Annotated in this window: 55 protein-coding genes (1 of these 55 only partly in view); 33 read left to right on the forward strand and 22 right to left on the reverse strand. The window is 67.3% G+C overall.

Annotated elements, in window-relative coordinates:
- The 4 genes from fliH to VL15_RS07780 form a co-directional block, all read left to right on the forward strand.
- The coding region (gene fliH / locus VL15_RS07765; RefSeq protein WP_048244612.1) for a flagellar assembly protein FliH at window positions 1-551 on the forward strand (551 nt) is incomplete at its 5' end.
- On the forward strand, window positions 545-2,095 hold the full coding sequence (fliI, locus tag VL15_RS07770) for a flagellar protein export ATPase FliI (RefSeq protein ID WP_048244614.1): 1,551 nt from the start codon (window positions 545-547) through the stop codon (window positions 2,093-2,095). The genes fliH and fliI, both read left to right, overlap by 7 nt.
- A gap of 5 nt (window positions 2,096-2,100) precedes the next feature.
- A complete protein-coding gene (gene fliJ / locus VL15_RS07775; RefSeq protein ID WP_048244615.1) occupies window positions 2,101-2,559 on the forward strand; it encodes a flagellar export protein FliJ in 459 nt (152 codons plus the stop codon).
- A 30-nt stretch (window positions 2,560-2,589) separates the two neighbouring features.
- Window positions 2,590-3,987, forward strand: coding sequence for a flagellar hook-length control protein FliK (locus VL15_RS07780; RefSeq protein WP_048244617.1), 1,398 nt, complete (start codon window positions 2,590-2,592; stop codon window positions 3,985-3,987).
- Between the two features lie 27 nt (window positions 3,988-4,014).
- On the opposite strand, the gene VL15_RS07785 is transcribed toward VL15_RS07780, so the two are convergent.
- On the reverse strand, window positions 4,015-5,655 hold the full coding sequence (locus VL15_RS07785; protein WP_048244619.1) for a GMC family oxidoreductase: 1,641 nt from the start codon (window positions 5,653-5,655) through the stop codon (window positions 4,015-4,017).
- Window positions 5,656-6,486: 831 nt separating this feature from the next.
- On the opposite strand from VL15_RS07785, the gene VL15_RS41780 reads away from it, so the two are divergent.
- Window positions 6,487-6,630 carry a hypothetical protein gene (locus VL15_RS41780; protein ID WP_155420148.1) on the forward strand — a complete coding sequence of 48 codons (144 nt, stop codon included), beginning with the start codon at window positions 6,487-6,489 and terminating at the stop codon, window positions 6,628-6,630.
- A 39-nt stretch (window positions 6,631-6,669) separates the two neighbouring features.
- Window positions 6,670-8,112, forward strand: a complete 1,443-nt coding sequence (locus VL15_RS07795) for a coniferyl aldehyde dehydrogenase (protein WP_048244623.1) — start codon at window positions 6,670-6,672, stop codon at window positions 8,110-8,112.
- 72 nt (window positions 8,113-8,184) lie between these two features.
- On the opposite strand, the gene VL15_RS07800 is transcribed toward VL15_RS07795, so the two are convergent.
- Together VL15_RS07800 and VL15_RS07805 are read right to left on the reverse strand one after the other, a co-directional pair.
- Entirely contained in the window at window positions 8,185-9,207 is a 1,023-nt protein-coding gene (locus VL15_RS07800) for a serine/threonine protein kinase (protein ID WP_080970753.1), read from the reverse strand.
- Between the two features lie 58 nt (window positions 9,208-9,265).
- Window positions 9,266-9,478 (reverse strand): hypothetical protein, encoded by a 213-nt coding sequence (locus VL15_RS07805; protein ID WP_011353523.1) that lies wholly within the window; start codon window positions 9,476-9,478, stop codon window positions 9,266-9,268.
- 650 nt (window positions 9,479-10,128) lie between these two features.
- Between VL15_RS07805 and VL15_RS07810 the strand changes: the two genes are divergently transcribed.
- Together VL15_RS07810 and VL15_RS07815 are read left to right on the forward strand one after the other, a co-directional pair.
- On the forward strand, window positions 10,129-11,010 hold the full coding sequence (locus VL15_RS07810; RefSeq protein WP_048244627.1) for a DMT family transporter: 882 nt from the start codon (window positions 10,129-10,131) through the stop codon (window positions 11,008-11,010).
- A 300-nt stretch (window positions 11,011-11,310) separates the two neighbouring features.
- Window positions 11,311-11,496, forward strand: coding sequence for a hypothetical protein (locus VL15_RS07815; RefSeq protein WP_014895742.1), 186 nt, complete (start codon window positions 11,311-11,313; stop codon window positions 11,494-11,496).
- Window positions 11,497-11,604: 108 nt separating this feature from the next.
- On the opposite strand, the gene mgrA is transcribed toward VL15_RS07815, so the two are convergent.
- Window positions 11,605-12,648 (reverse strand): L-glyceraldehyde 3-phosphate reductase, encoded by a 1,044-nt coding sequence (gene mgrA / locus VL15_RS07820; RefSeq protein ID WP_048244628.1) that lies wholly within the window; start codon window positions 12,646-12,648, stop codon window positions 11,605-11,607.
- Between the two features lie 184 nt (window positions 12,649-12,832).
- Between mgrA and VL15_RS07825 the strand changes: the two genes are divergently transcribed.
- Window positions 12,833-13,039 (forward strand): DUF3185 family protein, encoded by a 207-nt coding sequence (locus VL15_RS07825; RefSeq protein WP_048244630.1) that lies wholly within the window; start codon window positions 12,833-12,835, stop codon window positions 13,037-13,039.
- 154 nt (window positions 13,040-13,193) lie between these two features.
- Here VL15_RS07825 and VL15_RS07830 read toward each other — a convergent pair whose 3' ends face one another.
- On the reverse strand, window positions 13,194-13,967 hold the full coding sequence (locus VL15_RS07830; RefSeq protein WP_048244632.1) for a phytanoyl-CoA dioxygenase family protein: 774 nt from the start codon (window positions 13,965-13,967) through the stop codon (window positions 13,194-13,196).
- A 353-nt stretch (window positions 13,968-14,320) separates the two neighbouring features.
- Here VL15_RS07830 and VL15_RS07835 point away from each other — a divergent pair, with 353 nt between their 5' ends.
- Window positions 14,321-14,668, forward strand: coding sequence for a hypothetical protein (locus VL15_RS07835; RefSeq protein WP_048244634.1), 348 nt, complete (start codon window positions 14,321-14,323; stop codon window positions 14,666-14,668).
- Window positions 14,669-14,778: 110 nt separating this feature from the next.
- Here VL15_RS07835 and metK read toward each other — a convergent pair whose 3' ends face one another.
- On the reverse strand, window positions 14,779-15,966 hold the full coding sequence (gene metK, locus VL15_RS07840) for a methionine adenosyltransferase (protein ID WP_048244636.1): 1,188 nt from the start codon (window positions 15,964-15,966) through the stop codon (window positions 14,779-14,781).
- Between the two features lie 265 nt (window positions 15,967-16,231).
- Between metK and VL15_RS07845 the strand changes: the two genes are divergently transcribed.
- Window positions 16,232-17,116: a lipid A biosynthesis lauroyl acyltransferase gene (locus tag VL15_RS07845; protein WP_048244638.1), complete on the forward strand. Its 885-nt coding sequence runs from the start codon at window positions 16,232-16,234 to the stop codon at window positions 17,114-17,116.
- A gap of 31 nt (window positions 17,117-17,147) precedes the next feature.
- Here the strand turns inward: VL15_RS07845 and VL15_RS07850 are convergent, their stop codons facing one another.
- Window positions 17,148-17,450, reverse strand: coding sequence for a HigA family addiction module antitoxin (locus VL15_RS07850; protein WP_048244773.1), 303 nt, complete (start codon window positions 17,448-17,450; stop codon window positions 17,148-17,150).
- Between the two features lie 13 nt (window positions 17,451-17,463).
- Window positions 17,464-17,742, reverse strand: coding sequence for a type II toxin-antitoxin system RelE/ParE family toxin (locus VL15_RS07855; protein ID WP_048244640.1), 279 nt, complete (start codon window positions 17,740-17,742; stop codon window positions 17,464-17,466).
- 416 nt (window positions 17,743-18,158) lie between these two features.
- Between VL15_RS07855 and dapF the strand changes: the two genes are divergently transcribed.
- The 8 genes from dapF (at window position 18,159) to hslU (ending at window position 26,373) form a co-directional block, all read left to right on the forward strand.
- A complete protein-coding gene (dapF, locus tag VL15_RS07860; protein ID WP_048244641.1) occupies window positions 18,159-19,043 on the forward strand; it encodes a diaminopimelate epimerase in 885 nt (294 codons plus the stop codon).
- Window positions 19,044-19,080: 37 nt separating this feature from the next.
- The gene (locus tag VL15_RS07865; protein ID WP_048244643.1) at window positions 19,081-19,806 is read left to right on the forward strand and encodes a DUF484 family protein; all 726 of its coding nucleotides are present in this window, start codon (window positions 19,081-19,083) and stop codon (window positions 19,804-19,806) included.
- A 13-nt stretch (window positions 19,807-19,819) separates the two neighbouring features.
- Complete coding sequence (gene xerC / locus VL15_RS07870) at window positions 19,820-20,740, forward strand: tyrosine recombinase XerC (RefSeq protein ID WP_048244645.1); 921 nt, start codon at window positions 19,820-19,822, stop codon at window positions 20,738-20,740.
- Between the two features lie 76 nt (window positions 20,741-20,816).
- The gene (locus VL15_RS07875; RefSeq protein ID WP_048244647.1) at window positions 20,817-22,031 is read left to right on the forward strand and encodes a class I SAM-dependent rRNA methyltransferase; all 1,215 of its coding nucleotides are present in this window, start codon (window positions 20,817-20,819) and stop codon (window positions 22,029-22,031) included.
- Window positions 22,032-22,224: 193 nt separating this feature from the next.
- Window positions 22,225-23,304, forward strand: coding sequence for a CobW family GTP-binding protein (locus VL15_RS07880; protein ID WP_048244775.1), 1,080 nt, complete (start codon window positions 22,225-22,227; stop codon window positions 23,302-23,304).
- Between the two features lie 494 nt (window positions 23,305-23,798).
- A complete protein-coding gene (gene dksA / locus VL15_RS07885) occupies window positions 23,799-24,215 on the forward strand; it encodes an RNA polymerase-binding protein DksA (RefSeq protein WP_006477498.1) in 417 nt (138 codons plus the stop codon).
- A gap of 267 nt (window positions 24,216-24,482) precedes the next feature.
- On the forward strand, window positions 24,483-25,019 hold the full coding sequence (hslV, locus tag VL15_RS07890; protein ID WP_006477497.1) for an ATP-dependent protease subunit HslV: 537 nt from the start codon (window positions 24,483-24,485) through the stop codon (window positions 25,017-25,019).
- Window positions 25,020-25,029: 10 nt separating this feature from the next.
- The gene (hslU, locus tag VL15_RS07895) at window positions 25,030-26,373 is read left to right on the forward strand and encodes an ATP-dependent protease ATPase subunit HslU (protein WP_048244649.1); all 1,344 of its coding nucleotides are present in this window, start codon (window positions 25,030-25,032) and stop codon (window positions 26,371-26,373) included.
- 101 nt (window positions 26,374-26,474) lie between these two features.
- On the opposite strand, the gene VL15_RS07900 is transcribed toward hslU, so the two are convergent.
- From VL15_RS07900 to VL15_RS39745, 3 genes are all read right to left on the reverse strand, one after another.
- A complete protein-coding gene (locus VL15_RS07900) occupies window positions 26,475-27,017 on the reverse strand; it encodes a response regulator transcription factor (RefSeq protein ID WP_021156278.1) in 543 nt (180 codons plus the stop codon).
- A 13-nt stretch (window positions 27,018-27,030) separates the two neighbouring features.
- A complete protein-coding gene (locus VL15_RS07905; RefSeq protein ID WP_048244650.1) occupies window positions 27,031-28,407 on the reverse strand; it encodes an ATP-binding protein in 1,377 nt (458 codons plus the stop codon).
- 93 nt (window positions 28,408-28,500) lie between these two features.
- Window positions 28,501-28,734, reverse strand: a complete 234-nt coding sequence (locus VL15_RS39745) for a cysteine-rich CWC family protein (RefSeq protein ID WP_080970755.1) — start codon at window positions 28,732-28,734, stop codon at window positions 28,501-28,503.
- A 284-nt stretch (window positions 28,735-29,018) separates the two neighbouring features.
- Between VL15_RS39745 and argB the strand changes: the two genes are divergently transcribed.
- The 8 genes from argB to VL15_RS07950 all read left to right on the forward strand — a co-directional run bounded on the left by argB (window position 29,019) and on the right by VL15_RS07950 (window position 39,054).
- Entirely contained in the window at window positions 29,019-29,918 is a 900-nt protein-coding gene (gene argB / locus VL15_RS07915; RefSeq protein ID WP_006754950.1) for an acetylglutamate kinase, read from the forward strand.
- Window positions 29,915-30,706 (forward strand): pyrimidine 5'-nucleotidase, encoded by a 792-nt coding sequence (locus VL15_RS07920; protein ID WP_048244652.1) that lies wholly within the window; start codon window positions 29,915-29,917, stop codon window positions 30,704-30,706. Before argB ends, VL15_RS07920 begins: the two co-directional genes overlap by 4 nt.
- Window positions 30,673-31,341 carry a nucleoid occlusion factor SlmA gene (gene slmA, locus VL15_RS07925; protein ID WP_048244654.1) on the forward strand — a complete coding sequence of 223 codons (669 nt, stop codon included), beginning with the start codon at window positions 30,673-30,675 and terminating at the stop codon, window positions 31,339-31,341. Before VL15_RS07920 ends, slmA begins: the two co-directional genes overlap by 34 nt.
- A gap of 184 nt (window positions 31,342-31,525) precedes the next feature.
- Window positions 31,526-34,489: an autotransporter outer membrane beta-barrel domain-containing protein gene (locus tag VL15_RS07930; protein ID WP_048244656.1), complete on the forward strand. Its 2,964-nt coding sequence runs from the start codon at window positions 31,526-31,528 to the stop codon at window positions 34,487-34,489.
- Window positions 34,490-34,746: 257 nt separating this feature from the next.
- The gene (gene metX / locus VL15_RS07935; protein ID WP_048244658.1) at window positions 34,747-35,892 is read left to right on the forward strand and encodes a homoserine O-succinyltransferase MetX; all 1,146 of its coding nucleotides are present in this window, start codon (window positions 34,747-34,749) and stop codon (window positions 35,890-35,892) included.
- Window positions 35,889-36,497 (forward strand): methionine biosynthesis protein MetW, encoded by a 609-nt coding sequence (gene metW / locus VL15_RS07940; protein WP_021156285.1) that lies wholly within the window; start codon window positions 35,889-35,891, stop codon window positions 36,495-36,497. Before metX ends, metW begins: the two co-directional genes overlap by 4 nt.
- Window positions 36,498-36,593: 96 nt before the next feature.
- On the forward strand, window positions 36,594-38,015 hold the full coding sequence (locus VL15_RS07945; RefSeq protein ID WP_048244660.1) for an AmpG family muropeptide MFS transporter: 1,422 nt from the start codon (window positions 36,594-36,596) through the stop codon (window positions 38,013-38,015).
- Window positions 38,005-39,054, forward strand: a complete 1,050-nt coding sequence (locus tag VL15_RS07950; RefSeq protein ID WP_048244662.1) for a M48 family metallopeptidase — start codon at window positions 38,005-38,007, stop codon at window positions 39,052-39,054. The genes VL15_RS07945 and VL15_RS07950 overlap by 11 nt, the downstream gene beginning before the upstream one ends.
- 3 nt (window positions 39,055-39,057) lie before the next feature.
- Here VL15_RS07950 and VL15_RS07955 read toward each other — a convergent pair whose 3' ends face one another.
- Entirely contained in the window at window positions 39,058-40,002 is a 945-nt protein-coding gene (locus VL15_RS07955; RefSeq protein WP_048244664.1) for an AraC family transcriptional regulator, read from the reverse strand.
- A 229-nt stretch (window positions 40,003-40,231) separates the two neighbouring features.
- Between VL15_RS07955 and VL15_RS07960 the strand changes: the two genes are divergently transcribed.
- Window positions 40,232-41,284 carry an NAD(P)-dependent alcohol dehydrogenase gene (locus VL15_RS07960; protein WP_048244666.1) on the forward strand — a complete coding sequence of 351 codons (1,053 nt, stop codon included), beginning with the start codon at window positions 40,232-40,234 and terminating at the stop codon, window positions 41,282-41,284.
- Window positions 41,285-41,372: 88 nt separating this feature from the next.
- Here VL15_RS07960 and VL15_RS07965 read toward each other — a convergent pair whose 3' ends face one another.
- The 9 genes from VL15_RS07965 to gatC form a co-directional block, all read right to left on the reverse strand.
- The gene (locus VL15_RS07965) at window positions 41,373-42,095 is read right to left on the reverse strand and encodes a hypothetical protein (RefSeq protein WP_048244668.1); all 723 of its coding nucleotides are present in this window, start codon (window positions 42,093-42,095) and stop codon (window positions 41,373-41,375) included.
- Window positions 42,092-42,706, reverse strand: coding sequence for a hypothetical protein (locus VL15_RS07970; RefSeq protein WP_048244778.1), 615 nt, complete (start codon window positions 42,704-42,706; stop codon window positions 42,092-42,094). The genes VL15_RS07965 and VL15_RS07970 overlap by 4 nt, the downstream gene beginning before the upstream one ends.
- Window positions 42,703-43,272 (reverse strand): PAAR domain-containing protein, encoded by a 570-nt coding sequence (locus tag VL15_RS41785; RefSeq protein ID WP_230684369.1) that lies wholly within the window; start codon window positions 43,270-43,272, stop codon window positions 42,703-42,705. Before VL15_RS41785 ends, VL15_RS07970 begins: the two co-directional genes overlap by 4 nt.
- Window positions 43,241-43,621 (reverse strand): PAAR domain-containing protein, encoded by a 381-nt coding sequence (locus VL15_RS07980; RefSeq protein WP_048244670.1) that lies wholly within the window; start codon window positions 43,619-43,621, stop codon window positions 43,241-43,243. The genes VL15_RS41785 and VL15_RS07980 overlap by 32 nt, the downstream gene beginning before the upstream one ends.
- 326 nt (window positions 43,622-43,947) lie before the next feature.
- Complete coding sequence (locus tag VL15_RS07985) at window positions 43,948-44,721, reverse strand: exodeoxyribonuclease III (RefSeq protein WP_048244672.1); 774 nt, start codon at window positions 44,719-44,721, stop codon at window positions 43,948-43,950.
- A gap of 39 nt (window positions 44,722-44,760) precedes the next feature.
- Complete coding sequence (locus tag VL15_RS07990) at window positions 44,761-45,600, reverse strand: polyphosphate kinase 2 family protein (protein WP_048244674.1); 840 nt, start codon at window positions 45,598-45,600, stop codon at window positions 44,761-44,763.
- A 118-nt stretch (window positions 45,601-45,718) separates the two neighbouring features.
- Window positions 45,719-47,194: an Asp-tRNA(Asn)/Glu-tRNA(Gln) amidotransferase subunit GatB gene (gatB, locus tag VL15_RS07995; protein WP_048244676.1), complete on the reverse strand. Its 1,476-nt coding sequence runs from the start codon at window positions 47,192-47,194 to the stop codon at window positions 45,719-45,721.
- 2 nt (window positions 47,195-47,196) lie between these two features.
- Window positions 47,197-48,687: an Asp-tRNA(Asn)/Glu-tRNA(Gln) amidotransferase subunit GatA gene (gene gatA, locus VL15_RS08000; protein ID WP_048244678.1), complete on the reverse strand. Its 1,491-nt coding sequence runs from the start codon at window positions 48,685-48,687 to the stop codon at window positions 47,197-47,199.
- A gap of 69 nt (window positions 48,688-48,756) precedes the next feature.
- Window positions 48,757-49,056: an Asp-tRNA(Asn)/Glu-tRNA(Gln) amidotransferase subunit GatC gene (gatC, locus tag VL15_RS08005; RefSeq protein WP_006485929.1), complete on the reverse strand. Its 300-nt coding sequence runs from the start codon at window positions 49,054-49,056 to the stop codon at window positions 48,757-48,759.
- Window positions 49,057-49,426: 370 nt separating this feature from the next.
- Between gatC and VL15_RS08010 the strand changes: the two genes are divergently transcribed.
- From VL15_RS08010 to rodA, 5 genes are all read left to right on the forward strand, one after another.
- Window positions 49,427-50,470, forward strand: coding sequence for a rod shape-determining protein (locus VL15_RS08010; RefSeq protein WP_004189550.1), 1,044 nt, complete (start codon window positions 49,427-49,429; stop codon window positions 50,468-50,470).
- Window positions 50,471-50,596: 126 nt separating this feature from the next.
- On the forward strand, window positions 50,597-51,667 hold the full coding sequence (gene mreC / locus VL15_RS08015) for a rod shape-determining protein MreC (protein WP_048244680.1): 1,071 nt from the start codon (window positions 50,597-50,599) through the stop codon (window positions 51,665-51,667).
- A complete protein-coding gene (mreD, locus tag VL15_RS08020) occupies window positions 51,664-52,176 on the forward strand; it encodes a rod shape-determining protein MreD (RefSeq protein WP_009687274.1) in 513 nt (170 codons plus the stop codon). Before mreC ends, mreD begins: the two co-directional genes overlap by 4 nt.
- A 101-nt stretch (window positions 52,177-52,277) precedes the next feature.
- Window positions 52,278-54,563, forward strand: a complete 2,286-nt coding sequence (mrdA, locus tag VL15_RS08025) for a penicillin-binding protein 2 (RefSeq protein WP_048244682.1) — start codon at window positions 52,278-52,280, stop codon at window positions 54,561-54,563.
- 11 nt (window positions 54,564-54,574) lie between these two features.
- On the forward strand, window positions 54,575-55,723 hold the full coding sequence (gene rodA / locus VL15_RS08030) for a rod shape-determining protein RodA (RefSeq protein WP_048244684.1): 1,149 nt from the start codon (window positions 54,575-54,577) through the stop codon (window positions 55,721-55,723).
- A 93-nt stretch (window positions 55,724-55,816) separates the two neighbouring features.
- On the opposite strand, the gene VL15_RS08035 is transcribed toward rodA, so the two are convergent.
- Window positions 55,817-56,544 carry the 3' portion of a tetratricopeptide repeat protein gene (locus tag VL15_RS08035; RefSeq protein ID WP_048244686.1) on the reverse strand. 34 nt of this gene lie beyond the right edge of the window, so the window shows 728 of its 762 coding nt (coding positions 35-762); the start codon falls outside the window, past its right edge; the stop codon is at window positions 55,817-55,819.

Genomic DNA, 56,544 nt, shown 5'->3' on the forward strand with positions numbered 1-56,544 from the left:
AACTGCAGCGCGTGCGCGACGCCGCGCACGCCGAAGGCCATGCGGCCGGCCACGTCGAAGGCCAGGCGCTCGGCTACCAGGCCGGTCTCGAGCAGGGCCGTGCGCAGGGTTTCGAGGCCGGCCAGACCGATGTGCGCGAACAGGCCGCGCAGCTCGCCGCGCTGGCCGCGTCGTTCCGCGAGGCCGTGTCGACCGCCGAGCACGATCTCGCGGCCGACATCGCGCAACTCGCGCTCGACATCGCACAGCAGGTCGTGCGCCAGCACGTGAAGCACGACCCGGCCGCGCTCGTCGCGGCCGTGCGCGACGTGCTCGCGACCGAACCCGCGCTGTCCGGCGCGCCGCATCTCGCGGTGAATCCGGCCGACCTGCCCGTCGTCGAAGCCTACCTGCAGGACGATCTCGATACGCTCGGCTGGAACGTGCGCACCGACGCGTCGATCGAGCGCGGCGGCTGCCGCGCGCACGCCGCGACCGGCGAAGTCGACGCGACGCTGCCCACGCGCTGGCAGCGCGTCGCCGCGGCGATCGGCAAGGTGAGCACGTGGTGACGCGGCCGCCCGAATCGCTCGCGCACGACGGGATGACGCCGCTCGAGCGCGAACTCGCGCTCGCGTCGTTCGGCCCCGCTGCGCACGACGCCGCGTACGACACCGCACACGACGCAAAACAGCACGCAGCCGCCGCGGCCGACGCCGCGCCGCGCGCGCCGCACAATCCGCATCTCGCGCACTGGCGCACGCACCTGAACGGGCTCGCTGCACGCAGCCACCGCGCGCTGCCGCTGCGGCCGTGCGGGCGCCTCACGCGCGCAGCGGGCCTCGTGCTCGAGGCGATCGGGCTGCGCCTGTCGGTCGGCGCCGAATGCACGATCGAACTGCCGCCCGGCAGCACGCTGCCGCATGCGCAAGCGGAAGTCGTCGGCTTCGCCGGCGATCGCCTGTTCCTGATGCCGACCACCGACGTCGCCGGCGTGCTGCCCGGCGCGCGCGTGTGGCCGCTCGAAAGCGCGCTCGTCGCCGATCCGCTCGCGGGCGCGAAGCGGCTGCCGGTCGGCTGGGAGATGCTCGGGCGCGTCGTCGACGCGTCGGGCCGCCCGCTCGACGGCCTCGGCCCGCTCGCGTCGAAGGTCGACGCGCCGCTGTCGGCGCCGTCGATCAACCCGCTCGAGCGCGAACCGATCCACCACGTGCTCGACGTCGGCGTGCGCGCGATCAACGCGCTGCTCACCGTCGGCCGCGGGCAGCGGATGGGCCTGTTCGCGGGCTCCGGCGTCGGCAAGTCGGTGCTGCTCGGCACGATGGCCCGCTACACGAGCGCGGAAGTGATCGTGATCGGGCTGATCGGCGAACGCGGCCGCGAAGTGAAGGAATTCATCGAGCAGATCCTCGGCGAGGACGGGCTCGCGCGCTCGGTCGTCGTCGCGGCGCCGGCCGACGTGTCGCCGCTGCTGCGGATGCAGGGCGCGGCCTACGCGACGTCGCTCGCCGAGTATTTCCGCGACCAGGGCAAGCACGTGCTGCTGCTGATGGATTCGCTGACGCGCTATGCGATGGCGCAGCGCGAGATCGCGCTGGCGATCGGCGAGCCGCCCGCGACGAAAGGCTATCCGCCGTCGGTGTTCGCGAAGCTGCCCGCGCTCGTCGAGCGCACCGGCAACGGGCCGGAAGGCGGCGGCTCGATCACCGCGTTCTATACCGTGCTGACCGAAGGCGACGACCAGCAGGATCCGATCGCCGATTCGGCGCGCGCGATCCTCGACGGCCACATCGTGCTGTCGCGCGCGCTCGCCGAGGCCGGCCACTATCCCGCGATCGACATCGAGGCATCGATCAGCCGCGCGATGACCGCGCTGATCGACGAAACGCATCTCGACCACGTGCGGCAGTTCAAGCAGATGCTGTCGCGCTACCAGCGCAATCGCGACCTGATCGCGGTCGGCGCCTACGCCCCCGGCCGCGACGCGCAGCTCGACCGCGCGATCGCGCTCTACCCGCGCATCGAGGCATTCCTGCAGCAGGGCTTTCGCGAATGCGCGCCGTTCGCATCGAGCCTTACCGCGCTCGATGCGCTGTTCGACGCTTACGGAGGCTGATCCAGATGGCTCACGGCTTTCCCCTGCAGTTGCTGCTCGACCGCGCGCAGGAAGACCTCGACACCGCCGCGAAGCAGCTCGGCACCGCGCAACGCGACCGCAGCTCGGCCGCCGAGCAGCTCGACGCGCTGCTGCGCTATCGCGACGAATATCACGCGCGCTTCGCGCAATCCGCGCAGCACGGGATGCCGGCCGGCAACTGGCGCAATTTCCAGGCGTTCATCGACACGCTCGACACCGCGATCGCGCAACAGCGCAACGTGCTGGCCGCTGCCGAAGTCCGCATCGACGAGGCACGCCCGAACTGGCAACAGAAGAAACGCACCGTCGGCTCGTATGAAATCCTGCAGGCGCGCGGCGTCGCGCAGGAAGCGCAACGCGACGCGCGGCGCGAACAGCGCGACTCCGACGAACATGCCGCGAAAATCCTGCGCATGCGGGCCGACGCGGCCCGCTCGTCGTAACCGACCACCGCATTCGAACGAGAGAACGCCATGCCTCCCCTGCCCCTGCTCGGCGCGCTGATCGACACCGCCGGCGCCGCACTCAAGGCCGCCCGCGGCTCGAATTCGTCCGGCACCGCCACCGGCAACGACGCCGCGTCCGCGTCGACTGCCACGGCCGCCGTACCGTTCGCGCAGACGCTGAAGCAAAGCGTCGTCACGCGTCACGACGCGACGATTTCCGGCACACGCGATGCATCGACGAAACAGGCTTCGTCGACGCCGGCCGCCGGCGCGAAGCCGTCCGCCACCGACGACGATTCGTCGGACGACGACACGAACGTCGCTGCCAACCCGAACCCCAGCCCCGACGCGGCCGCGCTCGCCGCCGCCGCGGCCGTGCAGGCGCAACTGCAGGCGCGCCCGGACAACGCGACGCCGGCCGATGCCGCTACCGCCGCTGCCGCCGCCGTTGCCGCTGGCACGGCGCAAAAGACGACCGTGGCCGGCCAGCCCGACGCCACGGCGACGCTTGCGGATCACGCAGCCAAGGATGCTGCCGCCCAGCCGGACGCGCCAGCGTCGGGCCACGATGCGCTGCAGGCGGCGCTCGCCAAGCTGACGGGCGGCTCGGGTGCGATCGCGATGCCCGCGACCGGCACGACGGCGTCGGCCGCGACTTCGGCACCGGCGTCGACCGCATCGACCGGCGCCGCCGCCGCACCACTCACGCCGAAGGTGCCGACCTTCGACCGCACGCTCGCCGACGCGAAAGGCGCACCCGCCACCCAGCAGACGCCGACGCAGGCCACCGCGCAGTCGCTGCAGGCCGCCGCGAACGCGCAGTCCGGCGCACAGCACGCGCTCGCGGCAGCCAGCGACGCGACGGATCCGGCCGCCAGCGCGACGCTCGCGGCCGGCGCAACGGCTGCGGCCGCGGCGCAGGCCAACCTGCAGCTGTCGCCGGCCGCGAGCGCGATCGCCGCCGCCAACGCGCACATGCTCGCTCCGCACGTCGGCACGCCCGACTGGACGGACGCGTTGAGCCAGAAGGTCGTGTTCCTGTCGAACGCGCACCAGCAGAGCGCCGAGCTAACGCTCAATCCGCCCGATCTCGGTCCGCTGCAGGTCGTGCTGCGCGTCGCGGACAACCACGCACACGCGCTGTTCGTGTCGCAGCACGCGCAGGTGCGCGACGCGGTCGAAGCCGCGCTGCCCAAGTTGCGCGAAGCGATGGAAGCGGGCGGGCTCGGGCTCGGCAGCGCGACCGTCAGCGACGGTGGCTTCGCATCGCAGCAGCAGAACCCGCAACAGACCTTCGCCCACGGCCAGTCGCCGCGACGCGGGAACGCCGGATCGTCAGCCGTCGATGCACCGGCCGACGCTGCGCAATCCGCACCGGCCGCCACGAGCGTGAGCCGCGCCGGCCTCGTCGATACGTTCGCCTGAGCATGATTGCCGCCCGGTGCGCGCCGCTCAGCGGCCGTGCACCGCCGCGGCTGCCGCGCCGCTCGGCACACCGCCCTTGCGCGCCGCGACGATGAAGTCCGCCGCGCGTTCGCCGATCATCACCGACGGCGCATTCGTGTTCCCGCCGACCAGCGTCGGCATCACCGACGCATCCACCACGCGCAATCCTTCGACGCCACGCACGCGCAATTGCGGATCGACGACCGCGCGCGCATCGGCGCCCATCCGGCACGTGCCGACCGGGTGATAGATCGTGTCGGCATGCGCGACGATCGTCGCGCGCAACTCGGCTTCGCTCTGGTCCGCCCGCGTGTACAGCTCGCGCCCGCCCTGCGACGCGAGCGGCGTCTGCGACAGGATCCGGCGCATCGCCTGCGTGCCGCGCACGAGCAGGTCGAGATCGCGCGCATCGCTGAAGAAGCGCGGATCGATCAGCGGCGCGTCGCGCGCATCGCCGCTCGCGAGCGCCACCGTGCCGCGGCTGAACGGCCGCAGCGCGCAGACGTGCAGCGAATAGCCGAAGCCCCAGTGCATCTTGCGATTGTGGTCGTCGACGAGCGCCGTGCAAAAATGCAGTTGCAGGTCGGGACGCTCGAGCGACGGATCGCTCTTGATGAAGCCGCCGGCCTCCGCGACGTTGCTCGTCATCATCCCTGTGCGGCTCGAGAAATAGCGCGCGAGCGCGGGCGTCATCTTCGCGATCCCGCGCAGGCACACGCCGACCAGCTCCGACGAATTCACGCGCGTGTTGATGATGAAGTCGATATGGTCGATCAGGTTCGTGCCGACGTCCGGCGCATCCTGCACGACCGCGATCCCGTGCCGGCGCAATTGCTCCGCCGGGCCGATCCCCGAACACATCAGCAGTTGCGGCGAATTGAACGCACCGGCCGACAGGATCACTTCCGCGCGCGCGCCGAGCGTCTCGACGCGTCCGTTGCGCGACAGCTCGACGCCGACCGCGCGCTTGCCGTCGAACGCGACGCGCAGCACCGTCGCGTCGGTGATCACGTGCAGGTTCGACCGGTTGCGGCCGTAGATATAGGCACGCGCGACGCTGCAGCGCGAGCCGTCGCGGTGGGTGACCTGATAGAAGCCGACGCCTTCCTGCGTCGCGCCGTTGAAATCGTCGTTCAGCGGATAGCCGGCTGCGTGCGCGGCCTGGATGAATCGTTCGGAGAACGGATTGCGAAAGCGCAGATCCGACACCGACAGCGGGCCGTCCGCGCCGTGCCACGCGTCGGCGCCGCGCGCGTTGCCTTCCGCGCGGCGGAAATACGGCAGCACGTCCTGCCAGCCCCAGCCCGTCGCGCCGAGCTGCGCCCATTCGTCGTAATCGCCCGGGTGGCCGCGCGTATAGATCATCGCGTTGATCGCGCTCGAGCCGCCCATCCCGCGCCCGCGCGGCTGATAACCGCGCCGCCCGCCGAGGCCCGGCTGCGGCACCGTTTCGTAACCGTAGTTCGTGCCGAGCTTGAACGGCACCAGCGCCGCGATGCCGACCGGCATGTTGACGAGCAGGTTGCGCTCCGTATGCGACCCGGCCTCGATCAGCGCGATCGTCGCGTCGGGACAGGCATCGGCGAGACGGCCTGCCAGGCTCGATCCGCCCGAACCGCCGCCGACGATGATGTAGTCGTATTGCATGTCACGTCTCCGTCGTGTCATGGAAGGCGCCCGGCACCGCCGCGCGACCGCGTCCCCTCTTATAGGGTCTGTTTACATATGGAACGCACATGCGAATGCCCGAAATCGCTCGTAGGGCAAGAAGTGAGGAGCGCCGTTTGGCCGAGCCAAACAAGCGACGAGCGACGCCGCCATACGGGCGATTTCGGGCATTCCCGTGACATGAACTCTTTAATTTGGGGTTGCCCCGAGAAGGGCCGCTCGCCACGTTGCGCTCCTTGCGAATACGTCAGTATTCGCGGCGTCGCGCGCCTCGCGAGCGGCCCTTCTCGGGGCAACGCATGCGCGTTCCATATGTAAACAGACCCTAGTGTTCGGGCATTGTGGAATGACGCGTCGCGCGCGCGGCGCGCCGATTCAAGAGCGATTCCTCTAAACGCCCGCGTGAACTAAATTTAAGATGTATTGATTCGCTTCGCGCGACGCGCCGGCCACGAGAAGCCGATCCGTCGCGAAACGGGAGAGACGACGATGCAGCGCCAGGTTCTGCAGGCCGCGTGGCGACCGGGTTGTCCGGATACGACGCGTGCGGCCCGCATTTCATTTCAAACGGCTGCCGGCGCGAGGACGATCGGCGTCATGCGCGCAGCCGATCGAAATCGAACGGCACACGTCGTCGCCGACCGTTTGGACGGCTTTCCGCCGCAGCAACAGGATGCACTGCGACACGAATTGGCATGCACGTCGTGCCGCCCTGCTTCCGCGCATCGGCACGCGGTCGCACGGTGGCGTCGCGTGCCCGGTCGTCACGGCATCAGGCCGTGCGCGCATGCCGTGCGGCACGACGTTCGCATGCTGAAACCGTCGCGCGGATGCGACGCTCGCCGCACGCTGCAACCGGTTTTCGAACACCCGTCGCATCCGGCCCCGCGCCGCGCGACGCGCATCATCCCGATCCGCGCCGCCGCGCTCGCCGAGCGCTCGCGTGCGGCGTGACGGCCGGCCGACAAGCCAGGCCCAACTGGAGGAGACGACATGAAGAACGACCTGCCCGAACTGGCCCCGCAAGCACTGCCGTCGGCCGATGCGCTGACGTCGCTGCTGCGCGACCAGCGCGCGGCCTACCTGCGCGCGCCCTACCCGGCATGGGAGACCCGCGTGCAGCACCTGCGTGCGCTGCGCATGATGCTGATCGACCATGCGGATGCGCTCGCCGAAGCGATCAGCGCCGATTTCGGTCATCGCTCGAAGCAGGAAGTGCTGCTGTCGGAAATCTGGATGGCGAAGGAAGAAATCGACGACGCGCTCAAGCACGGCAAGCGCTGGATGAAACCGATCCGCAAGCCGATGAACAAGTGGCTGCGCCCGGCGCGCGCGAAGGTGATCCCGCAGCCGCTCGGCGTGGTCGGCATCGTCGTGCCGTGGAACTACCCGGTGCTGCTCGCGGCCGGCCCGCTGATCTGCGCGCTCGCCGCCGGCAACCGCGCGATCATCAAGATGTCCGAACTGACGCCGCGTACGTCCGCGCTGTTCGAGCAACTGATCGCCAAGACCTTCACGCGCGACCACGTCGCGGTCGTGAACGGCGATGCGGAGGTCGGCGCCGCGTTCAGCGCACTGCCGTTCGACCACCTGCTGTTCACCGGCTCGACGCACGTCGGCCGCCACGTGATGCGCGCTGCCGCCGACAACCTCACGCCCGTCACGCTCGAACTCGGCGGCAAGTCGCCGGCGATCGTCGGCCCGAACGCGCGCTTCGATGCGGCCGTCGACGCGATCGTCGCAGGCAAGACGCTGAACGCGGGCCAGACCTGCATCGCGCCCGACTACGTGCTGCTGCCGCGCGGGATGGAAGCCGCATTCATCGAGCGCGCGCGGGCCCGGTTCGCGAAGATGTATCCCGACCTGTCGGCCAACGGCGACTACACGACGATCGTGTCGCCGCGCCATTACGCGCGGCTGCAGCAGCTCGCGAGCGACGCGCAGGCCGCCGGCGCGCAACTGCATCCGCTGTCCGACGCACCGTCCGATCCCACGTCGCGCCGCTTCGTGCCGTGCGCGGTCACGCAGGTGCCGGCCGCGTCGCAACTGATGCAGGAGGAAATCTTCGGGCCGCTGCTGCCGCTCGTGCCGTACGAGCGGCTCGACGAGGCGATTGCGTACGTGAATGCGCGCCCGCGTCCGCTCGCGCTCTACCTGTTCGACGAGGATGGCGGCACGATCGACCGCGTGATGCACGAAACGATCTCGGGCGGTGTGACGATCAACGAAGCACTGATGCACATCGCATGCGGCAGCCTGCCGTTCGGCGGTGTCGGTGCGAGCGGCATGGGTGCGTATCACGGCTACGACGGCTTCGTGACGTTCTCGAAGATGAAGCCCGTGCTCACGCAGGCGCGGCTGAACACGCGCGCCCTGATCGCACCGCCGTACGGCAAGCGCTTCGCCGCAGTGATCAAGCTGATGCTGAAGTTCTGATCGGAACGGGCCGCGCGCATCGCGCCGCGGCCCGCGCAAGTCCGCCGCGCGGCGCAGGTGCCGCGCGCGCCGTCACACGGGCCAGAGCGGCCCTTCCTGCATCGCGCCGATCTGCTCGCGCAGTTCGAGCACGCGCGCTTCCCAGTAACGATGCGTGTTGAACCACGGAAACGCGGCCGGAAACGCAGGATCGTTCCAGCGCCGCGCGAGCCATGCCGCGTAGTGGATCAGCCGCAGCGTGCGCAGCGCTTCGACGAGATGCAGCTCGCGCGGCTCGAATTCGCAGAAATCCTCATAGCCGGCCAGCAGGTCCGCCAGCGCGCGCGACGCGCCTTCGCGATCGCCCGGCAGCAGCAGCCACAGATCCTGAATCGCGGGCGCCATCCGGCTGTCGTCGAAGTCGACGAAATGCGGGCCGGCATCGGTCCACAGCACGTTGCTCGGATGACAGTCGCCGTGCGTGCGCAGCAGCCGGATCTCGCCGGCACGTTCGAACGCGGCCTCGACGCCTTCGAGCGCGAGCGCGACGGCCGTCGCGTACGCGGGCCGCACGTCATCCGGAATGAAATCGTGCGCGAGCAGGTAGTCGCGCGGCTCGTAGCCGAACGTGCCGATGTCGAGCACCGGACGCGCGACATACGGCTGCGTCGCGCCGACCGCATGGATCCGGCCGATGAAGCGGCCGAGCCATTCGAGCGTGTCGCTGCGATCGAGATCGGGTGCGCGGCCGCCGCGCCGCTCGAAGATCGAGAAGCGGAAACCGTCGAACGCGTGCAGCGTGCGGCCGTCGAGCGTGCGCGCGGGCACCGCCGGAATCTCGCGCGCGGCGAGTTCGGCGACGAACGCGTGCTCTTCGAGGATCGCGTCGTCCGACCAGCGCGCCGGGCGGTAGAACTTCGCGACGACCGGCGGGCCGTCTTCGATGCCGACCTGGTAGACGCGATTTTCGTAGCTGTTGAGAGCGAGCAGGCGCCCGTCGGTGCGCTGGCCGGCCGGCATCAGCACGCTGTCGAGCGCATCGAGCACGCACTCGGGCGTGAGCCCGGCGAACGGCGGGCCGGCGGGAGAAGCGGGAGCGGAAGTAGCGTCTGTCATGCCCCGCATTGTGCCGCCAGCCGGGTCGAAAGACGAGCGTCCGGTGCGACGCGCGTGCTCAGTGAAGCGCCGCGCCGGCCGGCAGCACGGATTCGCCGGTGTCGATCAGATCCTCGAGAAAGAACGGCTCGGTGTTGAGTTCCTTCGACTCGCCCGGTACGCCCGCGTACCAGGTCACCATGGCCATGTCGCCCAGGACGCGCTGGACGATGCCGCGCGCGCCCTTCGGCACCGCGATATGGGTAGTGCAGACAATCGACCCGACATGCATGATGGTTCCCCACTCTTGAATCTTGAAACCCGGCCCGCTGACGAGCCGGCAAATGCACGATCCGCGCCGCTCTCACCGGAGCGTTGCGCGTAATCCCATTGTTCACGGTTTATCGAAGCGCGAAAAGAAGAAGAAGCAGGCGATGTGCCGCGAATTCGTCGAATGTCTCCAATCAACCACTGCGCCGCGCGTGCGCTTGCATGCGCGGTTGCCCCCATCATACCCTGTCGAATGTGACTGCCCGCCGAATCCGCCCGGCGCCGCGGCGCGCACGCGATTGACGCAACGGGCGTGCGCCACGCGAAGCCGACGCCAGTTGCACGGGATGCCGGCCTTGCGTTACCTTTGACACTCGTTCGCGTTCAACCGCATTCCGACACGATGCATCCGCTCACGTCCGCTCTCGCAAAATCCCGGCCGCAGTTCGACTCGCGGCCGCAGGCGTGCGCGCATCCGTCGGTTCTCCCGCCTCCTGTCGCACCGCCGCTCGTCGGCGCCGCGCCGCCCCCTCCGGCGGCACGCGCCGGCTGACCAGCCGGTTTCCGTTTCGTCTTCCCTTCGCCGTCAGTTGCCGTTCGTGCGTCGTGACGCACGGTTCGCTGCTGCGCGTGCGGATGGAACGTTCCGATCCGTTCGACAGGTGGATTCACATGGTTTCGTTCAAACGCGCGCTTGCCGCGCATGGTGCGACGTCGCTCTTCGTGCTGCTGTGGAGCAGCGGCGCGATCTTCGCTGAACTCGGTCTGCGTCACGCATCCGCGTTCGTCTTTCTCACCGCGCGTTTCGCGCTCGCCTCGCTCGTGCTGCTCGCGCTGGCCTTCATGCGCAGACGCTGGCTGCCGCCGCGCGGTGAACGGCGCATGGCCGCGCTGACCGGCTTGCTGATGATGGGCGGCTATTCGATCTTCTATCTGCTCGCGCTCGAGCGCGGGATCGCGCCGGGCGTGCTCGCGACGATCCTCGGCGTGCAGCCGATCCTCACGCTCGCGATCGTCGAGCGGCGCTGGCAGCCCGTGCGCGTCGCGGGACTCGCGCTGTCGCTGGCCGGCCTCGCGCTCGTCGTGTGGCGCGGCGTGGGTGGCGTCGGCCTGTCGGCCACGGGCATTGCGTGCGCGCTCACGGCGCTCGTCGCGCTGACCGCCGGCTCGCTGCTGCAAAAACGCGTACGCGCGGCACCCGTCGACGTGCTGCCGCTGCAGAATGCGATCGGCCTCGCGCTGTGCGTAACGATCGTGCCGTTCCGGCCGGTGTCGTTCGACATGAGCTGGGCGTTCGTCGTACCGCTCCTGTGGCTCGGCATCGTGATTTCGGTGATCGCGCAACTGCTGTTCTACCGGCTGATGCAGCGCGGCGATCTCGTCAACGTAACGAGCCTGTTCTATCTCGTGCCCGTCGTCACCACGCTGATGGATGCCGTCTGGCTCGGCAACCGGCCCGAGCCGCTCGCGCTCGCCGGCATGGGCGCGATCATCGCGGGGCTCGCGCTCGTGTTCCGCGCGCCGGCCACCCGCGTGCAACCCGACCGCGCGTAAGCGGACAGGCCGCCGCGCCCGCGGGTGCGGCGGCCCGCATCGGACGCATACGACAATTCCGCAAATATCGAAAGGAACGGGAAAGATACGTGCAAGGCGTTCGTCTTGCTTGCAGGAAAGGTGCGCGATTCGCCGGGCTTTCCGCTGATTTTTAATGGTTCGGATAGCGAAAAGCGCTGCCGGTTGCCTATACTCGAATTGACCGCCCTGCTCGCAATCGGGTCGGACCAAGACTAGAAACACCCGGCATGGATCTGGAGTAAGCGCTGAAGCGCCCTCCGGCCGACACTGGAGACACGCATGACCACCTATTTCACGATCGGCGACTTCATCCTGTTGATTCCGATGGCGCTGGCCGGAGCGCTATTTCTCGGCGCGGTGCCGTGCGCAACCGAATTCCGCCACAACTTGCTGCGTGTGCTGGGCGTCATCCTCGGCGTCGGCGTCGCGGTATTGCTGGTCGAAGGCCTGCCTGCGCTGCTCTAACGCGAGCTAGCGTACCCCGTTGCCTGACGCGCATCGCTGCACCGCAGCGATGCGTCGGGCTGTCTGCAATACCGCACGCGATGTTTCGCATGCCGTATTGCCTGCCGGTCAGATGGCCTGATCGGTGGACGGCTTTTCCCAAAGATTGATGCCGCCTTCCGTCGCGTGACGATCGATCTCCGCGAGTTCCTCCGCCGAGAATTCGAGGTTCTTCAGCGCGCCGACGTTTTCACGCACCTGCTCCGCCCGGCTCGCGCCGATCAGCGCGGACGTTACGCGGCCGTTGCGCAGTACCCACGCAAGCGCCATCTGCGCGAGGCTCTGCCCGCGCCGTTCGGCGATCGCGTTGAGCTTGCGCACATGCTCGAGGTTGTCCGCGCTCAGGTGGTCCTGCTTCAGCGAGCCGCCGCCCGGCTTGTTCACGCGCGCGTCGGCCGGCACGCCATTCAGGTACTTCGACGTGAGCAGCCCCTGCGCGAGCGGCGTAAAGGCGATGCTGCCCGTGCCGACGTCGTCGAGCGTGCCGAGCAGTTCGCTCTCGATCCAGCGGTTCAGCATGTTGTACGAAGGCTGGTGGATCAGCAGCGGCACCCGGTACTGCGCGAGCAGCTCGGCCATCTCGCGCGTCTTCGCCGCCGAATACGACGAAATGCCGATGTAGAGCGCCTTGCCCTGCTGCACGGCCGACGCGAGCGCGCCCGCCGTTTCCTCGAGCGGCGTGTGCGCGTCGAAGCGGTGCGAATAGAAGATGTCGACGTAGTCGAGCCCCATCCGCTGCAGGCTCTGGTCGAGGCTCGCGAGCACGTACTTGCGCGACCCACCGCCGCTGCCGTACGGCCCCGGCCACATGTCCCAGCCGGCCTTCGTCGAGATCAGCAGCTCGTCGCGATACGGCCGGAAATCCTCCTTCAGCAGCCGGCCGAAGTTGGTTTCGGCGCTGCCGTACGGCGGCCCGTAGTTGTTCGCGAGATCGAAGTGGTTGATGCCGAGGTCGAACGCGGTGCGCAGGATCTCGCGCTGCGTCGAGATCGGCGTCGAGTCGCCGAAGTTGTGCCACAGGCCGAGCGACAGGGCGGGCAGTTTGAGCCCGGATTTGCCGCAGGTGCGGTATTGCATGTCGGCATAACGTTCGGAAGCTGCTTCGTAGGCCATGAGTATTTCCGTCGGGACGTCGGAGGGAGGGGCGCGCGCCGGCCGCACCCAGGGCGCGACGGCGGCGAAGAAAACGCATGACGGCTATGGTAGCGAAGGCGACCGATGCGCGCACGGCAATGGACGCGACCGCGGTGGTCGCCTACACTGCGGCGTCTCGAATCACCGTTACAGCGAGGTTGGTATGTCCCGGGTCATCTCGGTTGCGCTGCTCGTCGGCGGCGTCGTGCTGCTGTATTTCGGCGGACAGTCGTTCCATTCGATCAACGACGACATGTCGCGCTTCTTCACCGGCTCGCCCGCGACGAAGACGATCCTGCTGATCGTCGGCGGCGCCGTCGCCTCGTTCATCGGCCTGATCGGCCTCGCGATGCCGGGCAGCAAGCGCTGATCGCACAACCGCGCGACGCGCGAACGGCCCGCGTCACCCGATCGGGCCGTGCAAAACGAAACGGGCGGCCAGGCCGCCCGTTGCTCCATTCGCCCGCGATGCGCAGTGTCGCATCTCGCGATCGCGACGGCCTCGCCGGCCGTCCGATCCGCGCCTAGAACTGCACTTCCGGCTTCGCCGCCGAGCGCGTACCCGGCACCGGCCGGTTGCTCGCGCCATGGTAGGTGTACACGAGCGAGAACTTCACCTGGTCGGAACGGTTCTGCCCGGCCGAATGCAGCGTGTTGCTGTGGAAGAACACGACGTCGCCCGTCTGGAGCGGCGGGCACGTCGCCGCATCGATCATCTTCCGGTTCTCCGGCAGGTCGCCGCGGAAGAACTTCGCATCGTCGAACGCTTCCGGCCCGAATTCGGCCGTATGCGAACCCGGCACGAGCCACAATGCGCCGTTCTCGTTCGTTTCCGGCCCGAGCGCGAGCCACACCGACACCATGTCAGGCCGCTCGAACGACCAGTAGCGGAAATCGCGATGCCAGCCGGTCAGGCTGCCGTACGCGGGATGCTTCGTCATCATGCAGTTGTGATGCGCGCGCGACAGCACGGGCTCTTCACCGAAATACTCGCGCATCCACGCGCCGATTTCGGGTGCGATTGCGCGCTCGGCGAATGCCGGATCGCGCGTGTACGCATCGAGCAGCCGCCGCACCGTGTGCCCGCCCGGCGCATGCTTCGACTCGGGTGCGCCCGGGTAGCGCAGGTCCGCCTCGAACTCGATCGGCTCGGCGGCCTCCCGCAACTGGCGCTCCGCGATCTGCTTGAGCGCCGCGCACTGTTGCTCACCGACGAGGCCACGCGCGACGACGAAGCCGCGTTCGCGCAATTCCGCGACTTGCGCGCGGATCGATTCCGACTGCAATGGAGACGACATGGGATGCCAGACGTTTATTGTGTGAATGTGACGATTGTAAATCGGCGCCGGATGCGGCGAACAGCGCCATTGTCGTGCGCAGGGGCATGCCAATCGCCGATTTGATCCGGGTCAAGGGAACTGTGCGGCGCGGCGGTGGCCTCACCGACAGGCGGTATGCGGCACACGCCTTGTGGCACAAGGGTTTATCGCGACTTTTGCCCGTCATGAATCCCCTGTAGCCTGACGCGGCCTGTCAGTTCTGGCGGGCGCGGCACGCAGCGACTTTCGATAAGATCCGTTGCGCCATCCGAGGCCGTTCATACCAGTGCGCTCTTCAAGGGCGCCACCCATACAAGCGAAGCATCGTTCACATGCCATTCCGTCTGACTTCCCGATTCAGCCACGCTGCGAAGCGCGTCGTGCCGTCCGCTCCTGCCCGCTCGCTGCGCCATCACCGCGCACGCACGCAGGCACTGGCCGAGCATACTCACGCACACAGCCGGCTGGACGGCATCCGTGCGTGGTTCCACGCGTTTTTCTCGATGGTGAGCACGCAGGCGTTCGCCCGCCGTGCCGGCCTGCGCTCGCTGCTGCAGAAGCCGTCGTCGATGCGCGCGCTTGCGCTGCGCCGTGCGCTCGGCCCGCAGCGCCGCGTCAACCGCCCGCGCCGCCTCGCGGCCAGCAACGGCTGGTTCGGGTTCGGGTTCGGCGCGCGCTGAAATCGCGCCGGCGGGCACCGCCCGCCATGATCGCCGCCGTTGCGCCGGCGATCGAAACCCATAAAAAAACCCCGCCAATGGCGGGGTTTTTCATTTCAGGCGAACGACGCTTACGCGACGCGTGCCGTCGGCTCCACGCCGGCCGCTTCGGCCAGTGCGAGCGCCTTGTCGGTCGCTTCCCACGAGAATTCCGGCTCTTCGCGGCCGAAGTGGCCGTAAGCAGCGGTCTTCTCGTAAATCGGGCGCAGCAGGTCGAGCATCTTGATGATGCCCTTCGGACGCAGGTCGAAATGCTCGCGCACGAGCTTCGTGATCACCGCATCCGACACGCGGCCCGTGCCGAACGTGTTGACCATCACCGAAGTCGGCTCCGCGACGCCGATCGCGTACGACACCTGGATCAGCGCACGCGACGCGAGGCCGGCGGCGACGATGTTCTTCGCGACGTAGCGGCCTGCATATGCAGCCGAACGGTCGACCTTCGACGGATCCTTGCCCGAGAACGCGCCGCCGCCGTGCGGTGCGGCACCGCCGTACGTGTCGACGATGATCTTGCGGCCGGTCAGGCCGCAATCGCCCTGCGGGCCGCCGATCACGAACCGGCCGGTCGGGTTCACGAGGAACTTGATGTCGCCCTTGATCAGGTCGGCCGGCAGCGTCGGCTTGATGATTTCCTCGATCACGGCTTCGCGCAGCGCGGGCAGTTCGATCTCCGGTGCGTGCTGCGTCGACAGCACGACGGTGTCGATCGAATGCGGCTTGCCGTCGACATAGCGAACCGTCACCTGCGACTTCGCGTCCGGGCGCAGCCATTGCAGGCGGCCGTCGCGGCGCAGGCTGGCCTGGCGCTCGACGAGACGGTGCGACAGGTAGATCGGCAGCGGCATCAGTTCCGGCGTTTCGTCGCACGCGTAACCGAACATCAGGCCCTGGTCGCCCGCGCCCTGGTCGAGGTTGTCGTCGTGTGCACGATCGACGCCCTGGGCGATGTCCGGCGACTGCTTGTCGTACGCGACGAGCACCGCGCAACCCTTGTAGTCGATGCCGTACTCGGTGTTGTCGTAGCCGATGCGCTTGATCGTGTCGCGCGCGATCTGGATGTAGTCGATGTTGGCCGTCGTGGTGATTTCACCGGCCAGAACGACGAGACCCGTGTTGCACAGCGTTTCCGCCGCAACGCGCGAATATTTGTCCTGCTCGAGGATGGCGTCGAGAATCGCGTCCGAGATTTGGTCCGCGACTTTGTCCGGATGGCCTTCGGAGACGGATTCGGACGTGAAGAGATAATCGTTTGCCACTTTTTCAAGCTCCTGTTTGGTTACGGTTGGTTTCACGTAGCCAGCTTCGTGGGGCCTGAAGCGGCGACGCTTTAGCGGATTACCAGTACCGGGCAGCGCGTATCGCACCGTCCGGCTTCGCCCCGCAAGTTGTCAGTTAACTCGGCGAAGACCGTATTATAGCGGCTTTCCTGAATTGTCACAGAGTGCCGCTCGTGCTGCATCTTCCACCGTCTTACTCCCCCGTTCGCAACGCGCCGGTCAGCCGGCCCCACGGAGGTTTCGCATGCTAGGCCGCCTCGGCACGCACCTCGCCATCGGCTTCCTGAAACTGCTCGCCCGGTTGCCGTACGGCCTGACCGCACGGCTCGGCGACGGTCTCGGCTGGCTGCTGTACCAGATCCCCAGCGGGCGAAAGCGCATCGTACATACCAATCTGAAACTCTGCTTCCCGGACTGGAGCGACGAGCGGCGCGAGGAAGTGGCCGGCCTGCATTTCCGCCACGCGATCCGCAGCTACGTCGAGCGCAGCTACCAGTGGTTCGCGTCGGAACAGGCCTACCGCAAGCTGTTTACGGTCGAGAGCGAGGTCGACCTCAGCGATCCGGACATGCCGCCGACCCTCTTGCTCGGTTTCCATTTCGTCGGCATCGAGGCCGGCTCGATGGCGATCAATCTCGCACTCGGCCGCACGTGCGGCTCGCTCTACACGCCGATGAAGAACCCGGAAATCGAAGCCGCGGCCAAAGCCGGCCGCAGCCGCTTCGGTGCGGAGCTGGCGAGCCGGGCGGACAGCGCGCGTACCGTGCTGCGCTGGCTGCGCGACCGCAAGCCGGTGATGCTGGGCGCCGACATGGACTACGGGCTGCGCAACTCGACGTTCGTGCCCTTTTTCGGCGTACCGGCCTGCACGCTGACGGCGGTCGGCCGGTTCGCCAAGACCGGCCACGCGCAGGTTCTGCCCTTTATCGGCGAGGTGCTACCGAACTACAAGGGTTACCGGCTGAAGGTCTTCAAGCCGTGGGCCAACTACCCGACCGGCGACGACGATCTCGACGCGCGACGGATGAACCAATTCCTCGAGGAACAGATTCCGCTGATGCCCGAGCAGTACTACTGGGTCCACAAGCGCTTCAAGACGCGCCCGCCCGGCGAACCGAGCCTGTACTGACCCTGCCGGGGCGAAAGCCGCGGGCGCGCCGTCAGGTGCGCGCCTGCGCCCTCGCCACCTTCGGCGCGCCTTTCGCGCGCGCCTGCCACAGATCGTAGGCCGACTGCTGCGCGAGCCACAGATCCGCCCTTCCCCCGTTTTCCTCGCCGAGCCACGCTTCGAGGCGCAGCGCCATTTCCGGCGAGATACCGGCATGGCCGTGCAGGATGCGCGACAGCGCCGCGCGCGTCACGCCGAGCTGCGCGGCGGCTTCGGTGACGGTCAGACCGAGCGCCGGCAGCACGTCATCGCGCAGCGCTTCGCCCGGATGGGGCGGATTGAAGAGGCGTGTCATGGCTTGAATCATCTCAGTGATAGTCCTGGTAATTGACCAGGACGACATCGGGGCCATCGAATCGGAACGTCAGGCGCCAGTTGCTGCTCACGCTCACCGAGTAGTAACCGTCCAGCCCGCCGGCAAGGCTGTGGAGGCGCCAGCCCGGCACGTTCATGTCGAGCGGTCGGCTCGACACGTCGAGACGGGCAAGCAAGCGCCGCAGCCTTGGAGCGTGGTCCGGCACGATGCCCGCCTTGCTCCCGTTCATGAAAAACGCTTCCAGTCCCTTGTGCTGCCATGACTTGATCATGGACCTCCCGCGCTCGAGTCGCGATGTCGACAGCATGGCCTGTATGCGTATAGCCACACTATACGAATCGCGCGATTACCCTGTCAATTTGACCCGTACGAAATCGTGCGTCCGGGGTGTCCAGTCCTTTCGCCGCGCGTCGGGCACGCAACGCCGGCCTCGCCTCTGCCGCGACAACGCCCGCCACACAGCGTGAATTTGTCCCCTCGCTGCGGACGCGACCAGTCGACCGATCGACAGATGCCGCCCGTTCCGCCTTCGCCGACGACGCGAAACGCCCGCCCGCGCAGGACGCCCCTGTCGGCTGCATGTATCATTTGCGGTTGAGATCAGCACGACGAACGAGGCCGCCCGGCGTGACGGCGGGCCGTTCGCATCGTGCCGACCGCCTTGTTCGCCATGGAATTCCGGACCCAGTGAAACTCTCGTTCACCAAGATGCACGGCGCGGGCAACGACTTTGTCGTGCTCGACGGCTATTCGCGCGCGTTGCCGCTGCTTACCGAGGCGCAGGTGCGCGCGCTCACCAGCCGGCACTTCGGCATCGGCGCCGACCAGTTGCTGCTCGTCGAAAAACCGACCGTCGACGGCGCGGATTTCAAGTACCGGATCTTCAATTGCGACGGCGGCGAAGTCGAACACTGCGGCAACGGCGCACGCTGCTTCGTGAAGTTCGTCAGCGATCGCGGCCTGACCGACAAGCGCAGCGTGCGCGTGCAGGTCATGAAGGGCCTGATCACGCTGACGCTGCAGGACAACGGCGAGGTCGTCGTCGACATGGGTGCGCCCGTGTTCGCGCCGGCGCAGGTGCCGTTCGATACGGCCGGTCCAGGCGCTTCGGGTCTCGACGGCCGCACCGAAGGCCGCGACACGCTGTGGCCGCTCGACGTCGGCGGCGCGACGCGCTGGATCTCGACGGTGTCGATGGGCAATCCGCACGCGGTGCAGATCGTCGACGATGCCGAAGCGTATCCCGTGCTGGAAGAAGGCCCGCTGATCGAGCACCATGCGCGCTTCCCGCAGCGCGTGAACGCCGGCTTCATGCAGATCGTGTCGCGCAACGAAGTGAAGCTGCGCGTGTACGAACGCGGCGCGGGCGAGACGCTCGCGTGCGGCACGGGCGCGTGCGCGGCGGTGGCGGCCGGTATTCGGCGCGGCCTGCTCGATTCGCCCGTGACCGTGCACACGCACGGCGGCACGCTGACGATCGGCTGGGACGGCGCGCGCGACGAAACCGCCGCGCTGATGATGGCCGGCCCCGCCGCGACCGTGTTCGAAGGCGAGATCGACCTGAACGCCTGACCCTGCAACGTCCTTGATAACTGAACGCGCCAGCCACATGAACGATCGCGAAGTCGCCGACTACCTGCTCGCCAATCCCGAATTCTTCGCACAGCACGCCGAACTGCTCGCGACGATCCGTCTCGCGAACCCGCACGGCAAGGCCGCGATCTCGCTGCAGGAGCGGCAGATGGAGATGCTGCGCGACAAGAACAAGCATCTCGAGCGCCGGCTCGCCGAGCTCGTGCGCTACGGCCACGAGAACGACAGCCTGTCCGCGAAGTTCAGCCGCTGGACCGCGCGCGTGATCGCGGAACGCGATCCGTACGCGCTGCCGCGCACGATCGCCGACGGCATCGCCGACGTGTTCGACGTGCCGCAGACGGCACTGCGCGTGTGGGACGTCGCCGACACCTACGCGCAGGCCGACTTTGCGCGCCAGGTCGGCGAGGAAGTGCGCCTCTTCACGAACGGCCTGTCGACGCCGTACTGCGGCGCGAACACGGGCTTCGAGGCCGCGCAGTGGCTCGCGCCCGCGGTCGCCGCGTCGGCCGCGCATGCGGCGGAAGGCGCTGAAGCCGCGCCGGCCGGCGACGGCTCGGCCGCATCGGTCGCGCTGCTCGCGCTGCGCGCGCCGCTCGCCGGCAACGATGCGCCCGCGTTCGGCCTGCTCGTGCTCGGCTCGCCCGATCCGCGCCGCTTCCACGACGGGATGGCCACCGACTTCCTCGCGCAGATCTCGACGCTCGCCAGCGCCGCGCTCACGCGCCTGCTGCCGCACTGATCCGCCGCACGCGATGACAGACGATCCGGTCGCCGCCTACCTGTCGAACCTGAAGCACGTCAGGCAGCTGTCGGAACACACGCTGCGCGCGTACACGCACGAACTCGATGAGCTGAAGAAGCTCGCGGCCGGCCGGCCGCTCGAAGTGCTGACGGCCGCCGACATGCGCGGCGCAGTCGCGCGCGCACATTCGGGCGGGCTGTCCGCGCGGTCGATCTCGCATCGGCTGTCCGCGTGGCGCGCGTTCTACCGCTGGCTCGCGCAGCGCATCGAGATGCCCGCGAACCCGGTTGCCGCGGTGCGCGCGCCCAAACGGCCGAAAACCCTGCCGAAGGCGCTGTCGGTCGACGACGCATCGGCATTGATGGACGCGCCGGTCCCCGGCACGACCGAAGGCATCCGCGACCACGCGATCCTCGAGCTGTTCTATTCGTCGGGGCTGCGCCTGGCCGAGTTGATCGGGCTCGATGCCGTGTACACGCAGGCCGACGGCTACCGCTCGGCCGGCTGGCTCGATCTCGCCGAAGCCGAAGTCACCGTGCACGGCAAGGGCAACAAGGAGCGCAAGGTGCCGGTCGGCCGCAAGGCGATCGATGCGCTGAACGCGTGGCTCGCGGTGCGCGGCGAATTCGTGAAGCACGACCCGCATCCGCTGTTCCTGTCCGTGCGCGGCAACCGGATGGCGCCCGGTGTCGTGCGCGAGCGCGTGAAGCGCGCGGCACTCGCCGCGGGCATCCCCGCCAACGTTCATCCGCACGTGCTGCGTCACTCGTTCGCGACGCACGTGCTGCAGTCGAGCGGCGACCTGCGTGCGGTGCAGGAACTGCTCGGCCACGCGAGCGTCGCCGCGACACAGGTCTATACGTCGCTCGACTTCCAGCATCTCGCCAAGATTTACGACAGCGCGCATCCGCGCGCGAAGAAGCGCGACTGACGCGTTTCCCGTGTTACCCGCCGTGCGCGGCGACCGACAGCGGTCGGCTTCGCGCGCGGCCCACCTCGATCTCATCATGCAAACCGTCACACTCAAGCCGTCCAAGGAAAAATCGCTGCTGCGCCGCCATCCGTGGGTCTACGCCAATGCGATCGACCGCGTCGACGGCAAGCCCGCGCCCGGCACGACCGTGATCGTGCGCGCGCACGACGGCCGCTTCCTCGCGCGCGGCGCGTACAGCCCGCAGTCGCAGATCCGCGTGCGCGTATGGAGCTTCGACGAGAACGAGCCGATCGACCACGCGTTCTTCAAGCGCCGCGTGCAGCGCGCGGTCGCACACCGCACGACGATGGTGTCGGGCACCGGCGCGGTACGGCTCGTATTCGGCGAGGCCGACGGGCTGCCGGGGCTGATCGTCGACTACTACGTCGCGGACACCGCCGAAGCCGGCGCGGCGCCGCGCGGCCAGCTCGTCTGCCAGTTCATGGCCGCGGGCGTCGAAGCGTGGAAGGACGCGATCGTCGCGGCGCTTGCCGGCGCGACGGGCTGCCCGAACGTGTACGAGCGCTCGGACGTGTCGATCCGCGACAAGGAAGGGCTCGAACAGACGACCGGCGTGCTGGCGGGCGATGCGCCGCCCGCGACGCTGATCGCGAACGAAAACGGCGTGCGCTATCACGTCGACGTGCCGAACGGCCACAAGACGGGCTTCTACGTCGACCAGCGCGACAACCGCGCGCTCGTCGCGCAGTACGCGGCCGATCGCGACGTGCTGAACTGCTTCTGCTACACGGGCGGCTTCTCGCTCGCGGCGCTCAAGGGCGGCGCAAAACGCGTGGTGTCGATCGACTCGTCGGGCGATGCGCTTGCGCTCGCGCAGCAGAACGTCGTGGCCAACGGCTTCGACGCCGAACGCGCGACCTGGCTCGACGCGGACGCGTTCAAGACGCTGCGCCGCCTCGTCGACGAAGGCGAGCGTTTCGACCTGATCGTGCTCGACCCGCCGAAGTTCGCGCCGACCCGCGACAGCGTCGATCGCGCGGCGCGCGCCTACAAGGACATCAACCTGAGCGGCTTCAAGCTGCTGCGTCCGGGCGGCCTGCTGTTCACGTACTCGTGCTCGGGCGCGATCGACATGGATCTGTTCCAGAAGATCGTCGCGGGCGCGGCAGCCGACGCGAAGGTCGACGCGCGCATCCTGAAGCGGCTCGGCGCGGGCGTCGATCACCCGCTGCTCGCCGCGTTCCCGGAAGGCGAATATCTGAAGGGCCTGCTGTTGCAAATCGTCTGATCGCCCCGATCTTGGCGGACACCACCGTCCGCCGGCCCTGCCTGGCGGGCCAGCGCTTTCGCCTGTCGTCCGGACGACGGGCGAGGGCTTGACAGGTATGTTTCAATGAATGGTTGTGCGCCCCGGCTCGCAGCGCGAGGGCGCGACGCACATTCTGGTTTTGACCCCGATTCACGAACCACAGGCGACCGACATGGCCACTCCCGTCACCATCCTTACCGGCTTTCTCGGCAGCGGCAAGACGACGCTGCTCAAGCGCATCCTGAACGAACCGCACGGCATGAAGATCGCCGTGATCGAGAACGAGTTCGGCGAAGAGAACATCGACAACGAAATCCTGGTGCAGGATTCGAACGAGCAGATCATCCAGATGAGCAACGGCTGCATCTGCTGCACGATCCGCGGCGACCTCGCACGCGCGCTCGGCGATCTCGCCGCGAAGAAGCGCGAAGGCAAGCTCGACTTCGACCGCATCGTGATCGAGACGACCGGCCTCGCGAACCCGGGCCCGGTCGCGCAAACCTTCTTTATCGACAGCGAAATCGCCGACGACTTCCTGCTCGACGCGGTCATCACGCTCGTCGACGCGAAGCACGCGAACGCGCAGCTCGACGAACACGAAGTCGTGCAGCGCCAGGTCGGTTTCGCCGACCGCCTGTTCATCACGAAGTCGGACCTCGTCGACGACCAGACCGTCGCCGGCCTCAAGCACCGCCTGATGCACATGAACCCGAAGGCGGCGATCAAGGTCGTGAATTTCGGTGAGGCAGACATCAAGGAAATCTTCGACCTGCGCGGCTTCAACCTGAACGCAAAGCTCGAGATCGACCCCGACTTCCTCGCCGAAGACGACCACGCGCATGACCACCACGATCATGACCATGGTCACGATCACGCCGATTGCGACCACGATCACGGCCAATGCGCGCACGATCACGACCACGGCCATCACCATCACCACCACGCGCACCACGACGACAAGATCAAGTCGTTCGTGTACCGCAACGACCGCCCGTTCGACCCGAACAAGCTGGAAGACTTCCTCGGCGGCATCCTGCAGATCTACGGCGAGCGGATGCTGCGCTACAAGGGCGTGCTGTTCATGAAGGGCGTCGACCGCAAGGTCGTGTTCCAGGGCGTGCACCAGATGATGGGCAGCGACCTCGCCGCGAAGTGGCTGCCGGCCGAGAAGAAGACCAACAAGATGGTGTTCATCGGTGTCGACCTGCCGCAGGACCTGATCACCGACGGCCTCGACGCCTGCCTCGCCTGACGCACGCGGGCGCGGTCGCGCACCCCGCCGCCCGGCCGCCTCCGCGGGCCGCCGCGGCGGTCGCGCGGCGCCCTTTCCGGGCAGGGTTTCGCCGTCATCGCTTTTTCGCGATTTGCGCGTTATATTTTCTAGATATTGGCGCAGCCGACGGGGATCGACCCGATACGGCGCCCGCTTGCGATTCAGTTACAATACGTGCCCGCTGGAGTACGGCAACAAACAGGCCCGGTTCTTGCTGAACCAGTTTCCGGGCATCGCAACCGCGCCGGATCGCCCATCCGCCACCCGGCCGCGGCCGATGCGATCTGCCGCGCAGCACACCGGTTCGCCGCGCGCAAATCCGCGCCAGGCCTGTCCTGGTATTTGAGAACCGGTTTTTCCAGAGGCTTTCGGCCCCGCGGCGGCAAATCGCAAATGATTGCAAGCGCGGTTGCGGGTAATCCCAAAGTGCAGGCAATATCTCTTGATTTGCCGCACATTGAAGAAGCAAGCAGATGACGAAGAAACTCTTGACCGAAGCCGAAATCCTGAAGATGAGCGACAAGGATTACATGAATGAGGATCAGCTCGCCTTCTTCAAAAATCGGCTCGAACAGTTGCAGGCGGACATCCTCAAGAATGCAGGCCAGACGACCGAGAACCTCCGCGAGACGGTGATCGTGCCCGATCCCGCCGATCGCGCGACGATCGAGGAAGAGCACGCGCTCGAGTTGCGCACGCGCGATCGCGAACGCAAGCTCCTCAAGAAGGTTCAGCAGTCGCTCGCCCGCATCGATTCCGGCGATTACGGCTGGTGCGAGGAAACCGGCGAGCCGATCGGCATCCCGCGACTGCTCGCGCGCCCGACGGCCACGCTGTCGCTCGAGGCGCAAGAGCGCCGCGAGTTGCGCCAGAAGCTGTTCGGCGACTGATCGAGCGGCGTTCCGCTCCGACACGCTGCTTCCCGAAAGCGCGCGGCCTGCCGCGCGCTTTTTGTTTTTCCGGCACCGGTTCCCGGGTCGGCTCCCGCTCATATCGGGCTTGCGCCGGCCCGCCGGATTTGCCTCCCGCCTCTTGATATCCCGGCGCCCGCCCTAAAATGAAACGGACGCGCGCCGGGCCGCTCCCCGGCGCACTGCGATTCACGCGGCGGCGCCTCGCGCCGCCCGACTCTTCCCCGTTTTTCTCAAGGAACGCAGATGGAGCAATTTCACGGCACGACCATCGTTTCGGTCCGGCGCGGCGACAAGGTCGCGCTCGGCGGCGACGGCCAGGTAACCCTCGGCAACATCGTCATGAAGGGTGGCGCGCGGAAAGTGCGGCGGATCTACAACAATCAGGTACTGGTCGGATTCGCGGGCGGCACCGCCGATGCGTTCTCGCTGCTCGATCGCTTCGAGGCGAAGCTCGAGAAGCACCAGGGCAACCTGACCCGTGCGGCCGTCGAGCTCGCGAAGGACTGGCGCACCGACCGGATGCTGCGGCGCCTCGAGGCGATGCTGATCACGGCCGATGCAACGACCACGCTCGTGATCACCGGCAACGGCGACGTGCTCGACCCGGAAGGCGGCATCTGCGCGATCGGCTCGGGCGGCGCGTACGCGCAGGCCGCGGCCCGCGCGCTCGTCGAGAACACCGAGCTGTCGCCGCGCGAGATCGTCGAGAAGTCGCTCGGGATCGCGGGCGACATGTGTATCTACACGAACCACAACCGCATCATCGAAACGATCGAGTAAGGACCGCACCATGAGCACCATGACCCCTGCCGAGATCGTCTCGGAACTCGACAAGCACATCATCGGCCAGAACAAGGCGAAGAAGGCCGTCGCGGTCGCGCTGCGCAACCGCTGGCGCCGCCAGCAGGTCGCCGACCCGCTGCGTACGGAAATCACGCCGAAGAACATCCTGATGATCGGGCCGACGGGCGTCGGCAAGACCGAAATCGCGCGCCGCCTCGCGAAGCTCGCCGATGCGCCGTTCATCAAGATCGAAGCGACCAAGTTCACCGAAGTCGGCTACGTCGGCCGCGACGTCGACAGCATCGTGCGCGACCTCATGGAAACCTCGGTCAAGCAGACGCGCGAAACCGAAATGCGCAAGGTGCGCAGCAAGGCGACCGACCAGGCCGAAGACCGCATTCTCGACATCCTGCTGCCGCAACCGCGCGCGGTGGGCTTCGGCGGGAACGCCGAACACGCGAACGACGACAACAACGCGACGCGCCAGACGTTCCGCAAGCGCCTGCGCGAAGGCCAGCTCGACGACAAGGAAGTCGAGCTCGACCTCGAGCAGCCGTCGGCCGGCATGGACATCATGGCGCCGCCCGGGATGGAAGAGATGACCGAGCAGATCCGCTCGATGTTCTCGAATCTCGGCAGCGGCAAGAAGCAGCGCCGCAAGGTGAAGATCAAGGAAGCGCTGAAGCTGCTGACCGACGAGGAAGCGGCGAAGATGCTGAACGAAGAGGAAGTGAAGACGAAGGCCGTGCAGAACGTCGAGCAGAACGGCATCGTGTTCCTCGACGAGATCGACAAGATCACGTCGCGCAACAATGAAGGCAGCGGCGGCGAAGTGTCGCGCCAGGGCGTGCAGCGCGACCTGCTGCCGCTCGTCGAAGGCACGACGATCAACACGAAGTACGGGATGGTGAAGACCGATCACATCCTGTTCATCGCGAGCGGCGCGTTCCACCTCGCGAAGCCGAGCGACCTGATTCCGGAACTGCAGGGCCGCTTCCCGATTCGCGTCGAGCTCGACTCGCTGTCGGTGGAAGACTTCGAGGCGATCCTCGACGCGACCGACGCGAGCCTCGTCAAGCAGTACCAGGCGCTGCTCGCGACCGAAGACGTGCAGCTCGACTTCGCCGACGACGGCATCCGCCGCCTCGCGGAGATCGCGTATGCGGTCAACGAGAAAACCGAGAACATCGGCGCGCGCCGGCTGTACACGGTGATCGAGAAACTGCTCGAGGAAGTGTCGTTCTCGGCCGGCAACCACGCCGGCGAGCGCGTGACGATCGACGCGAAGTATGTCGACCGGGCGCTCGGCGAAGTGTCGCAGGACGAGGATCTGTCGCGCTACGTGCTGTAACGCGCGCGGTATCCGATGAAAAACGGGCGGCCCCTTTGCGGGGTCGCCCGTTTTTCGTTGGTGCGCCGCAAGTCGTACGGAATCGGCGCGCGTCGCGCCGCTTACTGCCGCACCGGCTTCTTCGCGAGCTTGCGCTGCAGCGTGCGGCGGTGCATGTTCAGCGCGCGCGCGGTCGCCGAGATGTTGTTGTTGTTCTCGGCCAGCACGCGCTGGATGTGCTCCCATTCGAGCCGGTCGACCGACAGCACGACCGGATTCTCGAGCGCCTCGTCGGCCTGCACTTCGGTCGCGTTGGTCTGCAGCGCGGCCAGGATCGACTCGACGTTCGCGGGCTTCGCGAGGTAGTTGTCGGCGCCTTCCTTCACCGCCTGCACGGCGGTCGCGATGCTCGCGTAACCGGTCAGCACCAGAATCCGCGCGTCGGGCTGCAGGTCGCACAGCGGCGCGATCAGGCTCAGGCCCGAATCCTCGCCGAGATGCAGGTCGACGGTGATGAACTGGAACTTGCCGCCCGCGGCAAGCCGGAGCGCCGCCTCCTTGTCGTGCGCCTGCTGGACCGCATAACCGCGGCGCTCGAGGCCGCGCGCGAGCGTGCCCGCGAACACCTCGTTGTCGTCGATCACCAGGAAATTGTTCTCGCTCATGTGGTTTCTCCGTCTACGTGTTGGTTGAGGCGACCGGCGCCGCGACGCGCACGACCGGCAGGCGCAGCACGGCCCGCGTGCCGGCCGTTCGTTCGGCCACGCGTTCGCCCGCGCGATGACCCGATGCAGCAGCGGCGTGACCATTCGCCGCACCGCCGGCCCGCCCGTTGCCGCCCGCCGCGCGCGGCGTGACATCGGACAGTTCGATTTCGCCGCCGAGCCGCGCGGCCGCACTGAACGCGAGGTACAGGCCGACCCCGTGCCCGCCCTGCGTGCTGTCGACCGGCATCGCGCCGAGCGATTCGCGCAGCGCGGCCGGAATGCCGGGCCCGTCGTCGCATACCTCGAATTCGATTTCGTCGGCCGCGCGGTCGTGCGCGACCTTCGCGGCCAGCGTCACGCGCTGCGGGCTCGCCCGCGCGGCGTTGTCGAGCAGGATCGTCAGGATCTGGCCGGCCGCGACCGTGTCGTCGAGCGCGACGCCCGCCGGACGCGCGCCGAGCAGCTCGAACTGCACGTGCGGATGCCGCAGGCGCCAGTGCTCGACGAACGTGTCGAGCCAGTCGTCCACCGGCTGGCGGCTCGCCGGCGCGCTCGCGCGGCTGCGCAGGCGCGCGAGCGCCGACGTGCAGAGCGTCATCTGTTCCTCGAGCACCCTCAGGTCGGCCTCGTAGCGGGCCAGCCCCGGATCGGCGCGCGCCGCGTCGCGCAGTTCCTCGGCGAGCATCGCGATCGTCGACAGCGGCGTGCCCATCTCGTGCGCGACGGTGGCGGCCTGCACGCCGAGCGCAACCGCCCGCTCGTCGCGCAGCAGGTGCTGCTGCGCTTCGCCGAGCGCCGAATCGCGCTGGCGCAGCGCCTTCGACATGCGCGCGACGAACCACGCGATCAACCCGACGCTGACCATGAAGTTCGCCCACATCCCGGTGCGGTAGTAGTCGAACAGGTTCGCGGGATTGTCCATGTTGAGCGGCACCGAATCGAAGCCGAGCGCCGCGTAGCAGGCGACCGCGAACGCCGCGAGCCAGATCATCAGGTGCCACGGCAGCACGGCCGCCGCGATCGCGAGCGACGGCAGGTACAGCGACACGAACGGGTTGGTCGTGCCGCCCGACAGGAACAGCAGCGCGGACAGCGCACCGAGGTCGACCCACAACTGGCCGAGCAGCTCGAAATTGGTCTCGGGCCGCGCGCGCAACACACGCACCCAGGTCAGCGCGTTGAAAACGATTTCGAGCGCGATGACCATCAGCATCGCCGGCAACGGCAGATGCACGCCGAAATAGGTCTGCACGACGCCGATCGTCACGAGCTGGCCGATGATCGCGAGATTGCGGAGCCAGAACAGGTGACTGAGGTTGACGCGCCCGGTGGTGGTGATTCGTTGCATCCGGGCAGTTTACCCGTTTAGCGGGCGGCGCCCCTAGCGGGGCCGGATCGGAGCCGGCGAACGAGGCGCGCACCGCATGCACGGCCCGCGCCGTCAGCCGGCCGCGCCGGTCATGCGCTGCGCGATCTCGTCGGCCAGGCACTCGGGGCACCGGCAGCGCGCGCCGGCCGCAGGCTGGGTGCCGCCACCGGGCAGCGCCGGCATCGACGCGCACCAGCAGTCGAACGGTTGCGTGCGCGCGCCGCAATCGAAGCCGCGCCCGCAGCGCGGGCAGCGCGCACGGTGCGGGGCGGAACGGGCGGCGGCGGCGGCGGCGGAATCGGTCATGGCGGAATCGCGGAAGCGGGCGTGAAGTCGCCCCACGCGACAAGCATAGCGCGGCGCACGGATCTTGCACGCCGGCCGCCTGGCCAAAGTGCGCCCCGAACGAGCCCGCCGCCGCTGCCCGCGCACCGTAGCCCGCATCGCGCGGCGCCATAGCCGGCGGGCCGCCGCGCAAGGTGTCAGACCCGCGCACACCGCCTTCCGGCCAGCCCAAAAACCCGATGCTGCGCTGCGCCACTCCTGTACAATTCGCCCTGTTTCAACCGTTCCCAGCCAGAGCTGCCGCCATGTCCGAGCCCATCGACCTCTCGCAGATCGCCCCTACTCTGAAAGCAGAAATCCTCGCCGAAGCGCTGCCGTACATCCGCCGCTACCACGGCAAGACCGTGGTCATCAAATACGGCGGCAATGCGATGACGGAAGAACGGCTCAAGCAGGGCTTCGCGCGCGACGTGATCCTGCTGAAACTGGTCGGCATCAATCCGGTGATCGTCCACGGCGGCGGCCCGCAGATCGACCAGGCGCTGAAGAAGATCGGCAAGGCCGGCACCTTCATCCAGGGCATGCGCGTGACTGACGAAGAGACGATGGAAGTCGTCGAATGGGTGCTGGGCGGCGAAGTGCAGCAGGACATCGTGACGCTGATCAACCACTTCGGCGGCCATGCGGTGGGCCTGACGGGCAAGGACGGCGGCCTGATCCACGCGCGCAAGCTGCTGATGCCGGACCGCGACAACCCGGGCCAGTACATCGACATCGGCCAGGTCGGCGAAGTCGAGGCGATCAACCCGGCGGTCGTGAAGGCGCTGCAGGACGACGCGTTCATCCCGGTGATCTCGCCGATCGGTTTCGGCGAAGACGGCCTGTCGTACAACATCAACGCCGACCTCGTCGCGGGCAAGCTCGCTACCGTGCTGAACGCCGAGAAGCTGCTGATGATGACCAACATCCCCGGCGTGATGGACAAGGACGGCAACCTGCTGACCGATCTGTCCGCGCGCGAGATCGACGCGCTGTTCGAGGACGGCACGATCTCGGGCGGCATGCTGCCGAAGATCTCGTCGGCGCTTGACGCCGCGAAGAGCGGCGTGAAGTCGGTGCACATCGTCGACGGCCGGATCGAGCACTCGGTGCTGCTGGAAATCCTGACCGAGCAGCCGTTCGGCACGATGATCCGCTCGCATTGAGCGCGCGCCGCAAGATCGTCAGCCCCGACCTGCCGGCCCCGCTGCGGCGCCGGCGCATCTCGCGCAGCCGGCCGCGCGCCGGCGCGCCGGTCTGGCTGTTCGATCTGGACAACACGCTTCATCACGCGTCGCACGCGATCTTTCCCGAGATCAACCGTGCGATGACGCAGTACATCATCGACGCGCTGCAGATCGAGCGCGTCGAAGCCGACCGGCTGCGCACCGGCTACACGCAGCGCTACGGCGCGGCGCTCCTCGGCCTCACGCGCCATCATCCGATCGATCCGCACGACTTCCTGCGCGCGGTCCACACGTTTTCCGACCTGCCCGGGATGCTGCGCGCCGAGCGCGGCCTCGCGCGCATCCTCGCCGCGCTGCCGGGCCGCAAGCTGGTGTTGACCAACGCGCCGGAGAACTACGCGCGCGCGGTGCTGCGCGAGCTGCGCATCGAACGGCTGTTCGAGCGCGTGATCGCGATCGAGCACATGCGCGACCGCCGCACCTGGCGCGCGAAGCCCGACCACACGATGCTGCGCCGGACGCTGCGTGCCGCGCATGTTCGGATGGCCGACGCGATCCTCGTCGAGGACACGCGCGGCCACCTGAAGCGCTACAAGCGCCTCGGCATCGGCACGGTCTGGATTACCGGCCATCTTCCCGGCGACCTGCCGGGTACCGGCCGCCCGCTTTATGTCGACCAGCGGATTCGTTCGTTAAAATCGCTTCGACTGGGCACTCGATCGGGGCGACAGAAATGCAGCCGACTCACCCGCAGGACCAAGCCGTAACGGACGATCAGGCATCACCCACCCGCACCCGTACGCGTCCGAAACCGGGCGAGCGTCGCGTGCACATCCTGCAGACGCTTGCGACGATGCTCGAGGCGCCGAAGCGCGAGAAGATCACGACGGCCTCGCTGGCGGCCCGGCTCGACGTGTCGGAAGCCGCGCTGTACCGCCATTTCCCGAGCAAGGCGAAGATGTACGAAGGGCTGATCGAGTTCATCGAGCAGTCGCTGTTCGGCCTCGTCAACCAGATCGTCGAGAAGGAGCCGAACGGCGTGCTGCAGGCCCGCACGATCGCGCTGACGATGCTCAGTTTCGCGGCGAAGAACCCCGGCATGACGCGCGTGCTGACGGGCGAGGCGCTGGTCGGCGAGGACGAGCGCCTCACCGAACGCGTGAACCAGCTGCTCGATCGCATCGAAGCAACCGTCAAGCAGTGCCTGCGGGTCGCGCGCACGGAGGCGAATGCGCCCGACGGTGCGGCACCGTTCGCGCTGCCGGCCGACTACGACCCGGCCGCGCGGGCGAGCCTGCTCGTCAGCTACGTGATCGGCCGGTGGCACCGCTTCGCGAAAGGCGGGTTCCAGAAGCCGCCCGGCGAGCAGGCCGACGCGCATCTGCGGTTGATCCTGCAGTGACCGGCGCCTGACGCGCGCGTCCAGCGCGCTCGCGATGCAGCCGATGCTGCGTCGCAATTCGAACTCGTCCAATATCGCATTCCCTCCGATCGGGTTAATTTTCACCCGTTTGCAATACAACGGGAGTGATCCGGTGAATCGCGAGTTTCCGCATTGTCAGACGTCCTCCGGCCGACAGCGCGCCGTGGCCGCGCCGCGCCGTTCTCTGCCGGCCGCACCACGCGCACCGCTGCTCGCGCATGCCGCGCTGCTTGCCGGCGCGATCATCCCGTGGCCATCATCGGCCCAGATCACCGACGGCGGCGCACAACGCGCGGACGGCGTCACGCTGGAAACCGCTCCCGGCGACTATTCGACGAGCAACTTCGGCAGCCCGGTGTTTTCCGCAGTCAACGGTGGCGTGCTGACCACCACCGGCAAGACGCGGCTGTTCGCGACCGGCACCTATTCGTCGGGGGCTTCCGCTTTCGGCGACGGGTCGCGCATCGCGCTGCGCGACACCGAAATCCGCACCCGCGGGTTCATCGGGACGGGCATCGACGTTCGCGCAGGCAGCAGCGCGACAGCCGAAAACATCTCGATCGACACCGACGGAAGAAGTGCACACGGCGTCTATGTCGACGTCAGCGGCAGCCGCGTCGACGTCACCGGCAGCGCGATCGTCACGCGCGGCCGCGAAGCGCACGGCATCGCGGTGAACAACGCACCCGGTGCGATCGTGAACGCCACCGATACGATCGTCCGCACCAGCGGCGACTTCGCATACGGCACGTTCGTCAGCTACGCCGACATCCATGCAACGCTTGCTCGCACCGACATCCGGACGAGCGGGGACTACGCGTCCGGGCTGTTCATGCCCGGCGCGTCCTCGGTCACGTTCAGCGACGCGCGCGTGGCCACCGACGGCGACCAGGCGCTCGGCATCGACACGCGCAGCGGCCGTGTCGAACTCGCGCGCACGCACGTGCACACGCAAGGCATCAACGCGCACGGGCTGTATGCATCGCAGGAAGGTAGCGAGACGCCGGTGGTGCTTGCAACGGACACCGACGTGACGACAGCCGGCGACCGTTCGGTCGGTGCCATCGCGCGGCTCGGCGGCAAGGTCGCCATGACGCACGGCGGGATCGCGACGGGCGGCGAACGCGCGTATGGGGTGCTCGCCAGCGGCGCCGGCTCCGTCGCGTCGCTCACGGACGCCACGGTGACGACGAGCGGCGTGGACGGCACGGCGCTGCGGGCAAGCGCCGGTGGCACGATCGGCCTGTCACGCACCGACGTGCGCACGACTGGCGACGGCGCGTGGGCCGCCGGCATTCACGGCGGCACGCTGACCGTCGATGGCGGCTCGCTCGTCAGCGAGCGGCACGGCGCGATCGACGTATCGGACGCACACGTCTCGCTGCAAAACGGCGCGCGCGTCGCCGGCGGCAACGGCACGCTGTTGTTCGTCGACGCACGCTCGGGTGCGCCGGTGCGGCTGACGCTCGATACGGACGCGCAAGCCGCCGGCGACATCGTGAACCGGCCGGCGGACGGCGGCGCCCCGCCGTCGCCCGCCGTGACCGATGTCGTGCTGTCCAATGGCGCCGCGTGGACGGGCGCGACCGATGCGGTACGCGCGCTGTCGCTCGACACGAACAGCCGGTGGACCGTCACCGCGGATTCGTCGGTCGGCTCCGTCGCGCTGAACGGCTCGACCATCGCATTCGCGCCTTCCGATGCGGGCGCGCCGCGCACGCTCGTCGTCTCGGGCGACTATGCGGCGCGCGACGGCAGGCTCGTCGTCAACACGACGCTGAACGACGACGCATCGCCATCCGACCGGATCGTGATCGACGGCGGGCACGCGTCCGGCCATACCGGCATCGTCGTCCGGCGTGCCGGCGGCAACGGCGCGCAGACCACCGTCGGCATCCCGATCGTCGAGACCCGCAACGGCGGCACGACGGACACCACCGCATTCACGCTCGACACCGGATCGGACGGTTATCGCCGCAGTTTCGGCACGGTGTCCGCCGGCGGCTACGACTACATGCTCGCGCGCAGCGGGAACGGCGGAAAGGAACACGACTGGTATCTCGTTTCCGCCGCGCGGCCCGAGCCGCCGGTGCCGCCCGGTCCGGTCGATCCCGAACCGCCTGTCCACCCCGAAATCCAGCCGCCGCCGCCTCCGCGCGCCGTCGCACCCGAGCCCGACGCGTATCTGGCCAATGCCGACGCCGCAGCGACGATGGCGATCCACACGCTGCATCAACGGGAAGATCGCACGCTGCGCACTGGCGATACCGCATCACGCCCGCTCGACGGCGCTGTCTGGCTGCGCGCAGAGGGCCAGATCACATCGGTATCGGGCGGCAATCGCAGTGTGTCCGGAAACGGCCGCCTGATTCACGCGGGCGCCGACCTGTTCCGTTTCGACGACGGTCGCGGCGGCCACTTCCGGGTCGGCGCGATGGGCATGTACGGCAGCCAGACGAGCTGGTCGACTCGCCCGCTGTGGAATGCCATCGAGCAGCGCGTCGCCGATGCCACCGCGCGCGGAAGCGTGTCCGGTTACAACATCGGCCTGTACGGCACCTGGTACGGCAACCGCGACATCCTGATCGGCCCTTACGTCGATGCGTGGGCCCTGGTCGGCGCCTATGCGAACAGCGTCGGCGGCAGTCTCGCGACCGACTCGTACCGATCGCGCACCGTGACGGGTTCGCTGGAAGGCGGTTATTCGTTCCGTTTCTACGAGCGCGGCGACACGCGTTTCCATGTCGAGCCCGAAGCGCAGCTCGTCGTGTCGGACTATCGCGCGGACGCCCATCGCGTTGCGGGCGGTCGTCTCGACGGGCAGGGCTCGGCCGACGTGCTGACCCGCGTCGGCGTACGCGTGCATGGCGTGACGATCACGCCGTCCGGACGTGAACTTCGGCCGTTCATCGACGCGAACTGGTGGCATGGCCCCGGGTCGCGGACGCTCACGCTCGACGGCAATGCGTTCTCGTTCGACGTGCCGCGCGATCGCGCGGCATTCCGGATCGGCGCGACCGGGCAGTGGTCGAAACGCTTCGCGGTATCGGCCGGCCTCGGGCTGGAATCGAACCTGTCCGACTATGCGGTCGTCAAGGGCGAGCTGGCGGCGAAATACCGGTGGTGACACCATGCGCCGACGGCCCGCCGCGGCCGCCCCGAAATCCGCTTGCCGCAAATTCCGCTATACTTTGCCGACATGCCGCCCCCTTGGCGGCATGTCGGAAGCGCGCCGATTTGCTGACTCGATTGCGGGCGCGCGAACCGGCCGGGGCCTCGTCCCGGCGGTTCACTACAAATGCGGCTAAAGAGGTCGTCAGCCGCGCACCTCCGACTCCGCGCATCGCCGACACCATTTAGCTGCCCAGTCATAAGGCGGAACGAATGGAATCGATCGGCATCGTCGCTCCACAGACCATGCACTTCGCCGAACCGCTACGCTTGCAAAGCGGCAGCGTGATCGGCAACTATCAGCTCGTCGTCGAGACGTACGGCGAGCTCAACGCCGCGCGCTCGAACGCGGTGCTCGTCTGCCACGCGCTCAACGCGTCGCACCACGTCGCCGGCGTCTACGCGGACGATCCGCGCAGTACCGGCTGGTGGGACAACATGGTCGGCCCCGGCAAGCCGCTCGACACCAACCGCTTCTTCGTGATCGGCGTGAACAACCTCGGCTCGTGTTTCGGCTCGACCGGCCCGATGAGCACCGATCCGTCGACCGGCAAGCCGTACGGCGCGCGCTACCCGGTCGTCACCGTCGAGGACTGGGTGCACGCGCAGGCGCGCGTCGCCGACGCGTTCGGCATCGAGCGCTTCGCCGCGGTGATGGGCGGCAGCCTCGGCGGGATGCAGGCGCTCGCGTGGAGCCTGATGTATCCGGAGCGCGTCGCGCACTGCATCGACATCGCGTCGACGCCGAAGCTGTCCGCGCAGAACATCGCGTTCAACGAGGTCGCGCGCTCGGCGATCCTGTCCGATCCCGACTTCCACGGCGGCGACTACTACGCGCACGACGTGAAACCGAAGCGCGGCCTGCGCGTCGCGCGGATGATCGGCCACATCACGTATCTGTCCGACGACGACATGGCCGAGAAATTCGGCCGTGCGTTGCGCCGCGCGGACGGCGCGCTCGACGCGTACAACTTCAGCTTCGACGTCGAATTCGAGGTCGAGTCGTACCTGCGCTACCAGGGCGACAAGTTCGCCGACTACTTCGACGCGAACACGTACCTGCTGATCACGCGCGCGCTCGACTACTTCGACCCGGCGAAGGCGTTCGACGGCAACCTGACGGCCGCGCTCGCGCAGACGCAGGCGAAATACCTGATCGCGAGCTTCTCGACCGACTGGCGTTTCGCGCCGGCGCGTTCGCGCGAAATCGTGAAGGCGCTGCTCGACAACAAGCGCACGGTCAGCTACGCGGAAATCGACGCGCCGCACGGCCACGACGCGTTCCTGCTCGACGACGCGCGTTATCACAACCTGATCCGCGCGTATTACGAACGAATCGCCAACGAGGTGGGTGCATGAACCAGCAAGCGCTGAATTCCCTGTCCGCGCGCGCGGACTTCCGCACGATCGCGCGCTGGGTCGAGCCGCGCTCGACCGTGCTCGACCTCGGCTGCGGCGACGGCTCGCTGCTCGCGCTGCTGATGGAGGAGCTGGACGTCACCGGCTACGGCATCGAACTGAACGACGCGGGCGTGCTCGCGAGCGCGAAGAACGGCATCAACGTAATCCAGCAGAATCTCGAGGATGGCCTGCGCCTGTTCGAGGACCACAGCTTCGACATCGCGATCCTGTCGCAAACGCTGCAGACGATCCACCAGACGGCCGCGATCCTGCGCGAAACGGCGCGCGTCGGCCGCGAGTGCATCGTGTCGTTCCCGAACTTCGGCTACTGGTCGCACCGGCTGTCGGTGCTGCACGGCCGCATGCCCGTGTCGAAATCGCTGCCGTACCAGTGGCACAACACGCCGAACGTCCGGGTGCTGACGATCAAGGATTTCGAGGCGCTCGCGCCCGAAGTCGGCGTCACGATCCTCGACCGCGTCGTGCTGCACGAAGGCCAGCCGATTCGATGGGGAGCGAACTGGCGTGGTAGTCTTGCTGTCTACCGCGTCAAGCGCAGCTGAGCCGGGGGGCCGTTGACGGACGCCGGGCCTGGCCCGCGCCGCTCCCTCCGCCGCGCGCTGCCGCCGCAATCAGTCAACGCTACCCAGTTCCAGTCCATGTCGAAAACGCCACACGAGGCGCCCGCACTCACCGCTCACGAGGATCACCCCGGCTGGCGAGCCTATCTGAACACGCACATGCTGATCTGCGTGTTCCTCGGCTTCACGTCGGGGCTGCCGCTCTTCACGCTCGTCTACCTCGTGCAGGCATGGCTGCGCTCCGAGGGCGTGAACCTGAAGGAAATCGGCCTGTTCGCGCTGATCCAGTTCCCGTATACGTGGAAGTTCCTGTGGGCGCCGCTGATGGACCGCTACCTCCCGCGCCTGCCCGGCTGGCGGCCGGGCCGCCGGCGCGGCTGGATGCTGCTCACGCAGGTGCTGGTCGCAGGCGCGATCGCCGCGCTCGGCTTCGTGTCGCCGCGCGATTCGATCTGGACGGTGGCCGCGCTCACGACGCTCGTCGCGTTCTTCGGCGCGAGTTCCGACATCGTGATCGACGCGTACCGCCGCGAGCTGCTGCGCGACACCGAGCAGGGTCTCGGCAACGCGGTGCACGTGAACGCGTACAAGCTCGCCGCGCTGATTCCCGGCTCGCTGGCGCTGATCCTGTCCGATCACATGCCGTGGGATGTCGTGTTCGCGATCACCGGCGCGTTCATGCTGCCGGGCATTCTGATGACGCTCGTCGTGCGCGAGCCCGAAGTGGTCGGCACGCCGCCGCGCAACCTGCGCGACGCGATCGTGCTGCCGTTCCGCGAATTCATCCAGCGCGACGGCTGGGCCGGCGCGCTGCTCGTCATCGCGTTCATCTTCCTGTTCAAGATCGGCGACACGATGGCCACCACGCTGTCGACGTCGTTCTTTCTCGACATCGGCTTCTCGCGCACCGAGATCGGCATCGTCGCGAAAACGACCGCGCTCGTCGCGAGCGTCGCCGGCGGCATCATCGGCGGCGTCTGGCTCGTGAAGATCGGCATCGGCCGCGGGCTGTGGATCTTCGGCGCGCTGCAGATGGTGTCGACGCTCGGCTTCGCGTGGCTCGCACAGCTCGGCCCCGGTTCACCCGTGCTCGCGATGCTCTACGACTTCACCGTGTCGACGAGCCACGCGATCGCATCGGCGCTGTCGATCTTCGGCATTACCGTCGCGCCGCAATTCAGCCCGATGACGGTCGCGCTCGCGCTCGTCTACGGCGTCGAAACCTTCACCACCGGCCTGACGATGGCCGCGTTCGTCGCCTATATCGCGAGCACGACCGATCCGCGCTACACGGCCACGCAGTTCGCGCTGTTCACGAGCCTCGCGTCGGTGCCGCGCACGCTCGCATCGGCCGCGAGCGGTTTCGTCGTCGCGAAGATCGGCTGGTTCGACTACTTCATCGTGTGCACCGCGCTCGCGATTCCCGGCATGCTGCTGCTGTTCAAGATCGCGCCGTGGAACGGTACCGCACGCAACGGCGAGGCCAGCCGTGCGCAGTAATCGCCTGCACCGCCTCGCGCGGGTTGCGGCTGCGTGGAGCGTCGGTGCCGCGGCATTGGCCGCGGGGTTCGCGCACGCGGCCGACACCGGCGCGAGCGCGGCGGGCTCCGCGCCGGCCACTTCGCCGCCCGCGGCCACGCCGTCGACCTCCGCCGCGCCCGTCCCGCCATCCGCCGCCGAAGCCGCGCAGCCGACCGGCGGCGCCGTGCAGGCGAAGGCTTATACGCAGACGCCGCAGCAGATCCGCTACGGCAACGCGATCGCCTTCCGCACGCTGATCCCGTCGCCGCTGCTCGAGCAGCTCACCGCGAACGAATACGCGCAGATCGTGCAGGCGGCCGCCGACAGCGACCGGCTGCTGCCCGCGAACCAGCCGCGCGTGAAGCGCCTGCGCGCGATCGTCGCGAAGCTCGCGCCGTATTCGGTGAAATGGAACGATCGCGTGAAGAACTGGACGTGGGACGTCAACGTGATCCGCTCGCGCGACATCCGCCTGACCTGCCTGCCGGGCGGCAAGGTGCTCGTGTACGGCGGCATGCTCGACCGCGTCCGCCTGAACGACGACGAGCTCGGCGTGCTGCTCGCGCACGGCATCGCGCACGCGCTGCGCGAACACGCGCGCAGCAACTTCAGCGCGACCTCGCAGACGTCGCTGCGCGCGGCCGCGCTGCCGCCGCTGTTCGGCGTCGGCGATCCGCTGCCGCAGGCACTGAACCTCGGCGAGCGCCTGCAGGCGCTCCATTACGACCCGACCGACGAGACCGAAGCCGACGTGATCGGCGGCGACATCGCCGCACGCGCGGGCTTCGATCCGCGCGCGGCGATCACGCTGTGGGACAAGCTGGCGGTCGCGACGCGCGCGAACAAGGCGACGGGCTTCATCTACACGCACCCGTACAGCACCGCCCGGCGTCAGGATCTGCTGAATCGCCTGCCCGACCTGATGCCGCTGTACGCGAAAGCTACGGCCAAGCGCGTCGACACGCTGCCCGACTACGCGGGCATCAGCGCGCAGCGGCGCAAGGTCGTGCGGCGCTGAGCGCTAGGCATCCACGTCCGCCGCGGCCGGCCGGACGCCGATTTCACGCATCCAGCGCACCTCGTCACCCGGGCTGCGGCCGAACAGCCGCTTGAACTCGCGGCTGAACTGCGACGCGCTCGCATAACCGACGCGCGCGGCCGCCGTGCCGGCGCCGACCCCGTCCTGCACCATCATCAACCGCGCCTGATGCAGCCGCGCGGCCTTCACATACTGCATCGGCGACGTCGCCGTTACGTGCTTGAACTGCGCGTGGAACACCGCGAGGCTCATCCCGGCCTCGCGCGCGAGCGTCTCGACGTCGAGATCGGCCGTCAGCTCCGCATGGATGCGCCGCAGCGCCTTCGCGATGCGGCCGAAGTGATGCTGCTGGACGAGCGCCGCGCGGATCGCGTCGCCCTGTGCGCCGGTCAGCACGCGATACGCGATCTCGCGCATGATCGCCGGCCCCAGCACGCGCGTGTCGTGCGGCGACGCGAGCGCCTCGAGCAGCCGCACCACCGCGTCGGCCAGCGGCGCATCGAGCGGCGTCGAATAGACGCCGAGCGGTTCGCTGACGGCCGCGCCGAGCGTCTCGTCGAGCAGGATCGCGAGCTCGGCGATCACAGCGAGATCGACACGGATCGAGATCGCGAGAAACGGCTCGTCCATGCTCGCGAAGGTCTCGCATTCGAACGGCAGCGGTACCGACAGCACGAGATACTGCTGCGCGTCGTAGACGAACGAGCGGTCGCCGAGATAACCGAGCTTGCGCCCCTGGCACACGACGATAATGCTCGGTTCGTACAGCACGGGCATGCGCGGCGCGGGACGGTTCACGCGGATGAAGCGCACGCCGTCGAGCGCCGCGAGCGTGTCGCCCTCGTTCGGCGCGAGGCGCGTGTGCAGCTCGATCATGCGGCGCTGCACGCGGTCGCCCGCGTCGGCAAAAAGGGGCTGGAAGCTCATCTGCGTGGTCCTGTCCGGCAAGAGAATCTGGCTCGCAATGTAGCACCATGATGGTGTTTTGACGGCTGTTCGCGTGCAATTCGAGAGAAATAGGCAAATCTTCGAGACCTTCGTGTATTTCGCCGCGGCGCCGCGCTCCTTACGATGACGTCCTGCCTCGCCGCATCGCCACATGATGCGACGGCAGTCTGATTCGCCGGATGTCTTTCCCGGACAAGGAGCCCCCTGCATGAGCACCACCTACGCTTACGCGGCAACCGATTCGCAGTCGCCGCTCGCCCCGTTCGAATTCCAGCGTCGCGCGCTGCGCGACCTCGACGTCCAGATCGACGTCCTCTATTGCGGCGTCTGCCACTCGGACCTGCACCAGGCCCGCAACGAATGGCGCAACACGATCTATCCGGTCGTGCCGGGCCATGAAATCGTCGGCCGCGTGACCGCGACCGGCCCGCAGGTATCGCGCTTCAAGGTCGGCGAGCTGGTCGGCGTCGGCTGCCTCGTCGATTCGTGCCGCACCTGCCCGAGCTGCGCCGACGGCCTCGAGCAGTATTGCGAAAACGGCTTCGTCGGCACCTACAACGGCCAGGATCGCGTGACGGGCGACGTCACGTACGGCGGCTACTCGACGCAGCTGGTCGTCGACGAGGCATTCGTGCTGCGCGTGCCCGAGACGCTCGACCCGGCCGGCGCCGCGCCGCTGCTGTGCGCGGGGATCACGACCTACTCACCGCTGCGGCAGTGGAACGTCGGCCCCGGCAAGAAGGTCGGCATCGTCGGTCTCGGCGGCCTCGGCCACATGGGTGTGAAGCTGGCGCGTGCGATGGGCGCGCACGTCGTGCTGTTCACGACGTCGCCGTCGAAGATCGAGGACGGCAAGCGCGTCGGCGCGCACGAGGTCGTGATCTCGAAGGACGAAACGCAGATGAACGCGCACCTGAACAGCTTCGACTTCATCCTGAACACGGTCGCCGCGCAGCACGACCTGAATCCGTTCCTGAACCTGCTGAAGCGCGACGGCACGATGACGCTCGTCGGCGCGCCGGAGCACGACCATCCGTCGCCGCAGGTGTTCAACCTGATCTTCAAGCGCCGCCGCCTCGCGGGCTCGCTGATCGGCGGCATCGCGGAGACGCAGGAAATGCTCGACTTCTGCGCGGAGCACGGAATCACGTCGGACATCGAAACGATTCCGATGCAGCAGATCAACGCGGCCTACGAGCGGATGCTGAAGAGCGACGTGAAGTACCGGTTCGTGGTGGACATGGCTTCGATCAAGCAGTAAGCCTGAAGGCGAGCTCGCGCGGCGACGTGCGGGCTCGCCAGTTGTGCCGGACCGACATCACGGGCGCGGCACACCATCGACACATACGTCAATCGCTGTCCCGTAGCGAGAATCGAAACGGATTCTCCGGCGTATCGAATCCGAGCCGGAGCGCGTCGCGAGTTTGAGCAAAGCGCCGCCCGTCGAACGTGTAGTACTCGACCCGCAATCCGGTCCGCGCCGCCCTCGCGTCGTCGAACAGATAGCCATTCTTCGGGAATGCCAGTTTTCCGTCGCGCGTCACCACAACGGCCCGGCACGACGAAAGCAGTCCGGGCAGTTGCAGGAACGCCGGCCTGCGCGCCAACGGATCCATCAGCAGGAAGATTTGCTGGTATCGGCTGGCCGCCTCGCCCGACGCACTGCCGTTTCCCTCCACGCAGATCAGCGGACGATGGGCGGCGGTTCGCCCGGCGACGTACACGTTGGCCGAGTCCGGAAAGATGTCGGACGCGCGCTCGCCTGGGAATGCCGTTGCACGCGCAAACCGATAAGTCCGGCCGTTGATTGCGATGCGGTCCTGCCAGAGCTCGATATCGAGCGCCGTTTGCTCCAGCTTGCCATGCAGCACCGCGAAATTGCCCGGCTTGTCCGAATACGCATGAAGCACATGCGCATCCGGCTCGTTCGGGTCGGTCTCTCGGCCAATCGGCCCGTGGAATACCGCGCCCGGCCGTGCTGCGTAGAATGCCTCGTAGCTGTCGTACGACTCGGCCGCGGCACCGCTCGGCAAGACGGCCAAGACTGCTACCAGTATCGCCATGACTTTCATCGGTGTGCTTTCGCTCCCGTCGCCTCCAGAAAATCGCGATTGTATTTCCAAAAAATTGTACTTCCATGGGCGGCTGTTGAAACCCAAACCGAGTCGTAGCGGCCTCGTTCCGCGCCGTTGACCGTTTTCCCAGTCTTCTTGTTCACCACTCTCCATCGCGTGACGAACGACCCCGGGTTCTCCTCTACCTCGAAAATGTTGTGCGAAGGCGCCCCCCACTTAAATGTGTCTTTGACTTTCGGGTGTGATGCGTACGCAGTCATGAAGTCACGACCGTCCCACCAAAACGCGCCATTTGACGGGTCCGGACCTTCATTTTCCAGCGCTTTGCGCGCCCACTCGACAGCCAACCTCATTCCCGAGTCGGCATCAAGTTTGTCGTCCGAGGTAGACATCAGCTTGTTGAACCGCTGATTGGTGCCATTCCAGGCATAGGCGTAGTTCGGGTCCACTGCACGCAACTGGGATACGCTCTTCCCGCCCCATGCCCGACACCTATTGGCAACAGCAAAGGCGATTCCTCCGATTTCGTCCGAATCATTTGCGACGGATGCCTCACCGTATGCGATCGCAGCAAGCAACCGCAGATCGTCGTTGATCACGTCACTCATCGCGCGCCCCCTGTCCGCCATGCTACGAAGGAGAGATTGGGGTGCATTTTCACCGAGAACGAGCGCGTTGTACCGTGTACAAGAGGCACGTCATCAACGAGCGTGTATCCGTTGCTCAGCACCTTGCAGTTCATTCCTTCGACAGGCTTTCCGGTGATTGCGTCGACAATCTCGAAAAATTGCTCGACATCGTCCTCGGAGGTGTCCGACATCTGTTCTGCACTCGAAGGCGCCGCATGCGCAACAGGCGGTACACCATCGTTCCGTGTCTCCAGAAATATTCCTGGATTGCGACCGACCAGGACCCGATTCCTTTTGCATGGACAGAGTACGAGGTCGCCTTCAACGACCACATCCCGTCCTTTTTCCGACATCCCTTTGCCGGTTCCGAATATTTTGAATGTCCCCTCGCAGTTGCCGCACGTCGCTTCGTCGCCGCTCAGCGCTACGTGCTTTCGATCGTCATAAATCGTCGACGAGTAAGCGAACACGATTCCACGTGTCGTTGTTGGATCGCCATGCCGAATCGCAGCCTTACGCACGGTCGCCCCCAGCGCGAACGGCATCAGACAGAATCAGCGAATACGCCGGATCAAACAGCCCAGGAATCTCCTCACCATCGCGAACAGTAATGCCGAATGCATCCTGTGTGGCGATCACGATACGATCGCCGTTACTCAATTGTGATCCGACAAGTGCAACCGGCCTGTTACCCCACATGGCAGCAAAGCCAGCCCCATCAACGATAGTGGCCTCTGTACCATCCTCGTATCCAACGATATCGCCAACGACTGCGAGCCCCAGATCGTCGATCGTCGCATCGGTAGATACGCGCGAAACCTGGCCACCACGCTCGGTTCGAGCGCCGATAGTTGCGAAAAGATGCGTCGTTTCGTTGATCGCTTGTTTCGACATGCAGAGTTCTCCTGTCTGAATGGACCATCACGGCCTACAAGCGGCCGTGACGAGTAATTCGCGCCTTCGGAAAACACGCGAATATCCGTCGAGTAGTCTCCACAAAACGTGGGATCGTGAATATGGGATGAGTTCGAAAATGCAAGCGCGACCAGAACGGATCAGGGCGCCGCGGAATCGGCATTCGCCAAACGCTGGGGGAAATAGCCGCCGGGCGGCCTGCGTGATCGCTACAACAAACGAAACGGGCCGCATGTTCGACATGCGGCCCGTTTTGCATCCGGCGATCCGGCGGCGCTACCGCGCCCGATGCTCAGCCCCGGACATCACTTCTTGTAGTCGTAGTCGATCGTCAGCGGCGCATGATCGCTGAACTTGATGTCCTTGAAGATCGACGTGCTTTTCGCGGTGCCGGCCACGCCCGGCGTCGCGATCTGGTAGTCGATCCGCCACCCGACGTTCTTCGCGTACGCCTGGCCGCGGTTGCTCCACCACGTGTACTGCTCGGCGCGCGGGTCGAGCGTGCGGAACACATCGACATAACCGACGTCGTCGAACAGCTTCGTGAGCCACTCGCGCTCCTCGGGCAGGCAGCCCGAGTTCTTCTGGTTGCTCTTCCAGTTCTTGATGTCGATTTCCTTGTGGACGATGTTCACGTCGCCGCACAGGATCACCTCGCGCTTCTTCTTGAGCTGCGCGAGGTGCGGCATGAATTCGTCCATGAAGCGGTACTTCGCCTGCTGGCGCTCTTCGCCGCTCGACCCGGACGGCACGTACACCGACACGACCGACAGCTTGCCGTAGCGTGCCTCGACGTAGCGCCCCTCGGAATCGAATTCACTGCTGCCGAAGCCGATGATCACGTCATCGGGCTCGTGGCGGCTGTACACGCCCGCGCCGCTGTAGCCTTTCTTCTCGGCGTGGTGGAAATAGCTCTTGTAGCCGTGCGGCTCGACGAATTCGGCCGGCAGGTCGTCGGCCGATACCTTGATTTCCTGCACGCACACGCAATCGGCCTTCTGCTCGCCGAGCCAGTCGAAGAAGCCCTTCTTCGCGGCGGAGCGGATGCCGTTCAGGTTGGCGGTAATCACTCGCATCATGTCGGTTCCGTTCAGTTCGATGTTTTACAGGGTGGCAGCTTAACGGATCTTCACGCCTTCGAGCTCCGGCTTCGGCGGCGGGAATTCCAGCTTCATGTCGGTCATCGTGCGCAGCAGCAGCTCGGCGATCATCACGTTGCGGTGCGTCTTCGAATCCGCCGGGATCACGTACCACGGCGCATGCTCGGCCGACGTCGCGGCGAGCGCGTCGCGGTACGCGGACTGGTACGCGTCCCAGTGCTTGCGCGCGTCGAGATCGGAAATGTCGAACTTCCAGTGCTTGGCCGGATCGTCGATGCGCGCCTGCAGCCGCGCGCGCTGCTCGTCCTTCGAGATATGCAGGAAACACTTGATGATCGTCGTGCCGTTTTCGACCAGCATCGTCTCGAAATCGCGGATCTGCCGGTAGCGGCGCTCGCATTCCTTGCTGTCGATCGCGTCGAGCACGCGTGGCACGAGCACGTCTTCGTAGTGACTGCGATTGAAGATCGCGAGCTCGCCCGCGGCCGGCACCTGTGCATGCACGCGCCACAGGAAGTCGTGCGCGGCCTCGATCGGCGTCGGCGCCTTGAACGGCACGACGCGCAGGCCGAGCGGATCGACCTCGCGGAACACCGCGCGCACGGTGCCGTCCTTGCCGCTGGTATCCATCCCCTGCAGCACGAGCAGCACGCGCTTCTTCTGCTGCGTGTGCAAGCGCTCCTGCTGCACGTCGAGCTCGGTCGACACGACCGACAGCCGTTCGCGGTCGGTGTCCTTCGAACCGGTCGAAAACGGCTTCGCGGCCGGGTCGAACGCATCGAGCTTGAATGCGGCGGCTTCCTTCTCGCGCGTGCTGTAAGGCACGCGGAAATCGTCGAGCGACGGTTGTTTCGCCATTCGTTCCTCCGTTGGACGGTGTGGTGCATACGATAGCGCACCCGCAAACGCAACGGGCCGCCCCGAACAGGTTCGGCGGCGGCCCGTCGTCAAGCGCGATTCTGGCGCGCGATCATCTTCAGCCGAGCTTCTTCTTCAGCAGTTCGTTGACCTGCTGCGGATTGGCCTTGCCCTTCGTCGCCTTCATCGCCTGGCCGATCAGCGCGTTGAACGCCTTTTCCTTGCCCGCGCGGAATTCCTCGACCGACTTCGCGTTCGCCGCGAGCACCTCGTCGATGATCGCTTCGAGCGCGCCGGTGTCGGAGATCTGCTTGAGCCCCTTCGCGTCGATGATGCGGTCGGCCGCGCCTTCGTCGTCCGCCTTCTCGTCCCAGATCGTCGAGAAGATTTCCTTCGCGATCTTGTTCGAGATCGTGCCGTCGGCGATGCGCTGCAGCACGAGTGCCAGTTGAGCCGCCGACACCGGAATCGCGTCGATCTCGATACCGTCGCGGTTCAGTTGCGACGACACGTCGCCCATCAGCCAGTTCGCGGCGATCTTCGCGTTCGCAGCACCGGCCTTCGCGACCACGGACTCGAAGTACGCGGCCATCGCCTTGCTCGACGTGAGCACGCCCGCGTCGTACGCGGACACGCCGTACTGCTCGACGAAGCGCTGCTGCATCGCGGCCGGCAGTTCGGGCATCCCGGACTGCACGCGCTCGACCCAGTCCTGGCCGATCACGAGCGGCATCAGGTCGGGGTCGGGGAAGTAACGGTAATCGTGCGCGTCTTCCTTGCTGCGCATCGAACGCGTCTCGCGCTTGTCCGGGTCGTAGAGGCGCGTTTCCTGCACGACCTCGCCGCCGTCCTCGATCAGTTCGATCTGGCGACGCACTTCGTAGTTGATCGCTTCCTCGAGGAACCGGAACGAGTTCAGGTTCTTGATTTCCGCGCGCGTGCCGAACTTCTCCTGGCCGACCGGGCGCACCGACACGTTCGCGTCGCAGCGGAACGAGCCTTCCTGCATGTTGCCGTCGCAGATGCCGAGCCACACGACCAGCGCGTGCAGCGACTTCGCATAGGCCACGGCCTCGGCCGCGCTGCGCATTTCCGGCTCGGTGACGATCTCGAGCAGCGGCGTACCCGCGCGATTCAGGTCGATCCCCGTCATCCCGGCGAAGTCTTCATGCAGCGACTTGCCCGCATCTTCCTCGAGGTGCGCGCGGGTCAGGTTGACCGTCTTCTCGTACGCTTCCTTGCCGGCCTTTTCGTTGGCGGGCACCTGGATCGTGATCTGGCCGCCCTGCACGACCGGAATCTCGTACTGGCTGATCTGATAGCCCTTCGGCAGATCGGGGTAGAAATAATTCTTGCGCGCGAAGATGCTGCGCGGCGCGATGGTCGAGCCGATCGCGAGACCGAAGCGGATCGCACGCTCGACCGCGCCGCGGTTCAGCACCGGCAGCACGCCCGGCAGCGCCAGGTCGACCGGGCACGCCTGCGTGTTCGGCTCGGCGCCGAACTGCGTCGATGCGCCCGAGAAAATCTTCGAGACGGTCGACAGCTGCGCGTGCGTCTCGAGACCGATAACGACTTCCCATTGAGTAGCCATGCTTACACCCCTGCCGGAACTTGCTTGTGCCAGTCGGTCGCGCGCTGGAACGCATCGGCGACCTGCAGCATCCGGGCTTCGTTGAAATAGTTGCCGATGATCTGCAGGCCAACCGGGCGCTTCGCGTTCGCGCCCGCGCCGAAGCCGCACGGCACGCTCATGCCGGGCAGGCCCGCGAGGCTCACCGACAGCGTGTAGATATCCGCGAGATACATCTGGACCGGATCGTCGCCCTTCGCGCCGAGATCCCATGCGACCGTCGGCGATGCCGGGCCCATGATCACGTCGCAGGACTTGAACGCTTCCTGGAAATCCTGCGCGATGATGCGTCGGATCTTCTGCGCCTGCAGGTAGTACGCGTCATAGTAGCCGTGCGACAGCACGTACGCGCCGACGAGAATCCGGCGCTTCACCTCGGGGCCGAAGCCTTCCGCGCGCGACTTCTTGTACATGTCGAGCAGGTCGCCGTACTGCGCGGCGCGATGGCCGAAGCGCACGCCGTCGAAACGCGACAGGTTCGACGATGCCTCGGCCGGCGCGATCACGTAGTACACGGGGATCGACAGTTCCGTCTTCGGCAGCGACACGGGCACGAGCGTCGCGCCGAGCGCTTCATACTGCTTCAATGCCGCGTCGATCGTCGCGCGCACGTCGTCGGCGAGACCGTCGCCGAAATACTCGTTCGGCAAGCCGATGCGCAGGCCCGCGAGCGGCTTGCCCGCGTCGTTGCCGGCCACCCACGGCTGGCCGAGGTGGCGCGTGAAATCCTCGTCGTCGCGCTCGAGGCTCGTCGAGTCGCGCTCGTCGAAGCCTGCCATCGCGTTCAGCAGCAGCGCGCAGTCGGACGCGCTCTGCGCCATCGGGCCGCCCTGGTCGAGCGACGACGCGAACGCGATCATCCCGTAGCGCGACACGCGGCCGTAGGTCGGCTTGATGCCCGTCACGCCCGCGAACGACGCGGGCTGGCGGATCGAGCCGCCGGTGTCGGTGCCGGTCGCGGCCGGCGCGAGGCGCGCGGCGACGGCGGCCGAGCTGCCGCCCGAACTGCCGCCCGGCACCGCGTTCGTGTCCCACGGGTTCTTCACCGCGCCGAACGCCGAATTCTCGTTCGACGAGCCCATCGCGAACTCGTCCATGTTGGTCTTGCCGAGCGTGACCATGCCGGCCGCCTGCAGGCGGGCGACGACGGTCGCGTCGAACGGGCTCTCGTAGTTCGCGAGCATCTTCGAGCCGGCGGTCGAGCGCCAGCCGCGCGTGACGAAGACATCCTTGTGCGCGATCGGCAGGCCGGTGAGCGCGCCGCCCGCGCCGCGCGCGAGCTCCGCGTCGGCGGCTTTCGCCTGCGCGAGGGTCAGATCGGTATCGACGTGAACGAACGCGTTCAGGTCCCGCGCGGCGTCGATCCGTTTCAGGTAGTGCTGCGCGAGCTCGACGGCCGAGCATTCCTTGGCAGCGAGCGCGGCGCGCAGTTCGGTCAGGCTTTTTGCGTGCATTGAGTGGTTTTCCTGGGAATTCTGGGTGGCGCGCGGCGCAAGCCGGCCGGCGCACTTGTCATCGAACGCTTACTCGATCACCTTCGGCACGAGATAGAGGCCGTCCTGGACGGCCGGCGCCGGACGCTGGTTGTCGTCGCGATCGACAACTTCCGTCACGGCGTCGTCGCGCAGGCGCTGCGCGACTTCCTGGATCTGTTCGATCGGGTGGGCGAGCGGCGCGATGCCGGCGGTGTCGACCGCCTGCATCTGCTCGACGAGGCCGAAGAATTCGTTGAGCTGGCCGAGCATGTGCTCGGCGTCGGCGTCGGCCATTTCGAGTCGCGCCAGGTGCGCGATGCGTTTCACATCGGTCAGGGTCAGGGCCATGCGATCACCGGAAAAACAAGGCTGCGCGGCGCATCAAAAGCAGCGCCGCGGCGGGGGGTTGGAGGGTGCGATCCCACCCTCAAAAATCGGGACCGAAGCGGCAAAAATACCGCCCGTTTCGATTCAAATACCGTGAAATTATAAGGTATCATTACGCGTTCGACCCAAACCCGGCAGCCTTTTCCCGCACCGTTTCGCCCCGCTTCGGCAAGCCGTGCGTGCTTCGTGCGATCCCCGGTAGACATCACTCGCAGCTTCGTGCGCCGCGGCGGCCGCTTCCGCCACGCTTCCCGAGGCTGTTATTTTTTCCGCTGCCGCCCTCAGCGTTGCACGCCACGCAGGGCCGGCTCAGAGCGAAACAGGATTCTGAATGTTCGGTTTTTTGCGCAGCTACTTCTCCAACGATCTCGCGATCGACCTCGGCACCGCAAACACCCTGATCTACATGCGCGGCAAGGGCATCGTTCTCGATGAGCCGTCCGTCGTGTCGATTCGTCAGGAAGGCGGCCCCAACGGCAAGAAGACGATCCAGGCGGTCGGCAAGGAAGCCAAGCAGATGCTCGGCAAGGTGCCGGGCAACATCGAGGCGATCCGCCCGATGAAGGACGGCGTGATCGCCGACTTCACCGTCACCGAGCAGATGATCAAGCAGTTCATCAAGACGGCGCACGAGTCACGCATGTTCTCGCCGTCGCCGCGCATCATCATCTGCGTGCCGTGCGGCTCGACCCAGGTCGAGCGCCGCGCGATCAAGGAAGCCGCGCACGGCGCCGGCGCATCGCAGGTTTACCTGATCGAGGAGCCGATGGCGGCCGCGATCGGCGCGGGCCTGCCGGTGTCGGAAGCCACCGGCTCGATGGTCGTCGACATCGGCGGCGGCACGACGGAAGTCGGCGTGATCTCGCTCGGCGGCATCGTGTACAAGGGTTCGGTGCGCGTCGGCGGCGACAAGTTCGACGAGGCGATCGTCAACTACATCCGCCGCAACTACGGGATGCTGATCGGCGAACAGACCGCCGAGGCGATCAAGAAGGAAATCGGCTCCGCGTTCCCGGGCTCCGAAGTCAAGGAAATGGAAGTGAAGGGCCGCAACCTGTCGGAAGGCATCCCGCGCAGCTTCACGATCTCCAGCAACGAAATCCTCGAAGCGCTGACCGATCCGCTGAACCAGATCGTGTCGTCGGTGAAGATCGCGCTCGAACAAACCCCGCCGGAACTCGGCGCCGACATCGCCGAACGCGGGATGATGCTGACGGGCGGCGGCGCGCTGCTGCGCGACCTCGACCGCCTGCTCGCGGAAGAAACCGGCCTGCCGGTGCTCGTCGCGGAAGATCCGCTGACCTGCGTCGTACGCGGTTCGGGCATGGCGCTCGAGCGCATGGACAAGCTGGGCAGCATCTTCTCGTACGAGTGATCGTCTAGGCAGTTTCGTTGATATGACGCACCTGCGGCGTGGCCGGATCGCTCGTTTAGAACGAACCGCCGCGCCGTTTGCGCGTCTGAGCATCATTTAACCGATCCCACGCGCCCGGCGCCGACCATGGAATACAGTCCGCCGCCCCTCTTCAAGCAAGGTCCGCCCGCGCTCGCGCGGCTCATCTTCTTCGTTGCCCTCGCCATCGCGCTTCTCGTGTCGGACGCGCGCTTCAGCACGCTCGAAATCCTTCGTGGCGTGCTCGGCACCGTGCTCTATCCGCTGCAGCGCGCGGCGCTCGTGCCGCGCGACCTGTTCATGGGCGCGGCCGACATCGCCGTCACCGGCGCGTCGCTGCGCCACGAGAACGACGACCTCCGCAAGCGCAACCTGCAACTGTCCACGCAGGCCAACCAGGCCGCGGTGCTCTCGCAGGAAAACGCGCATCTGCGTGCGGTGCTCGAGCTGCGCCAGCACATCGCCACGCAATCGACGCCGGTCGAGATCCAGTACGACACGAGCGATCCGTTCACGCAGAAGATCGTGATCGGGCAAGGTTCGCAGCAGGGCATCCAGGGCGGCTCGCCCGTCGTCAGCGAGGACGGCGTGATCGGCCAGGTCACGCGCGTGTTCCCGCTGCAGGCCGAAGTCACGCTGATCACCGACCGCGATCTCGCGATTCCCGTGCAGGTGCTGCGCACCGGCCTGCGCAGCGTGATCTACGGCACGCCGAAGGGCGATTCGCTCGACCTGCGCTTCGTGCCGACGAGCGCGGATCTCGTCGTCGGCGACGAACTCGTCACGAGCGGCCTCGACGGCGTCTACCCGCCCGGCCTGCCGGTCGCGAAGGTCGCGCGCGTCGACAAGCTCGCCGATACCGCGTTCGCACGCGTGACCTGCGCGCCGATCGCCGCCGTGCGCGGCGCCCGTCAGATGCTCGTGCTGCATTACCAGAACGACATCCCGCCGCGCCCGGCCGAGCCCGATTCGGCCGCCGACAAGAACGCGAAGGGCGGCAAGAAGGGCGCGAAGGCCGCCGCGAAGGGCGAGAAAGCCGACAAGGCCGACGCGAACGCGAAGCCGGCCGCCGCGGCCCAGCCCGCCGCGAAGCCCGCGCCGGCTGCGCCTGCCGCTCCGGCCAAGCCCGCCGCCGCACCCGCGAAGCCTGCAGCCGGGCAATCAGGAGCCCAGCGATGAACCGCCCGCAATACATCCTGCAGCCGGTCAATCCGTACTTCATCGTCTTCAGCCTCGCCGCCGCGTTCCTGCTGAACCTGATGCCGTGGGGCCGCCTGCCCGGCGTGCCCGACTTCGTCGCGCTCGTGCTGCTGTTCTGGAACATCCACCAGCCGCGCAAGGTCGGGATGGGCGTCGCGTTCGCGCTCGGCATCCTGATGGACGTGCATGACGCGGGGCTGCTCGGCGAGCATGCGCTCGCCTATACGCTACTGTCGTACGGCGCGATCACGATCCACCGCCGCGTGCTGTGGATGCCGATCGGCGTGCAGGTGCTGTATGTCACGCCGCTGCTCGTCGTCGCGCAGCTCGTGCCGTTCGTGATCCGTCTCGTGATGGGCGCCGCGTTCCCCGGCTGGCGCTATCTGGTCGACGGCTTCGTCGAAGCCGCGCTGTGGCCGATCGCGAGCCACCTGCTGCTGATGCCGCAACGCCGCCCGGTCGATCCGGACGATACGCGCCCCATCTGAGCCGGACCGACCCTTGAATACCCGCCGCCCCCACGCCCGCGCATCGCGCTCCGGGGCGGCACCTCGCCCGCCCGCGCGCGGGTCAGATCGACCCTAACCGCATGACCGAATTCAACGACACCCAACAGCAGCTCTCGAAGTTCCGCCTGCGCGTCGCGGCGGCGGGCGTGTTCGTGTTCGTCTGCTTCGGGCTGCTCGCGAGCCGCTTCTTCTACCTGCAGTTGATGCAGCACGGCAAATACGCGCTGCAGGCCGAGGAAAACCGCATCTCGGTCGCGCCGATCGTGCCGAACCGCGGGATCATCACCGACCGCAACGGCGTGATCCTCGCGAAGAACTACTCGGCCTACACGCTCGAAATCACGCCGTCGAAGCTCGACGACACGCTCGACAACACGATCGACAAGCTGTCCGAGATCATCCCGATCGACGCACGCGACCGCCGCCGCTTCAAGAAGCTGCAGGAAGACTCGAAGAACTTCGAGAGCCTGCCGATCCGCACGCGGCTCACCGACGCGGAAGTCGCGCGCTTCACCGCGCAGCGCTTCCGCTTCCCCGGCGTCGACGTGCGGGCGCGGCTGTTCCGCCAATATCCGCTCGGCACGACCGCCGCGCACGTGATCGGCTACATCGGCCGGATCTCGAAGCGCGACCAGGATCGTATCGACGCGATGAGCGACGACAACGACAGCGACCAGGAAAACTACGATCCGCGCCGCGACGCGAACAACTACAAGGGCACCGACTACATCGGCAAGATCGGCGTCGAGCAGAGCTACGAAACCGAGCTGCACGGGCTGACGGGCTTCGAGGAAGTCGAGGTGACGGCCGGCGGCCGGCCCGTGCGCACGCTGTCGCGCACGCAGGCGACACCGGGCAACAACCTCGTGCTGTCGCTCGACATCGGGCTGCAGCAGGTCGCCGAGCAGGCGTTCGCCGGCAAGCGCGGCGCGCTCGTCGCGATCGAGCCGAAGACGGGCGACGTGCTCGCGTTCGTGTCGTCGCCGAGCTTCGACCCGAATTCGTTCGTCGACGGCATCGACCAGCAGACCTGGGACGAGCTGAACACCTCGACCGACAAGCCGCTGCTGAACCGCCCGTTGCACGGCACCTACCCGCCTGGCTCGACGTACAAGCCGTTCATGGCGCTCGCCGGCCTGACGCTCGGCAAGCGCTCGCCGGGCTGGGGTTTCCAGGATCCCGGCTACTTCACGTTCGGCGGCCACACGTTCCGCAACGACGTGCGCTCGGGCCAGGGCTGGGTCGACATGAACAAGGCGATCATGGTGTCGAACGACACCTACTTCTACATGCTCGCGCGCGACCTCGGCGTGAACGCGATCGCGAACTTCATGAAGCCGTTCGGCTTCGGCCAGATCACCGGGATCGACATCCAGGGCGAAGCGCGCGGGATCCTGCCGTCGACCGACTGGAAGAAGAAGGCGTTCAAGAAGGCCGCGCAGCAGAAGTGGTTCGACGGCGAGACGATCAGCCTCGGGATCGGCCAGGGCTACAACTCGTTCACGATCCTGCAGCTCGCCCACGCGACCGCGACGCTCGCGAACAACGGCGTCGTGATGAAGCCCCACCTCGTGAAGGAAATCGAGGATCCGATCTCGCGCGGGCGCCGCCTGACCGTGCCGAAGGAAAGCGAAGTGATTCCGCTCAAGCAGTCCGACATCGACGTCGTGAAGCGCGGGATGGAGAACGTGATCGAGAACCCGTCCGGCACCGCGTACAAGGTGTTCCGCGGCGCGCCGTACCTTGCCGCCGGCAAGACCGGTACCGCGCAGGTGTTCTCGCTGCAGGGCTCCAACTACAAGGGCCACCTGCTCGCCGAGCACCTGCGCGACCACGCATTGTTCATCGCGTACGCGCCGGTCGACCATCCGCAGATCGCCGTCGCGCTGGTCGTCGAAAACGGCGGCTGGGGTGCGCAGGCCGCGGGCCCGATCGCTCGCCGCGTGCTCGACTTCTTCCTCGTCGACCGCCAGAACCCGAAGAACGAGGCCGCGGCCGTGGCTGCCGCGGCGTCGGCGACCGAACCCGTCAACGCGCCGGTGATCGGCGACGCGAACAAGCCCGCCGCCGTCGCGACCGGCTTCAAGGCGCTGCCGCAGCCCGTCGTGCCGACCGCGGCCAGCGCGGCGGATGCGGCATCGGCCGCCTCGGCGCCCGATGCGTCGGGGGCGGCCGGCGCCAGCGCGACGCGGCCGGCCGAAGCGAGCGCCGCGGCGCCGATGGCCGCGAGCCTGCCGCCGATCCGGCGCCCGCACCGGCCGCGCCGACCCGCCAGCGACGCGCAGCCGCTCGTCGCCACGCCGCGGGACGACAACCACCGTGCGACGGCCCCCGCGAAAGCGGCGGACGCCGGCACCGCTCATTAACGGAGAAAGGCATGCAATTCGACAAGCGCGCCTGGCTCGACAAGATCAAGCAGATGTTCGCGGGTTTCGACCGCCCGCTCGCCCTCATCGTGTTCCTGCTGCTGTGCGTCGGCATCGTCACGCTGTACAGCGCGGCGATCGACATGCCGGGCCGCGTCGAGGACCAGTTGCGCAACATCCTGCTGACGTTCGTGCTGATGTGGGTGATCGCCAATATCCCGCCGACGACGCTGATGCGCTTCGCGGTCCCGCTCTATACGTTCGGGGTCGCGCTGCTGGTCGCGGTCGCGCTGTTCGGGATGACCAAGAAGGGCGCGAAGCGTTGGCTGAACGTCGGCGTCGTGATCCAGCCGTCCGAGATCCTCAAGATCGCGACACCGCTGATGCTCGCGTGGTACTACCAGCGCCGCGAAGGCGGGCTGCGCTGGTACGACTTCATCGTCGCGTTCGGGATCCTGCTGGTGCCGGTCGGGCTGATCGCGAAGCAGCCCGACCTCGGCACGGGCCTGCTCGTGTTCGCGGCCGGCCTCTTCGTGATCTACCTTGCGGGCCTGTCGTTCAAGCTGATCGTGCCGGTGCTCGTCGCGGGCGTGATCGCGGTCGGCTCGATCGCCGTGTTCGAGCAGCGCATCTGCCAGCCCGAAGTGCAGTGGCCGCTGATGCACGACTACCAGAAGCACCGCGTGTGCACGCTGCTCGACCCGACCTCCGACCCGCTCGGCAAGGGCTTCCACACGATCCAGGCCGTGATCGCGATCGGTTCGGGCGGCGTGCTCGGCAAGGGCTACCTGAAAGGCACGCAGGCGCACCTCGAATTCATTCCGGAGAAGCACACCGACTTCATCTTCGCGGTGTTCTCGGAGGAATGGGGGCTCGCGGGCGGGCTCGTGTTGCTGACGCTGTACATGGCGCTGATCGCGCGCGGGCTCTATATCGCCGCGCAGGGCGCGACGCTGTTCGGCCGCCTGCTCGCGGGCTCGCTCACGCTCGCGTTCTTCGTCTATGCGTTCGTCAATATCGGGATGGTGAGCGGCGTGCTGCCGGTCGTCGGCGTGCCGCTGCCGTTCATGAGTTACGGCGGCACCGCGCTCACGACGCTCGGCATCGCGATCGGGATGATCATGAGCGTCGGGCGGCAGCGGCGGCTGATGAAGAGCTGACCGCGCGACACGGCCGCGGCAAAGAAAAACGGCGCCCTGGCGCCGTTTTTCTTTTCGTGTGTTTCGAATGCGGCCATGCAGCGCCGCGCCCGCTCACTGCGGTGCCGCGCCGCCTCCCGATGCCGGCGCCGGTGCCTGCCCCTTCAGCCGCGCGCTCAACTCCTTGAATTTCAGCCCGGCCGTCTCGTCGCCCTGCGCGGCCGCCGCCGCATAGTACGCACGCGCGATGTTCAGGTTCTGCGCGACGCCGTCGCCGCCGCGCTCGTAGAACGACGCGGTCACGTACTGCGCGGTCGGCTCGCCGGCATCGGCGGCCTGCTTGTACCACGCGAACGCCTGCCGGTTGTCGCGCGGCGTGCCGCGCCCGTCGAGGAACTGGTTCGCGAGCGACAGCTCGGCCTGCACGTGCCCCTGCTTCGCCGCCCGCAGGAACCAGCGATGCGCTTCGGCCGGATTGCGCGCGACGAACTCGCCGTCGTCGAACATCCGGCCGTACACGTACTGCGCATGCGACATGTTCGCGTCGGCCGCGCGCTTCAGCCAGCGCAGCCCTTCGTCGACGTTCGCCGTCACGCCTTCGCCCGTCAGCAGCATCATCGCGTAGTTGAATTGCGCGAGACGGTCGCCGCGCTCGGCCGCGTCGTGGAACTGCACCAGCGCCGCGCGATAGTCGCCGGCGTTGTAGTCGGCGACCGCCGATTGCGTCTCGCGCGACGGATCGGGCTTCGCTTGCGGCGCGCCCTGCGCGGCGGCCGCGATGCACACGGCCCACAGGCCGAGCATCGCGCCGATCCGCCCGCGCACCCCGGTCGCACCCTGCG

It is taken from the genome of Burkholderia cepacia, from assembly GCF_001039005.1.
Classification (GTDB): Bacteria; Pseudomonadota; Gammaproteobacteria; order Burkholderiales; family Burkholderiaceae; genus Burkholderia; species Burkholderia theae.

Bases quoted from the DNA above. Each gene is read 5' to 3' on its own strand.
- VL15_RS07795 (WP_048244623.1), top strand. From the start codon at position 6,670: ATGAAGAACGACCTGCCCGAACTGGCCCCGCAAGCACTGCCGTCGGCC.
- VL15_RS07805 (WP_011353523.1), bottom strand. From the start codon at position 9,478: ATGCATGTCGGGTCGATTGTCTGCACTACCCATATCGCGGTGCCGAAG.
- xerC (WP_048244645.1), top strand. From the start codon at position 19,820: ATGACAGACGATCCGGTCGCCGCCTACCTGTCGAACCTGAAGCACGTC.
- mreC (WP_048244680.1), top strand. From the start codon at position 50,597: ATGGAATACAGTCCGCCGCCCCTCTTCAAGCAAGGTCCGCCCGCGCTC.
- VL15_RS07815 (WP_014895742.1), top strand. From the start codon at position 11,311: ATGACCACCTATTTCACGATCGGCGACTTCATCCTGTTGATTCCGATG.
- VL15_RS07810 (WP_048244627.1), top strand. From the start codon at position 10,129: ATGGTTTCGTTCAAACGCGCGCTTGCCGCGCATGGTGCGACGTCGCTC.
- VL15_RS39745 (WP_080970755.1), bottom strand. From the start codon at position 28,734: ATGACCGATTCCGCCGCCGCCGCCGCCGCCCGTTCCGCCCCGCACCGT.
- gatC (WP_006485929.1), bottom strand. From the start codon at position 49,056: ATGGCCCTGACCCTGACCGATGTGAAACGCATCGCGCACCTGGCGCGA.
- VL15_RS07955 (WP_048244664.1), bottom strand. From the start codon at position 40,002: ATGAGCTTCCAGCCCCTTTTTGCCGACGCGGGCGACCGCGTGCAGCGC.
- VL15_RS07850 (WP_048244773.1), bottom strand. From the start codon at position 17,450: ATGACACGCCTCTTCAATCCGCCCCATCCGGGCGAAGCGCTGCGCGAT.
- mrdA (WP_048244682.1), top strand. From the start codon at position 52,278: ATGACCGAATTCAACGACACCCAACAGCAGCTCTCGAAGTTCCGCCTG.
- VL15_RS41785 (WP_230684369.1), bottom strand. From the start codon at position 43,272: ATGCCGTTCGCGCTGGGGGCGACCGTGCGTAAGGCTGCGATTCGGCAT.
- VL15_RS07855 (WP_048244640.1), bottom strand. From the start codon at position 17,742: ATGATCAAGTCATGGCAGCACAAGGGACTGGAAGCGTTTTTCATGAAC.
- VL15_RS07800 (WP_080970753.1), bottom strand. From the start codon at position 9,207: ATGACAGACGCTACTTCCGCTCCCGCTTCTCCCGCCGGCCCGCCGTTC.
- VL15_RS07900 (WP_021156278.1), bottom strand. From the start codon at position 27,017: ATGAGCGAGAACAATTTCCTGGTGATCGACGACAACGAGGTGTTCGCG.
- gatA (WP_048244678.1), bottom strand. From the start codon at position 48,687: ATGCACGCAAAAAGCCTGACCGAACTGCGCGCCGCGCTCGCTGCCAAG.
- mreD (WP_009687274.1), top strand. From the start codon at position 51,664: ATGAACCGCCCGCAATACATCCTGCAGCCGGTCAATCCGTACTTCATC.
- hslV (WP_006477497.1), top strand. From the start codon at position 24,483: ATGGAGCAATTTCACGGCACGACCATCGTTTCGGTCCGGCGCGGCGAC.
- VL15_RS07880 (WP_048244775.1), top strand. From the start codon at position 22,225: ATGGCCACTCCCGTCACCATCCTTACCGGCTTTCTCGGCAGCGGCAAG.
- slmA (WP_048244654.1), top strand. From the start codon at position 30,673: ATGCAGCCGACTCACCCGCAGGACCAAGCCGTAACGGACGATCAGGCA.
- VL15_RS07960 (WP_048244666.1), top strand. From the start codon at position 40,232: ATGAGCACCACCTACGCTTACGCGGCAACCGATTCGCAGTCGCCGCTC.
- VL15_RS07965 (WP_048244668.1), bottom strand. From the start codon at position 42,095: ATGAAAGTCATGGCGATACTGGTAGCAGTCTTGGCCGTCTTGCCGAGC.
- VL15_RS07825 (WP_048244630.1), top strand. From the start codon at position 12,833: ATGTCCCGGGTCATCTCGGTTGCGCTGCTCGTCGGCGGCGTCGTGCTG.
- VL15_RS07905 (WP_048244650.1), bottom strand. From the start codon at position 28,407: ATGCAACGAATCACCACCACCGGGCGCGTCAACCTCAGTCACCTGTTC.
- VL15_RS07945 (WP_048244660.1), top strand. From the start codon at position 36,594: ATGTCGAAAACGCCACACGAGGCGCCCGCACTCACCGCTCACGAGGAT.
- hslU (WP_048244649.1), top strand. From the start codon at position 25,030: ATGAGCACCATGACCCCTGCCGAGATCGTCTCGGAACTCGACAAGCAC.
- VL15_RS07785 (WP_048244619.1), bottom strand. From the start codon at position 5,655: ATGCAATACGACTACATCATCGTCGGCGGCGGTTCGGGCGGATCGAGC.
- VL15_RS07845 (WP_048244638.1), top strand. From the start codon at position 16,232: ATGCTAGGCCGCCTCGGCACGCACCTCGCCATCGGCTTCCTGAAACTG.
- VL15_RS08010 (WP_004189550.1), top strand. From the start codon at position 49,427: ATGTTCGGTTTTTTGCGCAGCTACTTCTCCAACGATCTCGCGATCGAC.
- VL15_RS07980 (WP_048244670.1), bottom strand. From the start codon at position 43,621: ATGTCGAAACAAGCGATCAACGAAACGACGCATCTTTTCGCAACTATC.
- VL15_RS07830 (WP_048244632.1), bottom strand. From the start codon at position 13,967: ATGTCGTCTCCATTGCAGTCGGAATCGATCCGCGCGCAAGTCGCGGAA.
- VL15_RS41780 (WP_155420148.1), top strand. From the start codon at position 6,487: ATGCTGAAACCGTCGCGCGGATGCGACGCTCGCCGCACGCTGCAACCG.
- metX (WP_048244658.1), top strand. From the start codon at position 34,747: ATGGAATCGATCGGCATCGTCGCTCCACAGACCATGCACTTCGCCGAA.
- fliJ (WP_048244615.1), top strand. From the start codon at position 2,101: ATGGCTCACGGCTTTCCCCTGCAGTTGCTGCTCGACCGCGCGCAGGAA.
- VL15_RS07875 (WP_048244647.1), top strand. From the start codon at position 20,817: ATGCAAACCGTCACACTCAAGCCGTCCAAGGAAAAATCGCTGCTGCGC.
- mgrA (WP_048244628.1), bottom strand. From the start codon at position 12,648: ATGGCCTACGAAGCAGCTTCCGAACGTTATGCCGACATGCAATACCGC.
- VL15_RS07985 (WP_048244672.1), bottom strand. From the start codon at position 44,721: ATGATGCGAGTGATTACCGCCAACCTGAACGGCATCCGCTCCGCCGCG.
- gatB (WP_048244676.1), bottom strand. From the start codon at position 47,194: ATGGCTACTCAATGGGAAGTCGTTATCGGTCTCGAGACGCACGCGCAG.
- dksA (WP_006477498.1), top strand. From the start codon at position 23,799: ATGACGAAGAAACTCTTGACCGAAGCCGAAATCCTGAAGATGAGCGAC.
- metW (WP_021156285.1), top strand. From the start codon at position 35,889: ATGAACCAGCAAGCGCTGAATTCCCTGTCCGCGCGCGCGGACTTCCGC.
- VL15_RS07865 (WP_048244643.1), top strand. From the start codon at position 19,081: ATGAACGATCGCGAAGTCGCCGACTACCTGCTCGCCAATCCCGAATTC.
- argB (WP_006754950.1), top strand. From the start codon at position 29,019: ATGTCCGAGCCCATCGACCTCTCGCAGATCGCCCCTACTCTGAAAGCA.
- rodA (WP_048244684.1), top strand. From the start codon at position 54,575: ATGCAATTCGACAAGCGCGCCTGGCTCGACAAGATCAAGCAGATGTTC.
- VL15_RS07970 (WP_048244778.1), bottom strand. From the start codon at position 42,706: ATGAGTGACGTGATCAACGACGATCTGCGGTTGCTTGCTGCGATCGCA.
- VL15_RS07990 (WP_048244674.1), bottom strand. From the start codon at position 45,600: ATGGCGAAACAACCGTCGCTCGACGATTTCCGCGTGCCTTACAGCACG.
- VL15_RS07835 (WP_048244634.1), top strand. From the start codon at position 14,321: ATGCCATTCCGTCTGACTTCCCGATTCAGCCACGCTGCGAAGCGCGTC.
- VL15_RS07780 (WP_048244617.1), top strand. From the start codon at position 2,590: ATGCCTCCCCTGCCCCTGCTCGGCGCGCTGATCGACACCGCCGGCGCC.